Consider the following 54,536-nt stretch of genomic DNA (forward strand, 5'->3'; position numbering starts at 1 on the left):
GCTATTCATCAGATATGACTTTGTAACTTATTAACTGTATAGCTCTTGTGGCTATATCATCATTATACTAGGAGGAGACTGAACAATGAACGAAAACAAGAGGTACAATCCCGATATGCCGTCCGAAGGTTACGACCAGGCGGACTATGAGGCATTGAAGGCATCCAACATTATGCCTACCCTGGTAACCGTAAAGGGGATGCACTTTGACAGCGCGGAGGATGCGAGTATTTTCTTTGCAAGGGAGCTGGACTATGTAAAGTCCAAGTCCTATGACAAGATTTATCCGGAGTTTACCGCTCTGAACAATTTCCCGATCACCCATGAGGTTCCGGAAGGCGCGGAAACCATGACGTATTACAGCTATGAGAAGACCGGATTTGCCGCTATCATCAGCAACTATGCCACCGACCTCCCCAGGGCTGACGTGAAGGGAGAGCCGACCACGGCATCCGTGAAGTCCATTGGTGACAGCTACGGTTACTCCATCCAGGAAATGAGGGCCAGCCGACACGCAGGAAAGAGCCTGGACACCAGAAAGGCAGAGGCGGCGCGTTATGCTATCGACCGGACGGCCAACACCATCGCATTTGCTGGTGATAAAGAACATAAGCTCATGGGTATGCTGTCCGCTGACAACAATATCCCTCTGTACACGCTTTCTACCGTGGAAGTGGATGGGGCGCAGCATACGGAGTTCAAGTACAAGAGCGCACAGCAGATTTTGGATGACATCAATGGCATGTTTGGCTACATGGCGGATATTACCCAGGATGTAGAGAGGGCTGATACCCTGATGCTGTCCTCTGATGTCTACATCGACATTTCCACCAGGCAGATTCCGAATACCGGCTTTACGGTGAAGAAATTCCTGCTGGATAACGCGCCGTATTTGAAGAACATCATTTCCGCTCCGGAAATGTCCGGTAAGAGCAAGTCCACGAACCCTTACGGCAAGAATGTGATGATGCTCTACACCAACAGCGCGGAGAAGTTCTCCCTGGAGATTCCGATGTCGTTCTACCAGTACCCTCTCCAGAACCGCAACCTGGAGGTAATCATCCCTTGCGAGGAGAGGATTGCTGGCATCATCTTGTATTATCCGCTGTCCGCGCTTATCGCGGTCGGTGTCTAAGGAAGGAGGAAAGCACATGGCTATGAAGATGGAGAATATTTCTACCGGAAAGGTTATCGGCATCGGGGAGGTTACAATCCTCCCCGGAGAGGCAAAGGAGATTCCTGCGGCATACGAGGCCAGCCCCATCCTGGAGGTCTATAAAAAGATGGGGTTCGCCCGGATCACCGGCAAGGCGTCCGCGCCTGCGAAAACCCAGGAGGAGATAGAGGCAGAGAAAAAGGCGGAGGCTGAAAAGGCTGCTGCAGATGCGGAGGAGCTGCGGAAAGCGCGTCTGGCATCCCTGGAGGGAATCAGCGAGGAGGGCCTGGCATCCCTGGCGAATGAGCTGGGAATCAATCCGGCAGAGTGCAAGGACAAGGCCGATGTACTGAAAAAGGTCAAGGCGGCGCTGACAAAGAAAAAATAGGAGGGAGGCACTGACGATATGGACGCACTCGATATTTTCCGCATTGTAGCGGCAGAGTTCGCGGATGTGCCGGATGATGATGTGGTAGACCCAGAGACCGGAAAAAAGACCTATGGCGTCAAGACGTTCCTGGAACTGTATTCCGATCAGATTTCAGAAAAGAGGTTTGGCAAAACATACCAGAAAGCCCTTGCATATCTGACCGCCCACAAATTAAAGATGAACGGCTACGGGAACACGGAAAACGGAACCATCGGGGATTCCCTGCGAGTGAGTTCCTATTCGGAAGGAGAGACCTCCATCACCTATGCCACCGGACAGCAGACGAACCTCCAGGTCGATGCGGAGTATGCACTCACCGTATACGGCCTGGAGTTCCTTACGCTCCGGAGAAATGCCATCATCCCGATTATCAGTGCAGGGGAGGCGAAAAGCTATGGGCGTTAGGTTCAGAGACCGGCTCACTCCGGAGGGACAGCGTTTCTTCTGGGAGCTGGCGGAGCTTAAGGAACTGGAGGTTCGTGTCGGATTCCAGAGAGGAAAGTCCCAGGAAGAGGACGGGACGGACATGTGCGATGTGGCGGCTTTTAATGAGCTGGGGACGGACCACATACCGGCCAGGCCATTCATCAGACAGAGTGTGGATGACAACGAAAGCAAGATAAATTCATTCTTGAAAGAGGAGGTAAAGGATTTTGCACAGGGGAAATCTGCGGAGCAAATACTGAAAGAGATAGGAATCTTCCAGAAGGACCTCATGCAGGACAAAATCACTTCCGGGAGCTTTGCACCAAATGCGGAATCCACAATCAAGAAGAAAGGCAGCAGCAAGCCGCTGGTTGACACCGGGCGGATGCGGCAGTCTGTGAATTACGTCATCCAGAAGAAAGGAAGTGGTGATGATTGAAATTTCTGAAAAGGCCATACACGATAAGGCGGTATTCTGCGCCGGTTTATGTGCGGGGGTATTCTACTATACCCTATGAAGATATAACGCTCCCTATGGACGTACAGACATTAGAGGACGCGACTGTGACAACGCCGGACGGCACGGAATCAGTCCAGAGGCTAAAGGTTTTCTGCGATTATGAAATCAAGGTTGAGGATGAAGGGAAACAGCAGAAGTCGGACCGGCTCTGGTACCAGGGCAAGTGGTTTGACTGTAAATCCAGCCGGTTAAGTGAGAACACACCCCTAAGGCACTACACGGCCACTTTCGTCCAGTGCCTAAAGCAAGACCAGGGGCCGGGGCCTGGAGAGGAGGAAAAGGGAGAGGAGGAGACGGCGGATGAATCTGGTGGAAGTTAAGGAATCACTTTACGATGCCACAGCGCGGTTTTTCGCCGGGGCAGCTATCCTCTGGACAGAACAGATAAACACGAAGCCGCCAGTGCCGTATGTCACCCTTAAAACCGGCGGCATCCGGAGGGATGCTTTCCCGATTATTGACGAGGAGGGGCGCAGCGTATACCAGTGTGGTACCACCCTGGAAGTGAACCTATACACGAATGGAAAGCCGATGCCATCCGGGAAGAATCAGACTGGCAATTTCATTGATACCGCAACATCCGATTTATCAGAGTTCGCCATCTTTCTGGATTCAGAGAGGATGACGGACTTTTTCAGCAAGAGAGGCATGGGGATTCTTCTCATGCCCCCGGTGCGGAACCTTACCGGCTTGCAGAACAGCACACAGTACCGGTACCGGGCGATGGCGGAGTTTACGGTTTCCTATGTCGAGGAGGCAGACGGACAGTATGGCATCAGCGGTATGCCGATGGTTCCGAACAGCTCCGGAGGCGGCACAAGCGATATGGCAGCTGCAACGACAGATGCCATAGAAAATGTAGAATTGATAGAAGAATCAGAAGGAGGTAAAGACAATGCAGAACAATCCATTGGATGACATTGTAAAATGTGACATTGAGATTGCAAATCCGGGATCAGATGACGCCACGTTTGACAGCATTTTGCTGGTGGTGCCTGCTCCGGAGGCGGAAGGCATCGCAAAGCTCACGAAGACCACGGCCATTTCAAAGGCCGATGAACTGCTCAACTACGGATACACCGTGGAGGATGGCGCATACCTGGCGGCATCGGTGGCGTTTTCGCAGTCTCCATCACCGGGGGATGTATATGTGGCGGTGCGGAAATCAACCATTCCGGAAGTGGTGGAGGGAGAGGGCGAAACCACGGAGCCTGCACCGGTGTATGAGGACATCCGGGAGACGCTTGCCAGGGCAAACCGGGAGGCGTCTTTCTATGGCATCCATATTACGGATTTCAAAGACCCGGATGATGTCCGCAATGTGGTGAGCTGGACAGAGACGCAGGAGAAGATTTTTGGGTTCGAGTACACGGACATTGACAGCTGCCCGATCAAGAATTTTTCCTATTACCGGAGTTTCGGGAAGTTCTCCGGACTGGCGGACGGATACGAAAATGGGGAAAAGCCTGCGGAGAATGAGTACGCTGCGCTTGCTATTATGGCAAAGTGTTTCGGGTACCAGCCCGGCTCCGAGACCTGGAACCTTAAAGAGGAGGCAACCATCGTCCCCTCCCGGCTCACGTCCGACCAGAAAAAGACGCTGGAGGCAAACAATATGAATGTGAACCTCCGGTATGCAAGCTGCAACTGCAACATGGGTGGGAAGATGCTCTCTGGTGAGTGGATTGACGTCATCCGTTTCCGTGACTGGCTGAAAAACAGGATGCAGTTCCTTGTGTTCGGCGTTCTGAAAGCCAACACGAAGGTTCCGTTCGAGGACAGCGGCATCGGGGCAATCCAGGGGGCGATGGAAAAAGCCCTTTCGGAAGGGCAGACGCATGGAGGAATCGCACAGACATCATTCGATGCTGACGATAACGAGATTCCAGGGTACGTTACTACCGTCCCCCTGGCAAGCGATCTGACGGAGGACCAGAGGAAATCGCGCAAGCTGCCTAACTGTAGATGGCGGGCGCGGCTTGCAGGCGCCATCCATCTGGTGGAAATTGGCGGCACGTTGAGATTCTAAGAGAGGAGGATGAAAAGCTATGAGAGTAACAACCTACAATCCCAAAGAAGTGACCTGCGCCCTGGGGAATCACATTATGTCCGGATTCGCGGATGACAGTTTCATTACCGTGGAGCCTGCCGGTGATGGAACCAGCTATGTGAGCGGCGCGGACGGCGAGATTGCCAGGAGCATTGACCCGTCCAAAATCTACACTGTAAAAATCGCTCTGCTGCAGGCGTCCAGAAGCAATTCCTTCCTGGAGAAGAAATACCGGCAGGACCAGAAGAACGGCCAGGGAACATTCTCTGTGAATATCGCAGACATCCTGGGGGCGGAGAAGTTCGTGGGAGCTATCGCCTGGGTGACAAAACCGGCATCGTGGGTTCGCGGAAAGACGCAGCAGAACCGGGAATGGGAGATTGTGGTGGCAGAGGGAGAATTCAAATAAGAGTATAGGAGGATAAACACATGGCACTCAAACAGATGGAGCCGACAAAGGAGACGGTCGGCGGTTACAATTTTTATATCAAACCTTTTGCTGCTTTTAAGGCAGCGAACCTTACCGGGGAGCTGGCATCCGTGCTGGCTCCCCTTTTGGGAGCATTAGCACCCCTGGTATCAGATCAGAAAGAAGGGAGCCTCATGGACGTTGATGCGGCGCAGGCGGCGGAGGCGCTGTCCAACTGCACCAATATCTCCGGTGACAAGATGGAAAAGCTCATGCAGAAATTACTCCTGGGAGGGCATATCGTTGTGGAGCTGCCGGACGAGGAGGGTGAGTTTAAGCCGGAGCGTCTGGACATGGACATTGCAAATGAGATTTTCTGCGGGGAAGTCCAGGATATGTTCATCCTTTGTTTCCATGTAATCAAACTGAATTTCAACGGTTTTTTCAAGAAAATCGCCGGCCTATCTGGGAAAGCAGGATCGGCGATTCCGAAGAAGCCGCGCAAGGTTATCTGAAATATGGCAAGTTTGATTATGGACAATTTAGCGAGTTGGAATTACGCTGCTACATCCTGATAAAGGCAGGCATCGCGTCCATGCAGGAGTTGAAGGAATACTATACCCTGGACGAGGCACTGAAGCTGTACGCGCTCTACCTCATGGAGCGTGATGTGGAAAAAGGGCGGGCTGACGAGCTGGAAAGGAGGAGTAGACAGACTTGACCATAAGGGACATAGCTGTGGCATTTGGGTTTGAGGTAGATTCGCAGAGCGAGAAAAAGGCGGAAGGCTCCATCAAGGGCTTGAAGAATCTCGCTACAAAGCTACTAGGCAGCGTTGCAGTTGTGTTCTCTGTTACAAAAATTTCTGGATTTCTGAAAGACTGTTCAGAGGTGGCGTCCAATGTCCAAGAGATGCAGAACAAATTCGATGTAGTGTTTCAAGGCATGACAGAGGAGGTCGAGGAGTGGGCTGATTCGTTTGCAAAGTCCATAGGCAGAAATAAGAATGACATCAAAGGGTATCTGGCCGACAACCAGAACATGTTTGTCGGCATGGGGATGACGAGGGACCAGGCGGCCGGTCTGTCACAAGACCTTGTGGCCGCAGCCCTCGATCTGGCATCCTTCAATAACTTGCAGGAAGACCAGGCCATAAATGCCATGTCAAAGGCAATCATGGGAGAATCCGAATCTGCAAAGACCCTGGGGGCGGTTTTGAATGACAATACCAGGGCAATGGCGATGCAGCAGATGGGGCTGTCTGGCACATTCCAGGCGTTGGACGAAGCTACGAAGATGCAGGTAAACTACACGGCCATTATGATGCAGTCACAAGATGCAATCGGAGACTGCGCGAGGAGCCTTGACTCATACAAAGGGAGGCAGATTCAGCTGAATTCCGCCATTGCCGAGCTGAAAGAGTTCATCGGCGGACAGTTGCTGCCTGTATTCGCTATCTTTATTGGGTGGCTCACTACCGGCGTTAGGTGGCTCACGGAGTTCACCAGGAAACTACTTACGACAGCAGATGGGCAGAACCGTGTGCTGATGCTGTTTGACCGGCTCCATGCGCTTGTGAAAAGGCTCCAGCCTGCAATAGATCGGATGACACAGACGCTATCCAGGGGGGTGTCTCGTGGCATTGACCTGGTGAAGAACATCGTGGATAAGTTCGGCGGCATCGAGAACGTCTTGAAGGTCGCGGCGATTGCCGCAGGCGCATTCATGGCTGTACTTGCGGTTTCAAAGGTAATGAGCTTTATAAAAGCCGCTGGTGGGCTTGCAGGCATCATCAGCAAGGTAGCAAAGGCTTTCAGCCTGGCAAACCTAAAGGTGATGGCGATTATAGCAGTGATTGTGATACTGGCACTGATTATTGAGGATTTTATCAATTTCATGCAGGGGAACGATTCGGTTATCGGGACGCTGTTTGACAAGGCCGGTATCGGCGCGGACAACGCCAGGGAGAAAATCCTGGCGGCATGGACAAAGGTTAAAGAGTTCCTTCTGGGAATATGGGATTTCATCAAGCAGGCGGCAATGATGTGGGTGGACACCGTGAAGGGCTTTTTCGAGCGGCACAGTGAAAGCATCCGGAAGAATTTTGAGAGGGCCTGGGGCATTATCAAGACTTTCCTGCAAGGGGTGTGGACGTTCATCTCACAGCTGGCCGCTACTCTGTTCGGTTCTACAGAGGATAATATAGACGGAAGTACACAAAGCACGAAGGATAAATTGCTGGAGGTATGGGGAGCAATCCTAGAGGCGTTATCAGCTGTCTGGGATGCGCTGTACGAAGCCGGGAGCGCCATATTCAACGCCATCGCAACGGTGATTGAGACAGTGTTCGGGTGGATACAGACATTCTGGGATAACTGGGGTTCGGAGATTCTCTCATGGTTCAAGGTGCTGTGGGATTCCATTGGCGGGATTCTGGATGGTTTCCTGGAAATCATCAAAGGAGTGGCAAATTTCATTTCATCGGTATTCACCGGCGATTGGCAGGGGGCGTGGGACGCCATCAAGCAGATATTCACCGGGATATGGGACGCCATCGTCAGTTTCATCACGGCGGTATGGGAGACAATCAAAATGCTGTTCGATATGGCGCTTGGGGCAATTAAGGCGGTATGGGAAACCGTCTGGGGCGCTATCAGCGGTTTCTTCCAGGGCATTTGGAATGGGATTGTATCATTCTTCCAGGGTATCTGGGACTGGATCGTCAACATGGCACAGCAGAACCTCAGCGCGATACAGAGTGTTTGGGAGACTGTATGGGGAGCCATAAGCGGCTTCTTTCAAGGAATCTGGAATGGCATAAGCTCATTCCTAAGCGGAATTTGGGCCGCAATTACCGGCACAATCTCTAACGCGATAAATAATGCCTATTCGGTCATTCAATCGGTGCTGGGGGCTATACGGGACTTTTTCAGTAACATTTTCAACACCATATCATCCACGGTTACCGGGATATTCTCAAATATCCTGTCCGCCATCTCAAACACGATAGGGAACATCAAGGACACCATCGTGAACGGCATAAATGCGGCGGTAGATTTCATCAAGGGACTGCCATCCCAGGCTATACAGTGGGGCAAAGATTTCATAGGAGGATTGAAGGACGGGATTCTTTCCGGAGTTCAGGGCATCGTAGACGCGGTGAAGGGAATCGGAGAAAAGATAAAATCCTTCCTGCACTTCTCTGTTCCGGATGAAGGGCCTTTGACCGAATATGAGAGCTGGATGCCAGACTTTATGAGCGGCCTGGCGGAGGGCATCTCCAGCAATGAGGAGGTGGTACTCGATAAGGTGAGAAGCCTTGCGGAAGGGATTTCCACTCTGACGCGGGCGGCAACGGCGGACGCAGCGACAGCGACCGCATCAACTGTAAACAACAATTCATCCTCCAGTGTGACACAGAATGTGAACATAGCGAACAGCTACACCGGAGGAACGCCAGAAGTGCAGAAAAACGTCTCTAAGGCGATGAATAAATCTGCCAGTGACGCGACCGCATACATGGCAAGAGGATTAGCATACGCAAGGGGGTAGGCAGACATGGCAAGAAGCAATCTAAAGCCGGTATCGGTGGCAGGCATTGAGTTTGATGCTCTGATAGATGAACAGAAAACCTTGTCTGCCACTATCCCGGTCTATCCGGTGGAGGAGGGGTTCCCGGTATCAGATACAATCATCCTGGAGCCTATCAGCATCAGCATGACGCTGTATGTCACCAACACGCCGGTAACATGGCTGTACAGACATGGCACTTCCAACAGCAGGGTAAACAATATCTGCAACCGGATAGAGAACCTGTGGCTTTCAAAGCAGCTGGTGAAAATTGTAACTACAGATACGGTATATAAGAACATGGGGATCACCAGCATATCCATCAAGCACTCAAAGGAGATAGGGTATGCCAGGGAAATCTCCATCACGGCGCAGAAAGTAAGGGTGACGAGCCGAAAGACCGCCAGCATCCCCAGCTATATTCTTAAAGCTGGGGAAACGATGGCAAACGCCGGTACCGCATCAACATCCACGACATCAAGCAGCGCAGGGACGGCCAGCGGAAGTACCGGCGGCTCCTCTGGCTCCTCCAGCAGCTCTGGGGGCGGTTCCGGGGGTTCTGGCAGCTCTGGCGGTTCCGGAGGCTCCAGTGCAAAGAAAAACCAGTCAATCCTTTATGGAGTGGCAAGTGGGTTAGGATTCATCTAAGGAGGCAGGAAATGTTGTATATCAAGGTTCCGGACATGAATGATAGCGTATCAAATCTGTCCATAGACGGCACTGAATATATACTCCGGTTCACCTATAACGAGAAGTATGATTATTGGAGCTTCGGCCTTTATGACGAGGACGAAAACCCGATCATCGCCATGACGCGGATTGTGCCTAACTTCCCTATCTTCTTTTTCTACTCCGACCGCGCCATCCCGGACGGGATTTTCGGGTGCGTGTCCACGAAGGAGAAGGTAGGGAGGCAGGCGTTCAATGAAAGGACGGCGGAGTTCATCTACATACCAAACGTGGAATTGGAGGACGAATAATGGCAAATGAGAACTTTATGCGCCGCTATATCATGCGGTGCGGAAAGATGGGAGGGAGAGGTTTTGAAATAGGCAATATCCACAGTGCCAGGGAGGATGCCCTGCATGTTTCTTTCAGTGTGGAGAAGTCAAACGCCGAATCGCCAAATACGGCGAAAGTCCAGGTATGGAACCTCTCCGACAAGAATCTAAAAATCCTGGACACGAAAGACTGCGCCCTGGAGCTGAAAGCAGGGTATGAGGATTCAATGGCGCTTATCCTGGTGGGGAACATCACAAGCGTTACCACAATCCCGGACAATGCGGACCGGCTGACGGAAATAGAGGTCATGGACGGCAGGGTGGAATTGAGGGATACGAATATAACCGTTTCCCTCAATGGTTCCGTAAACTGCCAGGATGTCTATAAGTACATCGCAGGGCAGATGGGATGTTCCATCGTATTTGCAAAGGATTTATCCTATAAGACGCTGCCCAACGGATTCAGCTATGTAGGAAAAGCGAAGAACGCCCTGCAAAAGATAGCTGGATGCTGCGGCCACAGATGGACAATCCAGAACCAGGTTATACAGATTACATGGCCCGGCCGCGCAGTAAATACCAGGGGCTATCTTCTGGACAGCAGTTCCGGCCTTATCGGCCGGCCGAAGCGGATCACGATTTCCTCCGGCGGAGACAACAACGAATCACAGACCGGGTGGGAAGTGCAGTACCTACTCAATGGGGCAATCGGAGTGAATGACATCGTGAGGCTCCAGAGTGACGAGATAAGCGGATTCTTCCTGGTACACAAAGTAACCATAGACGGTGACAACATGGAAGGTGACTGGCTCTGCACAGCCCAGCTGTTAGTAATCAGGGCGCAGCCGAAACTTGACAAGAAAGCAGTCACTTCCGGCGGAGACTCCGGTTCTGGCTCCGGAGGCGATTCTTCCGGAGCGCTTAAAAAAGGTGATAAGGTTAAAGTGATACGGACTATTCAGCAGGGGAATAAGACCAAAGGATATCAATATTCCGGAGGGACATTCGTCTGCTATTATTCTGTTTACGATGTCATCCAGGTAAAAGGCGATAGGGTAGTTATCGGAATCGGAAGTACGGTCACGGCGGCGGTGAAAGCTGCTGACCTTGCCAAAGCATAGGAGGTGTTTATATATGTTACAAGAGTTTTCCCAGCAAGTGGAGGATACGGCCAGGGCGGCAGTAAACCAGATACACACCGCGCTCCCTGGAGAAATCGTGTCGTTCAATCCTGGGGCAGGGACAGCGGTAGTAAAGCCGTCCGGGAAGTTTGTCACATCGGACGGAGTGGAGCTGGCATATCCACCCATCACGGACGCGCCTGTGGCTTTCCCATTCTGCCAGTCGGCAGGGATAGGGATAGCTTTTCCGGTCAAGCCGAAGGATGACTGCCTAATCATCATCTCCGAAGTGGAACTGGATGCCTGGAGGAGCGGCGCAGAATCGGAAAGCTCCCTGCGGTTTGACCTCACAAGTGCGATGGTGATACCGGGCCTTCTGAACGGAGGCGGTGCCATCGTGGAAAAAGCCTGCAGCAAAGATGCGGTAGTCATCCAGGCCGGGGAAACGGAGCTGATGGTGTATGATGCAGGCGTTGAGATTGCATCCGGGGAAACAGAATTGAAAATCACCGGGAAGGGCATCAAGGCAAAAGGAGACATGGAGGTTGATGGGAAGATAACCTGCAAGCAGGTCATTGAGACAGGATAAGGAGATGCTGTATGGATATATTACTTGACCGGTCCGGGGATTTATTCGTTGGCGGAAATGGCGATATAACGCTCTCTGATTCTGTAGCACAGAAAATCAAGATTCGGCTGAAATGGTTCGAGGCTGAATGGAGGTGGAACCGTGACGAAGGGCTTCCCTACACGGAGAGCCTGCTGGTAAAGAACCCGGACACCGATTATTTTGAGGGAGTCGTCCGTGAGAAGATTTTTGAGGTTGACGAGGTAACGGATGTGGGGGAGGTGTCTGTCACATTCGATGCAGCCACCAGAAAAGCGAAAATACGGTTTGTAGCCAGTACGGACTATGAGACCATAAAGGAGGAGGTGGATATAAATTGCCAGATTACGGAATAACAGACAAAGGATTTGTGCTGAAAAGGCTGGATACCATCCTGGAAGAAATCCATACGGATTTGACGGACGGATGGAAGGTAGATACAAGGCTTGCAGGCACTTCTTTCCTCAATACGCTCATAACGACTTTTGGGAACCAGATAGCAAACCTATGGGAGACAGCGCAGGACAGCTATTATGCGAAGTACCCGGCAACGGCTACGGAGCTGAACCTGGATCATGCTGTACAGTATGGCGGCATCAAGAGGGCCGGAGACAAGAGAACCAGCTACATCCTCCACTGTACCGGTGATGATGGGACGTATGTTCGTGAAAATGCTGTTGTGGCAACTAACACAACTCCGGAAATCCGGCTTTTTTCAGCGGAGGAATTTCAGATTGCCAGGGAGCGGTTCAATAAGGTTTCTGTCATTGTGGCATCCGAAGATACCGGAGTGTATACCGTTTCCATCAACGGCAATCAGTACAGCTATTCCAATCCGCAAGGCGGAAAATCTTCAGCAATCCTGGCCGGACTTGCAGCCGCCATAAAGGATGAAGGTTACGAGGTTAAAGTGGAGGACGATGTTCTTATCATCAATGATAAGACAAAGACCAGGGAGAATGTGCTGACACTCACGGATAATCTCACTACTTCCAGCGTGACATCCCTGGCAAATTTCCTCACAAATGACTATGGGAAAATCACCCTGCCTTATAACATCGTTACCAGGATGGTAAACAACATCACCGGCTTTACGGCGGTGACAAACCTTCTGGAGCCTACCTATGGGCGAAAGAGGGAGACGGATATTGAATTGCGGCAGTCCTACATAGCGAAGTCGGCTCTCCGGTCAAACACCATGATAGAGAGCATCATCGCGGAGCTTCTGAACAATGTGGAGGATGTGGAATCCGCATCCGGGTACGAGAACGACATGGACGTGACAGACGAGAGGGGCCTGCCGCCGCATAGCATAGAAATCATCGTAGAGGGCGGTGATAACACGGCGATTGCAAAGGCGATCTTCCGGAGGAAAGCAGGCGGCATCCAGACCCACGGCAGCGTAGTGGTGAACGTACCCGGGGAATACGGAGACACAATCCCGGTCCGGTTCAACCGTCCGGAGTATCTGTACGCCTGGCTGAAAGTGCAGCTGGAGGGTGATGAAGCGAAAATCCCGGTCAATTATTCTTCACTTACGAAGCAGTCCCTCATGGAGGATGGCGCCCAGATGACAGCAGGCACAAGCCTCCTTACGCAGCTGCTGAATGAGGGCATTTATGACCGGGTGGCCGGCCTTACAAAAATCATCATCTATACTGCATACACCACGGACAGTACGGTTATTCCTGGTGATGGGGACTATCAGAGGGACGAGAACATTATGGCTACATCCAGGCAGAAAGTTCTCATTGACGAGAACAGAATCGAGGTGGTCCGCAAGTGACAACGGATATACTGAAAGACTGGCTGCGGGACCTGCCTATGCAGTTCCTGGGAAAAAAGAATATAGAAGTCCTCATAAAAGCATTTGCCAGGCAGATGCAGGAGCTTGACACGGTATTTGACGAGCTGAACAGCAAGACCGACCTCGATACTGCTATGGGGCAGAATCTGGATTATGTCGGAACCATCATCCCACTTACCAGGAAGGAGGCAGGAGAGCTGGCTGGCCTTAATGTAGAGGAGCCAGTCATTTCGGATGAAAGGTACCGGCAGTTTTTGAGGTATAAGCTCCTGGTAAATACCAATGAATGTACCTACTATGACCTTATGGATGGGCTTGCGCTCCTCTGGGATGTTTCCCCCATCTACTACATTGAAGACCCGGATATGCCGGCAACAATCATCCTCACCATGCCATTCCTAAAGCCTGGAGGGGAGGTAGTGACGCTGGGAGAGGTTCCGATGGTAAAAGCCGCTGGTGTACGGATAGAATTTGAGTACCGCATCAAGGTAGTGGTGGAGACGCTTGTGAGATGGATATACAGCGTCTACAATGTGCCTCTCACAAACCAGCTGGTATGCGGAACGCATCCGCGCCGGGGTTCCCTGGGGAGGATTTATCTGCTCCAGACAGAGATAGGTATAAAAGAGATTCAGCGTGTATTTGAGCTAAAAAAGACCGGCACAATCCGGGTGGGAGGAAAGCTGTACGATTCCACCATAGGCGAGGTAATTACAGAGGATGTGCAAATAGAAATCAATTCATCGTATGAGGTGCAGAACGTCATCCTGGCAGGCCAGATTGTCTGTGGGACGCATCCGCACCAGGCGGTAAATGGAGTATTCATAGGAGCGGATGCAGTAGTCGGCGGAAACGTGACGAGTGCATCCGCTTTCGTTCCATTGTCCGGCACAGTGCCAGGGCAATCAACAGAAAGCGTTATGATAGGCAGCTGCATTGAGGCCGGGAAAACCATCAGCAATGTGGCCGATGACGTGCCGCTCTCCGGTACCATGATAACTGGAGGGCAGAAGCCGGGGAAATCGCTAATCGTATCGGCAGGCGTCTCCAGCAAAGAGCCGTCTGTCCGGATCGCGGCGGCGGATGCCAAAAAGTGCGGTACCGGCGGAGAGGAAATGCTGGTTATTTCTTCCGGAATATCCAGCAGTCCGTCAGTGTCTATCGCAGCGGCAGACGCTAAAAAATGCGGAGCTAAAGAGGAGACAGTCCTTTCCATATCGGCAGGAGTCTCCGGAGAAAAACCATCTGTCTACATCACGGCGGCAACATCGCGGAGATGCGGTACCGGCGTTTGTGGAAAATAAATGAAGGAGGTGCAGGAAAATGTCTTTTTGGTCAACTGAATTTATGAATGACCGGAGGAACGACTGGCTGAAAGCCCTGGTGCTGTTTGAGTACCGTGTGGGTGACGCCTGGTATAAGGCTAAAATCAATACCAAGCGCATAGTCGGGAACACGGTGGAAGTCATCGTGAGCCTTCCCAGGGTTTCCACCGGATCACAGACTATCACGGCGGTCAGGATAATCGACGTGAAGGGGAAACAGTGCGGCTACCAGGAGACGAAGGTGGTGAGGGCCACGAACCAGGGGGTACTCGTAAAATTTGAGTTCCCAATCTATGAGAAGGAGGTTGAGCAGTAATGTACGGTAGAGAGCAGCCATATCTACACAAAAACGCGACCGGCACATACGTCAAGACGCCGTGGGTGGATGACGTGCCGGGCATCCAGGAGGGGACGCCGCAGGACGAGTTCCATTTCAACAACATCGAGGATGGGGTGGACAGCGGAAACCTCCTGGGGGAGTTCCTGGCGGAAGTCGTGTATAAGCACGAGCGCCAGATCAGCAACGTGGGCGGCGAAGTCATCACCAGGACGCTCAAGAACACCAACGAGGATTTCTACAACAATAATTCCGCCCAGACGGTGGCGCTGTCTGTGGCAAGGGATACCCTGGACTACCGGGTGGATGCAGAAATCCAGGGTGATGTAACCAATGTTGGCGATGTAGTCATCTATGACAAGCAGCTGAACGGTTTCAAGGTCAAATACACCGGGAGCGCCCCGGAAGTAACGCTGAAGCTGTATGTCCACGGAGGTAATGCGGCATGAGTGCAAATGTTATCATCCGGAGTGACGAGAGGAACCACCAGCGCGACCAGGCGCTAAGGGAGTATGGAATCGACCCTTCCAGAGCATCCGCACATCAGAAGGATATGGCGGACTGCATCGCTATGGAAACCAACAGAGCCTACCATGAGGCGCACAGAATAGGAGGTAAGAGGTAATGAATGTAATCAATGTGAATGAAGGACCGAAAATGGAGTATTCCGTCAGTAAGAACAAAATCACGTTCGCTGACGAGCTGATGCTGAACCTGGAGAAACGCGAGAGGGACTATCCGGTCTCCATCGACATCTGCATTGACAAGTTCGGCATGGTGACTACCGGCCTGGGAGTGAGGTATGCTGCCCAGATTGAGATTCCGGAGCGCCAGTACACGGAGGAAGTCATTGACAATCCGGATTATGACCCGGAGGACCCCCAGAGCCAGAAAACAACCATCAAGAAGGAGCCGGTACCTTTCAACATGGCAAATGTCACACTTAAACTTTACGCAATCTAAGAAGGAGGATTTTATATCATGGGAAATTACGACCAGTTTGCAGCAGCTGTAAAAGAGATTTCGGGAGGCAAGAATGTGGTTCTTCTGGATGACATGGATATGCCGTCCATTTATGTGCCTATCTACAAGATGAAAAATAGTGACCTGGTTACTGGATTGAGCCAGAATATCCATCCTGCTTTCAGTGTGGCAGAGAACGGCGCCCAGGTGGAACGTTCTGTATTCTATTATTCTAAGTATCAGAACGTGATTATCAACGGCAGAGCCTACTCCCTGGCACACAGAGACCCCAATGTGTACATCAATTTCGACCAGGCAAAGATAGCCTGCGATGCAAAGGGGCCTGGATTCCACTTGGGGACGATGGCAGAATGGGCCTGCATTGCCCTCTGGTGCCGGAAGAATGGAACGATGCCGCGTGGCAACAACAGCTACGGATGCGATCACGGCCACAGCTATGAGAAAGGCCAGGTAAGCTACCAGTACACAGACAGCGGAAAACAGTATGACGGACGTACATTTACCGGTTCCGGTCCGGCAACCTGGGGGCATGACTGGACACAGTTTGGCATCCAGGACATGAACGGCAACGTCTGGGAGTGGGTAGGCGGCATGCGTCTGAAAGAAGGAGAAATCCAGGTGATTCCGTACAACAATGCAGCACTCGGAGCGGACTGCGACCAGGGGCCTTCCTCTACTCTCTGGAAAGCTATCAAGAATGATGGTTCCCTGGTGGAGCCTGGGACGGCTGCAACTCTGAAATATGACTGGGTGTCCGGCAAGATTCAGCTGACAACCGGAATTACTGTCGCGGCGGATGCCGGGCGTTACTGCGAGTACAAGGATATGTCGCTGGCAAGCGGCCTGACGGCTCCGGAGCTGGCGAAAGTCCTTCTGATTTATCCGGATGAACCCGGAGGAGATTACGCTGGGGACGGTCATTGGATGAACAACGCCGGAGAACGTTTGCCGATCTGTGGGGGCAGCTGGAGCAACGCCGCGAACGCTGGCGTGTTCGACGTGAATTTGCACGACCCGCGCTCGCTCTCGAACCGCAGCGTTGGTTTTCGCTCCGCTTATGTAGAACTGTAAAACTGCCCACTGAATCACTGACCGCCCTGCGGTAGCAGGGCTATAACTTTACGGAGGCAATATGTCTGAAAAGAGAGCTGCCACTACCGGCGGCATAAGCAAGCAGGAGGCGGAAAATCTCCAGATAAGGCAGAAAGTATTAGACATGGCCGCGTATGCGATGCCGCTCATAGAACGGTGGAGCGTGGCGCACCAGAAACTCCTGGGAGATGACATCGCCCACTGCATGAATGAAATGGTAGAGCTTGCGGCAGCTCTCCAGTTCGAGCAGAATAAGAAAACTCCGTGCAAAAATCTGGATATGAAGAATAAAGCCTTGCAGGATTTTATCACCCTGGCATATGCGCTGAAATATCTGAAAGGTTCATCGTCCTATGATGAATGGACGCGCCGGTCAAAAGAAATCGGCGCGATGATTGGAGGGTATAAAAAGTACATATACGAGGAGACGCCTGCAGCAAAGGGCAAGAGGTAGGGAGGCATCCGGGAATACCGGGTGCTTTCCTTTTGGGAGCAGGCTATACACTACGTTTGCCGATCTGTGGGGGCAACTGGAACAACGCCGCGAACGCTGGCGTGTTCAACGTGAATTTGAACAACCCGCGCTCGAACTCGAACCACAACGTTGGTTTTCGCTCCGCTCTACTCTCATATGCCAGAACCGGTCAGATTACGGTCTGCCCGGCAGTGCGAGAGATTAAAGGAGCCTGTTTCCGCTCCGGGCCGCAAGGCAGGAGAAAAATGGTGCCATGTGTGCGTATGTGGTGCCGCCTCTGTGGAGACAAACAAAGCAGAAGGCAACTCTGGAAACTGCAAGTAACACAAAATGTGAACGCCGCGACACAGAGATTTTTAGAGAGGATGACGCGATGAAGATAAAACGAGTGTTTGACCTAATCTTCTCTATGGAAAACCTACACGCCGCCCTGGAGGATGCCTCCAGCGGAAGGCGGTACCAGAAGGATGTCCTGGCGTACAATCTGGACGCCTGGGAAAAGCTCACTTTGTTGAGAGAGGAAATCCTAAGTGGCGGCTATTGTATAGAACGGTATTACATTTTCTATATCCATGAGCCAAAGCTGCGGATGATTATGTCAATATCCTTCCGTCATCGCATCGTCCAATGGGCGATTTACCGGGTGGTGAATCCGCTCCTGGTTCCGGGATACATCAAGGACACATACGGATGTATTCCCGGCAGGGGCAGCCTGGGAGCTATGAATCGGCTGAAATACTGGCTGGAGCTTGTCTCCCGGAAGGAAGGGGAAACCTGGTATTTCCTAAAACTGGATATAAGCAAATATTTCTACCGTGTATCACACCGGATACTGAAAGAAATCCTGGCAAAGAAAATCAAGGATGAAAGAGTGCTGGAGATTCTGTACGGGATTATCGACTGCAAACATACGCCATTCGGCTTGCCACCTGGCAAGAATCCGGAGGACGTGCCGCTGGAGGAACGGCTTTATGATGTCGGGATGCCGATAGGGAACCTTTTGAGCCAGCTCTTTGCGAACATTTACCTGGATGCCCTGGACCAGTTCTGCAAGCGCGTCCTGGGAATCCGTTACTATATACGCTATATGGATGATGTGATTATATTGAGCAACAGCAAATTGCAGCTCCGGGAATGGAAAGACCGGATAGGCACCTTCCTGGAAGTGGAGCTGGAGCTTAATCTGAATCAAAAGACCTGCATCCGTCCGATAGCGCAGGGAATCGAATTTGTAGGATACAGAGTGTGGGCGGACGAAGTGAACGTGCGGAAAAGCACATCATTACGAATAAAACGGAACCTGGCCGGTGTCTGTGTGAAGTATGCCGAAGGGAAACTGACGCTCCAGGAAGTGACGCAGCGGTTCAACAGCTACATAGGGATGTTGGGCCATACAGACAGCCAGGCTCTTTTAGATAAGATATATCAAGAGATGGTTCTCACAACCGCGGAAGGAGGAAAGCTGGAGGATGGAGAGGAAGAACTTCTTTACATGCTCCCCATACAGCAGGAAATGCGTATGTCCTATGGGGAATGGGAAATGCGAAACGACTTGCAGCTGGTATGGTAAGTGTGAGCATTGCTTGAATTTCCACATACCGGCAGGGCAGGAGCCTTGTCTGGCATGTGCGAATTTAAGAATAGATTTAAGACCGCCTGGAGAGGGCGGTTTTTCAGTGGAAGGAGGTGAAAAGGCTATGGATAACCCGGTGACACATAGGGAGCTGGAGCAGTTCCGGCAGCTGATGGAGTCGGAGAATGAGCGGTTGAAGGAAGAAAACGACCGCCAGAATCACCGCATCGGAGTCCTGGAGAACAGCATCCAGAAGATGACCGACCTGGCAGCGTCCACAGAAAAGCTGGCGGTGAACATGCAGAACATGTTGAAGGTCCAGGAGGAGCAGAGCAAGCGCCTGGAGCAAATCGAGAACCGGGACGGCGAGAAGTGGCGGAAAGCGATGGCATACATCGGAACCGCGATACTGGGAGCTGTCCTGGCTATTGTATTTGCCAAGATTGGGCTGTAGAGGAGGCGAGGCATGAAGGAAAAGAAAAGCGTCCGGACAATGGACATCATCCTGGCGGTGATTGCCGTTTTCCTGCTTCTCTTTATCGTGGTGATGATATGGCTTTACTACCAGACCGGGGCAATCCCGGACACACTTTGCACATGCGTATTTGCTGTCTGCGGAGGGGAGTGCGGTGTCATGGGCTGGATAAAGACCACGAAGGAGCGGCAGAGGGAGCGGTCATTCGAGCTGGAGGACAGGGAACACGAGGAACAAAGACAGAAAGAAATGGAGGCAAATCTGAATGAATGAGATTTTATTTGAGCTTTTGAAGGTAGTTATCATGGTGGCAGTCATGCTTATCACGCGGTACGTCATTCCCTGGGTAAGGGAGCGCATCGGGGCGGATAAGCTGGCCCTGGCAGAGAAGTGGGTTCGGTACGCGGTACTGAAAGCCCAGCAGGTCATGTGGTCTGATGATGGGCCGGAACGCAAGGCATACGTTACGGAGTTTCTGAAAGAGCTGCTTATTGAGAAGAACATTGCCCTTTCGGATGAACAGCTGGACATTCTGATTGAAGCAGCAGTGAAGCAGATGAAAATTGAAGCAGGCTCCGGTGTCACTATCAATAACTCTGCCGGTGAAGCTCCGGGAGAAAAGACTGCAAAATGATGTAGGAGGAGGGAAACGCTATGGCACTGAAAGGAAGTACGGTCCGGGAGCAGGTATGGAACTATCTGGCATCCGCAGGACTAAGCAATCATGGAGTGGCTGGCCTCATGGGGAATCTGTCCGCAGAGTCCAGGCTCAATCCTAAGAACCTGGAGGATCTCTGTGAGGCGCGGCTCAAAGAGGCCGGAAAGCTGTACTGTACGGATGAAACGTACACAGTGGCGGTGGACAGCGGGGAAATCAGCCAAGAGGAGTTCCTGCATCCTCTCCCGAATAAACAGTACGGGTACGGGCTGGCACAATGGACATCACCCGGAAGGAAAGCCGGCCTTTATGACCTGGCAAAGTCCAGGGGCGTGTCAATCGGTGATCTGGAGATGCAGCTGGATTTCCTCATGCAGGAACTTTCCACCAGCTACAGAAATGTCCTGGAGATTCTGAAATCTGCAACTTCTGTGAGGGCGGCGTCTGATGCCGTCCTCATTGATTTTGAGCGTCCGAAGAACCAGGGAGAGGCTGTAAAGAAGAAAAGGGCTGGATATGGACAAAAGTATTATGACGAGTTTGTAAAGCCTGCATCGGTCAATACGGCAGGCACAAGCACCAAACCAGAAGGAGGTAAGGCAACTATGACAGAGACGCAGGCGAGGCAGCACATATTGAGCATCATGCAGGGCTGGGTAGGCTTGAAAAGGTCGGACGGCTCCCACAAGGTAATTATTGATACCTACAACGGACATAAGCCGCTGGCGCGGAACTATTCCGTGAAGTACACGGACGCATACTGCGCCACCACTATATCTGCAGCAGCAATCGAGGCAGGGTTCGATGACATCATCCCCCTGGAGTGCGGATGCGGCCAGATGATAGAGCTGGCAAAGAAGATGGGAATCTGGGAAGAAAACGACGCCTATGTACCGGAACCGGCGGACATCATCCTCTATGATTGGGATGATAACGGCATCGGGAACAACACCGGCTGGCCCGATCATGTCGGCATGGCGGAGAAGGTGGCAGGCAGCACCATTACCGTCCTGGAGGGCAATATGAGCGGCGGCGTTGTGGGCCGCAGGAACCTCCAGGTCAACGGCCGGTATATCAGAGGGTATATCCTTCCGAAGTACGCAGGCAAGGCAGACAAGCCGGACGAGCCGAACACTTCCGGAAATCTGAAAGTGGGTGATATTGTGACATTCACCGGAAAGAACCATTACGCCAGCTCCTATGCAAGCGCCAAAAAGGTCTCCTGCATGAGCGGCCAGGCGAAGGTGACGGCCATAAATGCAAAGGGAGCGCATCCGTACCATCTGGTGGCGGTTCCCGGGAAAGGCTCCAATGTATACGGCTGGGTGGATGCTGCTGACATCCAGGGCGCGGCATCCGGCTCCGGTCCTTCCGGGGGAACCGTGGCAATCAAGGTGGGCGATACCGTGAACTATTCCGGGAACGTCCATTACACCAGCAGCTACAAGGGGGCGAAATCCTCCAGCTGCAAAGGCGGTACCGCGAAGGTGACGGCCATCAACAAGACCGGGGCGCATCCGTACCACTTGAAGCATACCGGGAGCGGATGCACCGTGTATGGCTGGGTGGATGCCGACAAAGTTTCCAGATCATAGGAGGGCATACAGCGTATGAAAAATTACATCGGCGTTAAAATCGTAAAGGCGGAGCCGCAGGAGAAGGATGGCAGGCCCGGATATAAGGTAGTATATCCGGATGGCTATGTGTCATGGTCTCCGAAGGATGTCTTTGAAAAAGCGTACAGAATACTTGACTGCGAAGATTTCATCAACAAGAAAGCGTAACACCGCATCTGCATCTCAATAAGGCGAAGGGCCTCTCTGTCATTTCCAGGCAGGGAGGCTCTTTTTTATTGCCGTTTTAGACCGTCCGCGGATTGTCCTATGGACTGTCCGTGGAAACGTCCAAAGAATGTCCAGAAGTCTAAAGCGTTTTGTCCTATGGACTGTCCGTGGATTGTCCGTGGACGCATCAATTCTGATTATCTCCAGCACATCCAGGCAGAATTTTTGGGAGCTGTTTCTTCTTATTATAATGTGCCTGGAATTTTAGACCGTCCTATGGACTGTCCGCGGACGCATCCGTGGACAGTCCAGCGTAACCATAACCATAACCAAACCAATATTATATAGAAACATATATGTCCAAAAAGAAAAAGCACCAGGAAGGTGCTTAATCCTCACTATTCACGATATGGGAAATTATCTGGCATATCCTATCCACATCTTTAGTCTCCAGAATGTAGCTTTGGGTGGAAAATTGGAATACCACACCATCTTCACAAGGAGTCATCGAAGAAAGAGCCGCTATCTTTTTATCGAATCCCCCTTTTGCTGCCACAAACACAATACGCTGATTTGTAATGGACAATGTACCCGGATAGGATTCTTCTACATTCCGGCGGACCGGTGCGCCTTTGCTGGCTCCGACACGGTACGTCACTCCCTTTGCTATCCGGAGGCTGATGCCTGCGTTTCCTCCAGCATATCCGATCACCTTATTCTTGACAATGATGGAAGTTGCTGGCCTGGAATAATGGCACGTTTCCCCAGGAGCGGTAATGAGCGAGGTTGAAACAACGATAGGCAGCGTTCCATCCGGGAGTAGGATACTTCCGGAAGATTCCCCTTCCGGCGGCACTCCCTTTATCGCCTTGAGCAGGAGTGAAACGCTGTCAATAAACCATCCGATGCCAAAGAGACCGAATGTGCATAGGTAAAGGATTCCTATGCCTATTTTGTGCTGTCTGAACTTATGGACGCCGAAGAATCCCAGGAATAAGCACAAGAAAAAATCTAACCACATATAACCACCTCCAATTCCATTATAAGAGTGCAGAGAGGAAATGTAAATCAAAAGAAAACGCCTATTTGTGAGTTTTTGTCATTATTTTTATTGACAAACGCCGAAAAGTGAGTTATAATACTAATATACAAAAGGATGATACAAAGAAAACTCACAAGGAGGCGTTCACAATGGCAGAAAGATGGATAGTAAGGGCAGCGGATGAAGATTTCGTTGAAAAAGAGTGCTTTGACAATTTCGATGATGCTGTTAAATATGCAGATAAGATGATAGAAATTTTCGGAGCATGGAATGTTGACTGTTATAGGGAGGTATAAAGCTATGATGAAGCAGGAATTTGAGGAGAGAATCGGCGGAGAGGTAAGGCAGAGCGACTATGCTATTATCGAGCATGTCTACACATGGCATCCGGCAATCAGTAACACCGAAGGGAAAGAGCAGATAGCAACGCTGTATAAGATGGGCGGAATGTGTCTCATTAAGGACATGGAGCCGACAGCAAAGCTCATGGAGGAGCTGGATGCAGAGAAATTTGAGGCGGAGAACAAGCTGAAAGAGATTCGGAAGAAAATTGAGGATGTCGTTTGTGGCAGAACAGAGAGGGAGGAATAAGGATATGGCAATCAATTTCCAGGTAATGACAGAGAACCAGAAAAATGAATATGGGAGATACGTTCCGGATTGGGAGGCTCTGAAAGCTGGAGCCTCCTGCGAGGAGGAGAAGGAGTACATCGACAGGATCATCGCCCAGGACGAGAGATGGATAAGCAAGGGACGCGGAGAATTTGTAGGATTCACATTCAATATGGTTTACATCACAAAGCAAAGCTGCGGCCACTTTGAAATCTTCCAGTCTCCACACAATGAGCATTACACACTGGAGGAAGTCCTGGAGCAGGCGCAGGAACACACAAAGTCAAAATGCAGCAGATGTATGTGCGGGAGGTATTGATATGGCAAAGGTTCAAGAAGTCAAGAAAGCTATGGTTGCCCTGGGTTATCCAAAAACGGAATACATTGAGCTGGAAGAGCTGGATAACAGCAGGAGCAAAGTTATATATGACGGTCATTTTATAATCGGTATATATGACTTTGAACGCCACACATTTGTAGATTAAAGGGCCGCAAGGCCCGCCGTAATGCAGCCGTGGACGGTCACAAGCCCGTGAAAATGCAGAGTGACGGAGGAGCAGTCTTTTTACAAACATTGTCTATTTGGTGCTGTCTGACAGGTTTTCGCCCGGTTTTTAATGTGAAAATGGGGAGGCGGTTTGAGCAGGGAACGCCGGAAAATGCTCATGGTGTCCAGCAAGTTTTCTGGCTTTAGTGTGAAACCAGATAAGGGGCGGTTCTCCCCGACATTCGCGTGAACCGGCGGAACGTATGAAAGCCGCTCTATAAATTCATACCCGAATAGACAATCTTTGTAAAAGGGCTGCGCCCGATCAAAAAAGCAGGAGGTAGAACATGAAAAGGAATGAATATTTCAAAAGAGCATTGGAGCTATATGATAGCGGACAGGTAAGCGGAGAAGTTTATGATGCTATGATTATGAATGCAGATTGTTTCTGTGATGAAGATGACGAAGAGGACGAAGAGGACGGTTACGGCCTCCCCAGAACCTATGCGGAGATTGAATATGACGATTTTGACAATCCGGAGGCGATTGCAGGAGCCAGGTTTGATGATATGAACTTTACCAGGTACATGGAGAGATAAGGAGGATGGTATGGGGATTGTAAGAATAGGCAAGGTAGAGCTGACGCCGGAGGAGGCGGAGCGGTACTACCAGGAGGGAAAGTACATTGTCACATACGGATGTATCTACCAGCTTTTTTACAGTGTCGCCCAGAAAAGGGTGTATGGCACGGTGATTTATAGGCAGGCAGGCATGACGCGGAAAGGCCGGTTCTTTGCTATGGATGCGGAGACGGTGAATCACCTGGTAGGGTTCAATCTGGTAAATAAGGAGGTATTAGCATGAAGTATTACAGCACACAGAGGCCGGTTTCCCCTGGGACGTTTCCCAGGCAGGGAGCCGGGCAAATCGTGAATTTTGACAATAAGCAGTTTTGTGAGGAGATAGGGCGCGATGCCTGGGGATACATCGAGTATGAGGAGCCGCTGTCTGCAGCACAGCTGGAGGCGTATGAGCTGGTGCCGGGAGGGATGAAGAAATTCTGGTGCGTCACCACATCGGTAAATGACCGCGGCCAGGTGGCAGCAAACATCACCAATGTAATAGAGGCGGTATGCAAGCCGGAAAATTCATCAACCAGCACGAGCCGCAGGGATATTTACCAGGACTGGTTCCCTTCCCTGGAGCAGGCAGAGAAATATGTGGAGGAGGCAAGGAACGCATGAAACTTGTAATCGAGGTAAAGCGCCGGAGAATGAGCGTTACCCAGGGCACGGTGGATGTGTATGTGAACGGCCAGAAGGTCATAACCTTCGGAGACAAGATAGAGATGATTGGGGAAGGCGAGCGGTGCTATGGGGAGAATATTGGAGGGTGGGGCAGCAAAAAGCCGGATTCCTCTTTTATTGCCGGATACCTATGGCATCCCCATGATGAACTTTACAATTATAGGGAGAAAATGGAGCGGATTCTGGTGGACGGTGAGGAGCCTGGGGAATCCGCGGAAAATCGGCTTGCGGTCCTGCTGGCAAATGCGGTGGGGCTGTATGCGGAGAGGCACTCCGACAGCTACAACACCGGCGCGGAATTCTGGGAGATGCTCCTGGGAGAGCTGGGAACGGATTTTGAAGAGCTGGAGGCTCTGGGAGTGAATGTTGAGGACATGAAGGAGGCAGCGCGGTGAAGGATAGAAGGTTTTGGCCAGAACAGATTGTGGAGGCAAGGAGGCTGGCTGTCCAGGAGAAGAAACTGCTCACCAGGGAGTACGATGCGTTCTCTGATGCGGATGGTCTGCGCGTACTCTCAAAGGAAGAGCTTAAGGAATTGAAGGATAACCGGTATTCCTGCATCTATGCCGGCTGGATCACGGTCATCGAGGACTACACGGAGGAAACCGGGAAAGCCTGGGAGGTTCTCCAGGCGGTCAATGCGCGGTTCCGGGAGATGGATGCGGAAGAGCAGGCGATAGATATTCTGAATGATTTTCCGGATGTGGAGCTGGGGCTGGCAGACATTACGGACGCTTTCATTTCCTGTATGGAGGAATCCGGGCATGAATTGACGTACAGCCTGCCGACAGAGGGGAGAAACATAACATATTTCGTAGTGACAAGCCGCGCCTGCCTGGAGGATGAAAATATCCGGATGATGACGGCGGAGATGGCGATGATGTAAAGGAGGGAAACATGGATTCTTACAAGGTGCAACAACTGGAGAAGATGCTGGCACATGAAACCAGCAAGACGGAGGAGCATTATGGGGCGCGTCTGACTCACTGGTACGGAGACACCAAAGCGCTCACTATTGACGCAGGCGGTTTGAGAGCTTTGATTCGGTACTACTCAAAGCATGAGACTGAATTATAGGAGGATGGATATGGACGAAAGGGCAAAAGAACTGATTAGGAACCTGGTGGAGCTGATGCGCTCCAGCCAGCAGAGGGTGTATGATTATGAGTTTGCCGATTATCTAATGTGCAACACTGGCATCAAGCCGGAGGAGCTTGTGGAGTGCGGCATCTATGGGAGCAGACCACAGAAGGAGGAAATGGAATGAGAACCGCCGGGGAAATTATAGAGGAGATTCTGGAAAGGGATGGAGTGAGCCAGTCCGATCTGGCAGAGATGATGGATACCGACCGCAGGGCGATTTACCAGACGCTCCGGAAATGCCAGGACATCAAGTACAGCAAATTTGAGGAGATGCTGGATAAGCTGGGGTATAGAATTATGATAGAGAAAAAGTAGCAGCTGTGGGGCTGCTTTTTCTTTAATATTAAAATTCACATTTAGGCGTTGGATGTCGGCCTTTTTATTGACAAACGCCGAAAAGTGAGTTATAATACTAATATACAAAAGGATGATACAAAGAAAACTCACAAGGAGGCATCGGTTATGAGAGTAAAGGTTGGATGGATTGTAAAGGTGGCAGACATCGGAATACCGGCGAAGGTTCTGGCCGCTGGTAAAGGCAACGCGGAGCTGGAGTTTGATTTCCCGGAAGGCCGGGAGGTCTGCGAGTGTCCGTATTCGATTATCGCTGGCATCCTCTCCAGAGGGGAGGCTGCATGACAAAGCTGGAGTTTGGACGCTTGATAGAGCGTCCGCTTTCTGACGAGGATTTCCGGAAGGTTCAGCTGGTGTATATGAACACGGAGGCGATTGTGACGCCGCTCCAAATGTCGTTTATCTACCTGGTGTGGGGCGAAAAGGGGATTGATATTCTTTATTCCCTGGTGATGGAGCGTGGCAGACTGATAGAGGAGGTCGGGGAGTTGAAACGCGAGCTGTCGGATGTGAAGAAAGAAAACCGGCGGCTCCGGGAGTTTCGGGGTGTGATTTTGAAAGCATACGAGGAGGTGATGGAAGATGTATGAATATGATTATTCTGGCGATATGGAATTTTACCAGAAACAGCTTGCGGCGAAGGGCATCACCAAAGAGATGCTGAACATGGATAACTACGCAGGGCTGACAGCCAGGGAATTGCAGGGGATAGTTGACAGCGTTCGGCTGAAAAAGAAGGCCGCTACTGCCGGAGAACCGGCATCAGCATAAATTTTATTATGGAGGGCAAGACACATGGAGAAAACCTATTATTCAATCAATGAACAGACAGCGAGGACGGCAAAGCATATCAATTCTTTCAGCGAATACAAGGAAGGGAGCGCGACAGCGGAGCACCGGCACTATGTTGATAAGGTGTATGAAGTAGTGGAGCGGATCGCGGAAGAAAAGCCCCACCTTCTGGAAAAGGCACAGCGCATGGCGGAGCGTTACAGCCGGAAACTGTCTATCTACTACAACGACTACTACCGCAACGAGGCATCCTGCCCTAGCATTATGATTTCCGGCGGCGGAAACTTCCCGGTGAGGAAAAAGGAGCGGCAGAACAGCCGCAGGGAGACCCTTTTCCACGAATGGCAGTATCTGGAATCCTATGCGGAGAAGATTAAGCATCTTCTGACGATGGAACAGCCGATACTTTCCGGAGACGAGCGGGCGGTGGAGCTGCTGCAGGAAAAGCTGGACAGCCTGGTGGAGACCCAGGAGATGATGAAAGCGGTCAATGCGTATTACCGGAAGGAAAAGACCCTGGATGGGTGCCCGAACCTCACCCAGGAGGAGGTCGAAAAGCTGAAAGCAGAGATGGCCTCCTCCTGGCATTGGGGAGACGTTCCATATCTTCCTTATGAGCTTTCCAACAACAACGCCAACATCAAACGGACAAGGGACCGGCTGGAGGGCTTGAAAAAGGTAAAGGAGGCCGGAACCAAAGAGGCGGAGAATAAGTTCTGCAAGGTGGTGGAGAATACGGAGATTATGAGGCTCCAGCTGGTATTCGATGGCAAGCCGGAGGCGGATGTAAGGGCTATTCTGAGAAGTAACGGATTCAAATGGGCGCCATCGCAGGGCGCATGGCAGAGGCAGCTCACCAGCAACGCGCAGTATGCGCTTAAAAGGGTACTGGAAGAGCTGGAGAAATTAGAGGAGGCAGAGTAATCATGGAAATTAAGACAATGGCCGGATGGCATGAGTTTGCTGAAAAGAACAGCAACGGCAGCTGGGATAAATACTGCAAACCTGGAGACCTGGTAGGCGAGGATGTATACGATTACTTCCTGGATGTCTTGCCTCCCCGGAGCATGGAGAGGGGCTATCTCCAGGTAGGGGAGCCGCACAGCCACCAGGCGAACATAATAACCAGGAAGTGGCAGGCCACCTACGCGACATTCCGCAGGGTGGAGAAGGGAATCTGGATGTACTGTGGTAACTGTTTTGCAGGAATGACCTGGGATGCAGATGCTGCAAGCAGCTCCCTGGAGGGATTTCTGAAAGTCACCTACCGCATAGAAGGGAGCCAGAGGATATGCAGGCCGCGCCTTGTCTGCAAGGACGGATTTTCAGTGTCCGTCCAGGCAGGGGAAGATTTCCAGTGCGCTCCCAGGGAGCATAGGCCGGACGGTGATTATGAATCTGTCGAGCTGGGGAATCCTTCCGGACTGGAGGAGCTGCTGGTACCCTATGCAGAGGATAAGGACAATCTGCTGAAAACAGCATATCCGTATGTGCCGGTGGAGCTGTTGAAGGTAGTCATCGAGGTACACGGAGGACTTTATGGATAAGGTTCTAAACTATCCGGGGGCAAAGTGGAGCCTGGCAGAGAAAATCATTCCATACATACCCGATCATCATTCGTACCTGGAGCCGTTTTTCGGCTCCGGTGCGGTGTTTTTCAGCAAAGAGCCAAGTCGGATAGAAACAATAAATGACCTGGACAGCAACGTGGTAAATCTGTTCGACTGCATCCGAAGGGAACCGGAGCGTCTGGCGGCAACGGTCATGGCAACGCCATACAGCCGGGAAATGTACGACCGTACATTTAATGCACTCATGGATGACAGCCAAGACAGTTGCCAGAGGGCGGCGGATTTCCTTGTTTCATGCTGGCAGACACATGGATTCCGGGTAAACAAGTATAGAGTTGGATGGAAGAATGATGTGCAAGGGAGGGAGAGGATGTACGCGCTCTGGAGCTGGTACAACCTTCCGGAGAAAATCATCGCGGTAGCGGAGCGCCTGCGCCAGGTTCAGATAGAGAACCGGCCGGCCCTGGAAGTCATCGGGCGGTTTAACAGCGAGAATGTGTTTATGTACCTGGACCCACCGTATGTTCTGAATACCAGGAATGGAAAGCAGTATGCGTTTGAGATGACGGATGCCGACCATGCAAAGCTCCTGGAGACGATATGCAGTACCAGGGCAAAGGTAATGATAAGCGGATATGAGAACGTCTTGTATGAGGAGTTCCTGGCAGGGTGGAAAAAGGTTACGTTCCCTTCTAAGACCGCATACGGCGCAAAGAGGGTAGAGGCAATATGGATGAATTATTAAGATTCAGAGAAGGAGGCAGGTAATGAGTTGCAGGTACAAGAATGAGTGTCCGAGTTACAGTGGATGGTGCGATGGGCCAAAGCAGGATTTCTCCCGATGCGTGGAGTTTCTGATAACTGCCTATGAGAATGAAAAGGCCAGGGGAAAGGCGGGGGAGCCGCAGGAGATTCAAAAGGAATCCAGCCATTTCTTTTACGTCATCGAGGCCGGAAGGAACCATGTAAGAAAGTATGTCAGCAAGGATTTTCCGCGTGTGTTCCAGTACACAGTCAAGTTAAGCAAAGCCAGGAGATTTGAGACGGAGGAGAGAGCCTGGGAGTTTATCCGGGGGTTCAATGATTATGGGAAGTTTCTGATAGTGCAGCCGGTTGTGAGAAAAGTATGCAGGACGTTTTCTATCGTCCAGGAAGGAGAAGGAAATGAATAAGGTTATTTTGATTGGGCGCCTCACACGCGACCCAGAGGTTAGGTATTCGCAAGGCGAGACCAGTATGGCGATTGCCAGGTACACGCTGGCAGTAGACCGCAGAGGCAGGAGAGAAGGTGAACAGTCAGCAGATTTTATCTCCTGCAAGGCGTTTGGGAAAGCTGGGGAGTGGGCGGAAAAGTGGCTGCGGAAGGGGATTAAGATTGCCATTACCGGCCGCATCCAGACCGGCAGCTACACCAACAACGAAGGGCAGAAGGTCTACACAACGGACGTTATCATCGAGGAGCAGGAGTTTGCGGAAAGCAAGGCCGCAAGCGAGGGCAATATCCAGAGCCAGGGACAGAGCCAGGGGCGGCAACAGCCTTCCCAGGCAGGGGACGGCTTTATGAGTATTCCGGACGGTGTTGATGATGACGAATTGCCGTTCAACTAAAAAGCGAGGAGGGAAATCATGGAAAACGGTAACATTGTAAATATCAAGGCGGAGCGGATCATGGCGCACCCGAACAATCCACGGAAGAACCTGGGGGATTTGTCGGAGCTGGTGGAGTCTATCAAGATTCATGGAATCATGCAGAATCTCACGGTGATTCCTCTGGAGGATGTAGACCCGGACGCTGCCATAGGCCAGGAAGAGGAGAAGTATGTCACCCTTATAGGGCATCGCCGGTTTGCTGCAGGTTCCCAGGCCGGGGTGACGGAGTTCCCCTGCAAGATAGCAAAGGGGCTTTCGGAGCGTGAGCAAATGTCTATCATGCTGGAGGAGAATATGCAGAGGGCAGACCTCACTATCTGGGAGCAGGCAAATGGTTTCCAGATGATGTTAAACCTGGGGGAGACAGAGGAAAGCATCGCGGAAAAGACCGGATTCTCCAAAACAACGGTACGGCATCGGCTGAACATCGCAAAGCTGAACCAGGACATTTTAATGAAAAAGGAGAAGGACGAGGCTTTCCAGCTTTCCTTGTCTGACCTCTATGCCCTGGAGCAGATTGAGGACATCAAGATTAGAGATAAGATTCTGAAAGAGGCATCCAGCTCCAGGGATTTAGTCTGGAAGGCGAAGAACGCGGCGGAGGAAATCCACCGGGATAAGGTGGCGGCGCAGATTATAGAGCTGCTGGAGGCAGCCGGCATCGGAGCGGAACCGAAGGAGTACGAGAAGGACCGGTATTCCGGCAAGTGGGTGACTGTGGAGTATATCAGTACCGAAAAGGCGGCTCCTAAGAGAATCAGCAAAAAGAAGTTTGAGGGATGCTTTTACCATAAGTCCTACCGTACAGTGGACATTATCCGGAAAAGGGATAAATCCAGTGAGCCGATGACCGAGCAGGAGCGCGTCCAGAAGGAGAAGGAGAAAAACAAGAAAACCATCAAGGCGATTGCAAAGGAGATGACAGCCCAGAGGAAAAGTTTCATCCTCAATGCCATAGCCGGGAAGATTGAGCCGCTGAAAGATACGGAGGAGGTTATCAAGGAATTATGGGGCGTGGTTGTGGATGCCTGCGGCTACATGAATAAGACTACTCTCATGGCGTTTCTGTCTGATGCAAAGGACTGGTGGAGCATGACAGACGAGGATAAGGAGAAGTGCCGGGATAAATTCCAGAAATTGAGCATTGTGCATCAGCTGATGATTGGCGCGTTCTGTGCCACCAGTGGCAGTGATTTTGTGGAGTGGGATGGAGCGTACAAAGCAGAAACCGGAGAGGTCATCACGCGGTTTACGGAAATCCTGGCCAAATATGGGTTTTCTTATGCGGAGGAGGAGCAAAACAAGGTGATGGAAGGCTCCCATGAGTGCTATGCCAAGAAGGGGGAGCCTGCATCGTGAACAACACTGACAATTCGGAAATGACGGTTGAAAAGCTATACAACCTTCTACGCAACGTGGTAGATGCAGGGTACGGAAATCTTCCGGTAAGAATCCAGGAGGATGCCCTGCATGATGATAGCATCACGTTTTACTATTATGGCGATGATAAGCGGATGGAGATTAAAGGGATGCTGTATAACCATCCGCAGTATGAAAAATTAAATAGGTTCAAGGAGGATGTGGAAAAGGCATGGGAAGAACTGATGACATGAAAAAGATTTTTACGATGCCGCCGGGCAAAGCGGAGTATGAGTATGTTGTGAAGTGCCAGTTTTGCCACCAGGCATACAGAATCGATATGAACAGCGATTTGTATTATCGGCTGGATAGGTTCCTGGAAGGAGAAGGTCATGCGGAGGAAATGCTGCATGACCTCCCGGCGGAAGTCCGGGAAATGTTCATAAGCGGAATGTGTCCGGAGTGCTGGGAAAAGACATTCAGTGGAGAGGAGATGGAGGAATGAGAAAGAGATACTGCAAGGGGAGATATTATAAGGCTGGTGCTTACCATGATTTTCAAATTGGGAAATTCCACCAGTGGGGCAGCAACTATGAGGAGTTTGAGAATGGCGCAGGTAATTATTCTGTGGCTATCGTAGAGCTGCCGGACGGAACCGTTGTTATGCCGGTGGCTGATGATATATGTTTCCTGGAGGATGAAACAATAAATAAGCTCATAGAGGAGTGCGCGTGTAATGAAAACCTGGCATTCACGATGGCAGGAGCCAGGGATATTTTGAACCGGTATAGAGATCATGTCTGTATGACGATGCTGGGGGTGACTGGAGCGGAAGAAAGCAAAATGATGTATTCTCTGTTCAACGCCCTCAAAATGGGGGAGAACGCGCTGGATAAGCTGATAAAGCAGAGGGAGGAGGCAGAATGAAAAAGGTATGCCCGGAGTGCCAGAAGGTATTCGTGACGGAGCTGACGGATAAAGTCTACTGCTCCAGAAAATGCTCTGTGAAGATGCGGAAACGCGGAAGGAGGAGACGTAATGCTGATATTGCCTATAAAGAAAAAATGGCTTGACATGATTCTGACCGGGGAAAAGAAAGAGGAGTACCGGCAGATAAAGTCCTACTGTACGGTCCGGATTGTCCACTGGCTGGGGTTCCCGGACAGTGAGACGGATGTGGTGATGGAGCTGTTAAGGGAAAAGCGGACAGAAAAGGAGCTGCCGGTCATCCTGCAAAATGGGTACGGAGCTGATGCACCGGAGGTAGAAGTCATGTGTACGCTTTCCATCGGTACCGGCAAGGAGGAGTGGGGCGCGGCTCCTGGCAAGGAATATTTCCGGTTTCATATCGAGAAGGTATCAAAGTTTATGGGAGCTGATGTAGTATGAAGGGGCAAATGAGCCTATTTGAGGGAACGTTCATAAAGGATGCAGACTGTACAAAGGATACGCCGGTTGTCAAAGGAAAGCCGGATGTGCCTATTTACGGTCAAGGCATCGGAATAAGGCCGGCGGTTCCAGGGCGGCAGGATTCAGACCATTTCAAGCGGATATATCTGGAAGAATTGCTGCCGCTGGAGGAATATGACCTGGTGGCGGTCCTCTTATCCGGAGGGAAAGACAGTATCGCATGCTATTACAAATTGTTGGAGCTGGGAGTGCCGAAGGGAAAGATAGAGTTCTGGCACCACGATATAGACGGAGGGCATCCATGCAGGCGTATGGACTGGAGATGCACCCACAATTACGTCCGATCATTCGCAGAGGCGGAAGGAGTGCCGCTCCGGTTATCATGGAGGGTAAACGGATTTTTCGGGGAGCTGTATAGAGTAGGGGCGAGCGAGCCGGTGGAATGGCTGGAGCCGGAGACCGGGGAGGTCATACGCTGCAAGCTGTCACAGAACTATATCAAGTGCCAGGAAATCAAGGAAAAGGCAACGGACGATATGGAGGAGGAGCTGAAAAAGCTGGGGTACAGAATGAAGTTCCCGGCAAAGACCGGAGATTTGAGCCGCCGGTGGTGCAGCGCATATCTGAAAATCATGGTGGCCGATACTGTGATGTCCAATCTGTCAAGGTTGAAACAGCTGGAGGAGCTGGGAGGCAAGCGCCACATGTTCCCGGCCAAAGGAGGGACCCACCAGGGAAGATGGTGCAGCGGAAATCTGAAAGCTGCCGTGCAGGACAGCGTGACGTCAAACCTGGAAAAGACCAGGGCAAATGTGAAGGTTCTGGTGGTGTCTGGGGAAAGGCGTGGGGAATCTTCCGGAAGGGCGAAGTATAACGAGATGGAGATACACCGGACTAATGCGGAGGCGAAGGCTCACCGGTTAGTCCACCAGTGGAGGCCGGTCATTGATTATTCGGAGAAGGATGTCTGGGAATTGCTGAAGAGGCACAACGTAAATCCTCACCCTTGTTACCGGGCAGGATGGAACCGGTGCAGTTGCGCGATGTGCATCTTCTCTACTCCCAAACTGTTTGCAGGCATCCGGGAGCTGTACCCGGAGGACTATGCGCTGTTAAGGCAGGACGAGAGGATTCTGGGATTTACCCTGGACAATAAATGCGATCTGGATACGTTCGTGGGAGACGCGGAATCATGCGTGTATCACGGAGACCTGGAGGCAATACATAGCCTGGTGACTGGAGAATTTACGGTTGATGATGTGTATGTAAAGGGAAAATGGATGTACCCTGCCGGAGCTTTTCATGGGGCAGAGGGCGGGCCGTGCTGATTAAGGAAGGAGGGAAAGAGAGTGGTTCCGGAACATATATTGCAGAAGGCAATAGCCCACAATGCCGTATGCGATAAGCTAAGGGCAGAGGGGTATTCCATACAAGGGTGCGGTAATGATTTCAGTAAGTGCTATTTCTCAAAGGGAAAAGCTCCGCATCAGAAGATAGTGGGATATATAGACGCAAAGACACTGGAAATAGTATGGATAGATTGATTGGAGGTATATTATGGCAAAGATAGCGATTGAAGTTCGGGATGACTGCCGGAAGTGTCCGTGTTTCATAAAGGCAAACGCAAGTGTAGGACCGGATGAAAAGATATTCTACTTGTGCAGGGCATTTTCCCGGATATTGGACATCGGCGTGAATGGACGTGGCGAAGTGAAAGAAGTAAGCAGATGCGCGGAATGTGAAGAGGCGGAAGTATTTGATAAGCAGAAAGAGGAGGAGTGATATGTATTATCCGGATGATTTTTATAATGAGCCGTCTGAATTTGATATGCAGGTGGAGGAGTTCAAGGAGAGCCTGGCAAAGTCGATAAAGAGTGACTTCCTGGAGGAAATGGAGCGGCTGAAAGCCGAGAACCGGAAACTCCAGGGAATCAAGGAGAATTTCGAGCAGGTAAAGAGGGACTATGAACGCAAAAAGCAGGAATGTGAGAGGGTGATGCGCGAGGCAGAGAACAAAGCAAAGCGTATGAAGGTAGAGGAGATGCTGGAGCAGTTCAAGACAATCTTCTGGAGGGTGGATTGGGAATACCTATATGGGCCGAAGTGCGATAAGTGCGATAAAGACCGGAGAATCGAGATAACCCTTCCGTCCGGGAATACGGTCAAAGACGAGTGCGAATGTGAAAAAGGCAGAGTACAAGTCATGGTTCCAGAAAAAATGGTGCGATACGAGCTGGCAGATCGGGATAGCGGAGTCTATGCCTGGTACTGCGCTTGTGGCAAAGAAGGGGAGAGATACTATAAACTGGATTATGTGTATACCGTATGCGCAAAGGGAAATTTGGTGGAGCCTGGCACAAGTTATGATGTGCTGGAGAAACGAGAGAACCAGAGGGACCTTTTGTTCTCCACTAGGGAGGAGTGCCTTGCATATTGCGAATATCTGAATGAAAAGAACCTGGTACCCACCGATGCAATCTATAAGCGCGATGGAACAGTCTGGAAAAGTGAGGAGGAGTGACAATGGGGAAAATCAAAGGGTTCCTGCTGAACCGCAAGCAGTATGACCGCATCCGGAAAATGGATCACTGTCAGATGACATTATGGGCGGAGAGTGTATATAAATCCGGATTCAAGGACGGCCAGGAGGCAACGCCAGGGCTTACCAGCCAGGAGATAAGGGATGCCTTGCAGCCAGTGAAGGGCATCGGGGCAAAGAGACTGGATACCATAGTGGAGGCGTTATCCCTGGCACTGGAGGAAAAAGGAAAGGCAGGAGGAAAAACGTGCGATTAGGTGAAGAATGTCCGTATATTACACCGTGCGGATGGTGCAGCCGGAAGGACGCCCCCTGCGATGCTGGGAAAGGACGTAAAAGAACAACATCCGGGCCTCCCAGAATCCCGGCTCCTCCGAGACCTGGAGAAGAAAAAGGAATGCCAGAAAAAATGATTGCATCCATCCAGGGCTGATGTTAAAATGAAATTAAGCTATACCTTACAAAGGTGCGAATTTAATGATACTGTGCATCATAGGGGATGCCATGCTCGTCCAATGATGAGAGGAGCGGAGCTGACGAAAATCTTGACTTTTGATCACAAAGCGGTATAATTTAAAATGTAGCAGAATTGAATGAGAGGTAGACTTGTCTGCGTTTTGGAAGAGCATGGACATGTAAATAAGTGCTAAAATAAGAATACAGGAAATCAGGATACATAAAGAGGGACAGGAAAATGGTTGTATTGTTGGTAGGAGGCGGCAGCGCGCTGATGAACGCGCTGATTGACAAACTGAATAAAAACGGCCACCGGGTCTATCTGCTGACAGGACAGAGGGAGAACCGCTCCTCCTACCGGCATGTATTTGAAAAATATAATTTCCCCTATGACAGCGGGAGCGTCAAGGACATTCTGGAGAGCGTGAAGCCGGATGTGACAGTGTTCACAGGTGCTTATGACACGAATTTTGACTGGGAGACGCCCAGACAGGACGGAGTGCGCTATATGGCGGGGCTCATGAATATCCTTTCCGCATACAGCGTGCTGAAAAAAGGGCGCTTTCTGTACTTTTCCTCCCAGGAGGTGTTCGGCGGCTCCTATATAGACGACATCAAAGAAGATGAGCCCGCGGCTCCCAAAGGGTTCCGGGCCATGGCTCTGGCCCAGGGGGAGGAAATCTGCGCGAATTTCCGGAAGACCCAGGGCACGGACACGGTGATACTGCGTTTTGACCGTCTGTATTGGGTTCCGGGCAAGGGAGAGACGGAAGATAACCCGTGCTTTCGGATGTGCCTGGAGGGACTCAAGACCGGGAAGATTTCCGCCAATGAAAGAAGAGTCTTTTCCATGATTTATCTCAACGATGCGGTGGAGCACATTTACGGGCTGATTTGCGCGGAAGCGCCGAACCATTCCTGCTATCATATTTCATCCGCGGAGGAGATAGGGGAGGCGGAACTGGCGAAGCTGATTCAGGAGGAGCTGGGCTCCGGCGTCCAGGTGGCGGACAGCACGGTGGGTGCGGGAAACCGTCTCGTCTTAGACGGCAGCCGGTATGCGGGGGAATTTAATCAGAAAATATTCAATCATTATGACACGACGGCGAAAAGGATTGCCGGTTTCATGAAACGCCACAGCGCGTCGTTCATCACGGAGGAGGACGCGGGGGGAGGTCTGGCCGTAAAGGCCTGGAACAACAGCCGCAGAATCTTCAGGGTGGTATTTCCGTTCATCGAGAATCTCATTTGCTTTATCCCTTTCTTTCTGCTGAGCCGGATGACGGCAGACAGCGACTTTTTTGCCAGGCTGGATTTCTTTCTGCTGTATGTGCTGCTGTTCGCGGTGGTCTATGGGCAGCAGCAGGCGATTTTTTCCGGTTTCCTGGCGGTGATAGGCTATATTGCGGGACAGATGCGGACAGAGTCCGGTTTTGAGGTGCTGGTGGATTACAATACCTATGTGTGGATGGCCCAGCTGTTCATCGTGGGACTGGTGGTGGGCTATCTGAAGGACCAGCTGCGGTTCATCCAGAATGAGAACAGGTCAAGGATGCAGTATCTCCACGGGCAGTTGTCGGATATTGAGGAAATTAATGACAGTAATGTCAGAATGAAGCATAATTTCGAGGCCCAGGTGGTCAACCACAAGGACAGCCTGGGGAAGATTCATGAGATTACCTCCACGCTGGAGCAGTATGAACCGGAAGAAGTGCTGTTCTACGCGGCACAGGTGCTGGCGAGGGTGATGGAATGCGGGGACGTGGCTGTCTACACGGTGGCCAATGGCGACTACGCGAGGCTGTTCTCCTCTACGTCTCCGGATGCCCGCAAGCTGGGCAACTCCATCAAATATACGGCCATGGAAGAGCTGTACGGAGAACTGAAAGAGGGGCGGGTCTACATCAACCGGAAGATGGAGGATAAAATGCCCATGATGGCCAGCGCCGTCTATTCGGAGGACAAAATGCAGCTGATCCTGATGCTGTGGGGCATTCCCTGGGAGCGCATGACGCTGGGGGAGGCGAACCGCCTGACAATCGTGGGCTCTCTGATTCAGAACGCAGTGGTGCGGGCGAACCGCTATCTGGAAGCGCTGCGGAACCGCCGCTATGTGGAGGGGACGAACGTGCTGGACGAAAGTGCGTTCACGCTTTTGGAGAGGGCTTTTTTCAATGCCAGGGAGAAAGGGCTGACAGAGTATGTGCTGCTTGAAATCCTGACAGAGGGAGAGCACTACGAGAAAGCGGCCGCTATGCTGGGCGGATTTATACGGCAGACCGATTATCTCGGCATCCTGAAAGGGGGCAGGCTCTGCGCCTTGCTGTCCAACACGAATACGGAGAATGTGGGCGGCATCATGGAGCGTTTCCGGAACGCGGGCTATGAGTGCAGGGTAGAGGAGGCAGTGCTATGACGTTGGCGTTAGACGAGCGGATTTTTGTGATAATCCTCATCGTGAACCTGATCGTGTCGCTGGTCTATCTGCTGGCGGGAATTTTATTCCTTGTGCCTGCGCACGCCGCGGTGGAGGATAAGGACGGCGCCGAAGTCCTGTATGACAACAGGAGGACATATCTGCTTCGGTTCATCGTTATGATATTGTGCCCGGTCATAGGGCCGGCGTTCTTTTTTTCAGGGCACCTGTTTTATCTGGTGGTATTCTGGAAAGATGTGGATCTGGCGGATGTGATATTCAGCAAGGACCGGGTGCGGACGCATATGAAAGCGGACGAGGAGAGGGAGAGGGATATCATCCCGCTGGAGGAGGCGATTCTGGTAAATGAGAAGAAGAATCTGCGCATGGTGATGATGAACGTGATCAAGGAGGACTTCAGCAACTGTCTGGCTTCCATCACGCTGGCGCTGGACAGCGAGGACTCCGAGGCGTCCCATTACGCGGCGGCGGTTCTGTCCGATGAACTGAATAAATTCCGTATCTATGTGCAGAGGCTGTGGAAGCAGATTCAGGAGGAGGACGCCGGGCAGACGGAATGCGAGGAGATGCTGTTGGATTATATGGACGGCATCCTGAAACAGCACATATTTTCGGCTAATGAGCAGCGAAAATTCGTGAGCATCCTCACAGGCGCGGCAGAATCCCTCTATGGGAAGGATTCCGCCAGGTTCACGCTGGGGTGGTATGAGGAAGTATGCCTGCGGACGCTGGAGGTAAAGGACTTTGAGTCCTGCGCAAAGTGGTGCGGGCGGCTGGCGGAGCAGTTCCCGGAGGAGCTTCCGGCCTATACCTGCAGGCTGAAGCTGCATTTCGCGAGGCAGGACAGAAAGGCCTTCTTTGATACGCTGGAATCTTTGAAAAAGTCCGCTGTGGTGATTGACAATGAGACATTGGAACTGGTTCGGATTTTCAGCTGAGGTTACGGAAGGGCATGGGAAACGATATGTCAATGACAATGCTTACCATTTTTCAGATATTGGGTGTATCGGCGGCATACCTGGGGGTGACGCTGGGGCTGCCATGGCTGTTGCTGCGCAGGAAATTCGGGCATATGAGGACGCCTGCAAGGTTCATGGCATATAGCATAGCAGGCAATTTCTACTGTATGAACCTGGTGCTTTTGCTCCAGCTTCTGCATTTATCGAACAGGGCGACTCTGGTCATCGGGACATTGATTCCTTTTTTCGCTGCAGCGGCAGGGAAGTACAGGAATTCATTTTTGTCGGCGCTGGAGCGCAGGACGGATGGGCTCAGGATTGTCTTGGAGGGCAAGATGGGCGCGAAAACTTTCATGCTGCGCCTGGGGAACAGAATCGGAAAGCTGTCTTCCGGCTGGCTGGGGAAATGGCTGGCGCCTCGCTGGATGGACGCGCTGCTGACGCTGGGGGTGGCGGGACTGGTACTGTATATGTACGGAACGAACACGGTCAGTATCTATGGGTACTGTACATCCGACATGACAGTACACAATTACTGGATCAACTCCATGACGGATAACCGTATTTTTGTAAACGGCGTATATCCCTTTGGCTTCCACTGCCTGATATACTATCTGCATGAGGTGTTCGCGATTCCTGTCTATGTGCTGCTGCGGGTATTTGCCCTGGTACAGGTCCTCATGATTCATCTGGTGCTGCTGGCGTTTCTGAAGATGGTCTGTAAGTCGAAATATACGCCTTATGCCGGGGTGGTGGTTTACATAACATCGAATATATTCTACCAATATACCTATTTAAGGTATTTCGCGCCGCTGCCACAGGAGTACGGCTTGATTTTTATTCTTCCTTCTGTCTGGTTCGCAATCGCTTTTCTTCAGGAGAAAGAGTATCTGTCCAAACACTCTTTGATTCTGTTCACAGCCAGCATTTCCCTGACGCTGGCCGTCCACTTCTACGATACCATGATAGCGGGGCTGTTCTGTGCCGGAATCGCGGTTGGATTCTGCTTTCGCTGCCTGCGCTGGCGGTATCTGAAATGGCTCCTGCTGGCGGGGGCCACAGGTGTACTGATTGCTGTGCTGCCCATGGCGGCGGCTTATGCGACGGGGACGCCTCTTGAGGGCTCCCTGTACTGGGGAATGAACATGGCCTCTTCTGAAAGTGAGATAGATACTGAGAAAGAAAGGGCAGACGCGCAGAAAGGTGAGAAGGCGCAGGATACGGAAGGAAAGGCCGGATCGGAGGGAAAACCGCTTGGTATCGTGGACACGGTCCTGGGAGAACTGCGCTATTATGTGACGAACGACAGCATAACCGCGGCTGGATTTATGCTGGGCAGTGTGGGAGCGCTGTTTGTTCTGGGGCTTCTGTGGTATATCCTGCGCAGGCCGGATTATGGGGCGGTAATGGTGGCCGTGAGCGTGCCCATGGGGATTCTCTGTCTTCTTCAGGCTTCCATAAAGCTGGGTCTGCCGCAGGTGATGGACGTTTCGCGGTACTCCATTTATATCGGGTACGGAATGGCAATTGTGTGGAGCCTGTGCCTGGACGGAGTGGTGTATCTGCTGTTTCTGGAGCGGCGGGGAATCAATTTCGGCGGCCTGGCGGCGCTGGCAGCTGCCTGCTCTGCGGTAGTGATGACGGGCGTGAGGACGCCTGTCCGTCTCAGCGCCTGTGAGACCAATGGGGCGATAATCTGCCTGACGAATATCATGAGAGAAAACAGGGACGCCTCCTGGACGATATGTTCGGCAAATGACGAACGCCAGATGATGGGAGAAAGCGGATACCATTATGAGATGATTGAGTTCCTGCGGGTGCTGGAGGAGATGGACGAGGATACGAGCCTGACGATTCCCACGGATGTGGTGTACTTTTTCGTTGAGAAGAAGCCGGTCTATTACCAGGATATCATGAGCGCCATAAGACCTGGATGGGAGGTTTCCCCGGCGGACGCCAGGAAGCCTTTATCCACGGAGGGAGGAATCGAACCATATATAAAAGGTGAAAGGCTGGTGACCATGTCCCATATGTATTACTGGGCGCAGGCATTCCGGGAACTGTATCCCAATGAGATGGAAGTGTATTATGAGTCGGACGAGTTCATCTGCTACCGCATACGCCAGGACGTATACAATTTATATAATTTTGCGATAGATTACGGCTATAACCAATAAGAACTGCGGAAATTGGCAGGAACGGAACGAAAATGGAGAGTATGACATGATATCACGCCGGAATTTTTTTTCGATTACCATACTGATGGTTACAATGCTGTTTTTGTGCATGTGCCTCAATAACCTGAAGGACAGCTGGAATGATTACGCGGTGAACAGGTATACGGAGACGGCGGAGAATTATCCTTCAAATATCAATGTCTATGTGCCGGATGGCTCCCGGGAGAAAGACCCAAAGGAGCAGGCGGCAGAGACCGACAGGGGGGAGACTGTTTCTGACCGGGACAGGGTGGTCTGCATCGGCGACATGAATCAGTTATCCATGAGCGCGGCGGAGGCCTGGGTCACTTATACGAAGCGGGACATCGCCGGATATCCCGCGCTGCCCGCCTATGAGAGCGTCTGGAACGAAGAGGATCTTCCGGAGATGCTGGTGCTGGATTCCGCCTGTGTGGACTGGGAAGCCGGGGAAGAAATCGATTTTCTGAATACATGCCTGGAGAAAGGGGTTCATCTGGTATTCTGCAATCTTCCGGATGTGTCCGTCATAAAAGAGAACGGACAGGCGAGGGAGCTTTTCGGCATACAGAAAGTGCTGGAGGATGAGATTACTGTGACCAATCTGTATCTTCGGGAGGGCTTTTTGCTGGGAGGACAGACTTTTTACCGGGAAAAGGCGGGTTCGGACGCGGATACGATGCTGCCGGGCAGCGGGGCCTTTCCGGGGGATAGGACCTTTCCCTGGTATATTCCGGCTTCGGGGACAAAGGTCTATATGAAAGGAGCCCCGGAGGGGATGGACATGGACGAGGAGCAATGTCCGATTGTCTTATGGAGGAAAAGTTTCGGGACGGCTTACGTGTTCGCTGTGAACGGCGGACTGATGGAGGGACCGGAGGGAATAGGCATCCTGTCTGCCATGTCGGCGGAGATGCATTCCTATGAAATCTATCCGGTGCTGAATGCCCAGAATATGATTCTGACGGGCTATCCCAGCCTGGCGGACGAAAACGCGGCTGAGATGGAACGGCTTTACAGTCGCTCTGTAAAGCAGGTGTTCCAGGAAATCCTCTGGCCCAATATCCTGATGGCCCTGCAGAAGCAGAACTATAAGGCCACCTGTATGCTGACGCCGCAGTACGATTATTCGGACGATAATCCGCCTGACGGCAGGCAGCTGGAATATTATCTCAAAGTATTCAATGAGCGGGCGGTGGAGACGGGATGGTCGGCCCGGAACATGTCAGGTATCTCCCCGACAGAGAAGCTGGAGGAGGATTACAGGTTTTTCCAGGATGTGCTGGGAGGATACGATATAGCGTCCTTTTATGCGGGAGGACTGGAAGATGAGCAGATGGCGGAGGCGCTGGAGGCACAGCTGCTGGCGTCTGCCAAAACCGTTGTCAGGGATTACGATGAGACGGAGAGCGGTCCGGTAGGATTCCTGTCGGAGAATGTGACGGCCCAGAGTATATTAGGTGACGGCTTGGAGTATACGTATAAGAACGATTTCCGCTATAAATGTATGGAAACCGCGCTGGGATATTTCAGTGTGTCATTCGACATGTCCCGGGTGGCGTATCCGGATGACGATAAAAGCGCGTGGGAGCAGCTGTCCCGGAGCCTGGCGACTACAATCGACACCTATGGACGGCTGTTTCGGGGGTTTGCAAGAACCACCGCGGCGGAATGCGATATGCGCATCCGGCAGTTCCTGGCGCTGGATTACAGCGACAGCCGGACGGACGATCGGATTCGTCTGCGGACAGAGGGAATTGACGGACCGGCCTGGTTCATTCTGCGCACGCACAATGAAGCCATCCGGGAGATGGAGGGCGGCAGCTGGCAGGAGCTGGAAGAAGGAGCTTACCTGATTGAGGCGGCACAGAGCGAAGTCACGCTGACGCTGGAGCCGGCGGACGAGAGGCTTTACAGATAGATGGCTGCGGAACAGATTGCCGCAGGCGACGATTGGATAGGAGAGATCAGATGAGGGTCTGTATAATAGTGGAAGGCTGTTATCCGTATGTGACCGGCGGCGTGTCCAGCTGGGTGCACGGGCTCATTCAGTCTTTTCCGAAAGTGGAGTTCGTTCTCCAGACGATTATCAGCGCCAGGGAGCAGAGCGGGAAATTCGTGTATAAGCTGCCGGAGAATGTGACGGAGGTACATGAATTGTATCTCCAGGATGTGGACTGGGACAGGAACAGGAAAGGCTGGCATAAGTATGAGCTGAACAGACAGGAATGCGCCGCGCTGCGCAGCCTGGTGCTGAACCGGCAGGTGGACTGGGATACCCTGTTCGAGCTGTTCCAGAACAAAAGGGTTTCTCTGGATAAGCTGCTGATGGGGGAGGATTTCCTGAAGATTGTCAGGGAATATTATGACTTGCATTACAGCCAGCTGGTCTTCTCGGATTTCCTCTGGACCATGCGTTCCGTGTATCTGCCGCTGCTGTTCACTTTGAAAATGAAACTGCCGAAAGCGGATCTGTATCATTGTGTGGCCACTGGCTATGCGGGCGTGCTGGGCAGCATGGGCAAATCTCTCTATGGCGGCCGGTTGCTGATATCGGAGCATGGAATCTATACCAGGGAGCGGGAGGAAGAACTGCTCCGGGCGGAATGGATAAAGGGCGCTTACAAGAATGTATGGATCGATCAGTTCCGCAAGATGTCCACCCTGGCTTATGAGAGGGCGGATCTGGTCACCAGCCTGTACGAACATGCCAGGGAGCTGCAGATTGAGCTGGGCTGTCCTGTGGAGAAGACCATGGTCACGCCCAATGGCGTCTCAGTGGATCATCTGCAGAATCTTCCCGGCAAGACAAAGGAAGATGAGGGAAAGTTCAATATCGGAGCCATCCTGCGGGTGACGCCCATCAAGGACGTGAAGACCATGATACAGGCTTTCAGCTTCGCGAAAGAGCGGGAGCCCAGGCTGAAACTGTGGATTATGGGGCCCTGTGACGAGGAGAAGGAATACGCGAACGAGTGCTTCGAGCAGGTGGAAGCCCTGGAACTGGAGGACGTGGTCTTTACCGGCAGGATTGATATCAAGGACTACCTGGGCAGGATGGACGTGACAATTCTGACCAGTATCAGCGAGGGGCAGCCTCTGACGATTCTGGAGAGCTACGCGGCCCGTGTGCCGGTGATCGCCACGGATGTAGGCAACTGCTTTGGCCTGATTTACGGAGAGAGCGACGACTTCGGGGCGGGAGGGATTCTGACCCATATCATGAATGTGGAGGAGATTGCCCAGGCCATGGTGGACATGGCGCGGAACGAGCCCGTGCGGCTGCAGATGGGGGAGAGCGGCTACAAAAGAGTGATGTCCGGTTACCGGATTGAGCATATGCGGGCTAAATACCGCGGGATATACGAAGATTTTGCGGACAGCCTTGATGTTTGGCTGGAATGCATGGATGAGGGATAGGATATCCGGGCAGGATTATACGGACCGCTTTAAGGAGAAAGGACGAAACAGATGGCAGGCATTGGCATTAAGTTGAATCGTTTATTTGAAAAAAATACGCTCACGACACATCTGGCCGGATTTGCGTACAGTTCCATGTCCACGGTGACTCCCATGCTGGTGGTTATTCTGAATATCCTGCTGATGAGTCATTTTCTGGGCTTCAGTCAGCTGGGATTTGTGGAGAGGGAGCTTTTTTCCTGCTCCGTGCTCTATATCTTCATCTTTGCCCTGCTGACGGCAGCGCCCTTTAATTCCGTGCTTTCAAAGTACATGTCAGATGTGGTTTATGAGGAGCGCTATGAGGACATCCGTCCCTGCTTTTTCTTTGGGCTGTTCCTGAATATCTCCCTGAGCAGCCTGCTGGGGATTCCGTTCTGTCTGTGGGAGCATTTCGTGGGCAAGGTGGATGTGTTCTATACTTTTACGGGATATTGCGGATATATCGGCCTGGTGCTGGTATTCTATTCCATGATTTATCTGTCTATTTCAAAGGATTATCAGAAGATTTCGCTGTTCTTCTTTATCGGGATGGCTTGGGCGTTTCTGTTCTCCCTGTTTTTGCGGTTCATCATGAAATGGGGCATCCGGGAAAGCATGCTTTTTGCGCTGATGACGGGATTCTTCGTGACGGCGGTCCTGCAATTGGCGATTATAAAACGGTATTTCGTCAAAAACAGCAACCGCTATAAATCGGTGCTCCGATATTTCGGAAAGTACTGGAAGCTGGTGGTAGCGAATTTCTTCTACATCCTGGGGCTCTATATACATAATTTCGTATTCTGGAATACGGATATGAAGCTGGTGGTAGTGAAGACTTTCGTGTGCAACCAGCCCTACGATATGGCCACCTGTCTTGCCATGTTCACCAATATTTCCGCCACGATTATCTTCATCACAAGGGTGGAGATGCATTTCCATGACAAATACAAGGCCTATTCCGAGGCGGTCATAGGCGGCAAGGGGGCGGATATCGACAGCGCCAAGAAAGAGATGTTCCGCCAGCTTACCGCGGAGCTGATGAACCAGGTGCGGATTCAGTTCATCATCACGGCGGTGGTCTATCTGCTGGCGGTGGTATTCCTGCCCGGATTCGGTATCTCCAGCCTGACCATGCGGATATACCCTTGCCTGGCGGCGGGATATTTCATCCTGTTCTTGATGTATTCGGAGATAATTTTCCTGTATTATTTCAACGATTTGACAGGCGCCATGCTGACATCGCTGATTTTCTGTCTGGTGACTTTTCTGGGCAGTGTCGTGGCCACGCATCTGCCGGAGCTGTGGTACGGCTCTGGTGTGGTCATCGGGTCTTTCTGCGGCTGGACATTCGCATATTTCAGGCTCCGGTACATGGAGCGGAACCTGGATGCCCACATATTCTGTGCAGGGTCCCTGCTGAAGCCCGGCATGGGCACCCAACCGCCCGGAAAAGTGTACTCGAAGAACGAGCCGTCCGCGGGAGAGGGAACTGCAAAATAAAGTCAAGTAATTGGAACAGGAGGAATTCAAAATGGATGGAGTTACCATAAGGATCGGTCTCATTGTGGTAGGGGTCATGCTTTTCGTGTTCGGATTCTGGACACATTCCATCAAGAAACTGGCGGTGAACTATGCCGTGATCTGGGGGTTGCTGGGAATCCTGATGGTTTTGGTGGGAGCGATTCCCATATTGTCGGAATGGACGACCATGCTGGCGCCGGGGACGAGACTTGCGTTTTTCTGCGTGGGCGCCTTGATATTGTTCACGGAGGTACAGAACAGCCTCGTGATCTCCCAGCTGAATCTGAAGAACAGGGAGCTCGCCATGCAGGTGTCCATGCTCAACCAGGAGAGTGAGCGCATGATGACCGAGCTTGAGGAGATGGCCAGAGAGCAAGAGGAAGCCTATGCGAAAAAAGATTCTGTTCGTGATTAACACCATGGGCCGGGCCGGCGCAGAGACGGCGCTGCTGGAATTGCTTAAATATCTGGAAAGCCCGGAATATGAGATTTCCCTGTATGTCATCATGGGGCAGGGAGAGATGATCGGAAAGCTGCCCTCCTGCGTGAGGCTGCGGAATAGAAAATTCGACGAGCATTCCGTCCTGTCCAGGCAGGGGAAATGGGGGATGATGAGGACTGTCTGCGGAGCGTTCTTCAAAAACGGCGGGCAGATAAAAAAACTGCGGAATATCAGAAAAAGTTTCATGTCCATGGAAAAGAGCGGAAGACGGCAGCCAGACAAGCTGCTGTGGAGGATGCTTTCGGACGGAAGCGAGCGTTTTGAGGAGAAATTCGATTTGGCGGTGGCGTGGCTGGAGGGAGCCTCCGCGTACTATGTGGCGGATCACGTGAAGGCAGATAAAAAATGCGCCTTTATCCATATCGACTATGAGAGCGCGGGCTATACCAGAGAGATGGACTTGAACTGCTGGGATGCCTTTGACCGGATTTTCATGGTCTCTCAGGAGGTGAAAGAGCATTTCCTGGCGGTCTATCCGGAATATGCGGACAAGGCCGGAATCTTTCATAATCTGGTGGATCAGGAGGGAATCCGCAGGCGAAGTAAGGAGAGAGGGGGCTTCTCGGACGGATATGAGGGAATGCGCCTGCTGACCGTGGGGAGGCTCAATTTCCAGAAAGCTTACGACATAGCCATAGATGCCATGAAGATTCTCAAAGACAGGGGCTGCAAAGTAAGATGGTATGTGCTGGGGGAGGGGGATCAGCGAAAGGAGCTGGAGAAAAAGATAGCGGCTCTTCGCCTGAAAGAAGATTTTGTGCTCTTAGGGGCCGTGGATAACCCGTATCCCTATTATGCCCAGACAGATATTTACATACATGCCACCAGATTCGAGGGAAAGAGCATCGCCATCCAGGAGGCGCAGACCCTGGGCTGCGCTGTCATAGCGTCTGACTGTAATGGCAACAGAGAGCAGATAGAGCATGGCAAGGACGGTCTTCTCTGCCGGCTGACGCCGGAGGGCATTGCGGAAAGCGTTCAGATTCTGCTTGGGGATGAAGAGAAGAGAAAAGAACTGGGACTGGCGGCAGGGAGGAAGAATATGGAACAGAAGCATGAACTGAAGAAATTGACAGAACTTCTGGGTTGAGATTCTTATGGAATTGGAATAGGGGGATATGTGATGAATAAGAAAGAGTTATTGATTATCATACCTGCCTATAATGAAGGGCAGAATATTCGGAGAGTGTTGACGCAGATAGAGGAACTGGATCTGGCGTCTGTGGCGGATATCCTTGTCATAAACGATGCCTCCACGGACTCCACCAACTGGATCGTGAAAGAGATGCAGTACCCTATGATTTCCCAACTGTTCAATATGGGATATGGGTGTGCACTGCAGACCGGATATAAATACGCGGTTCGCCGTGGATACAGGTATGTCATCCAGATGGACGGAGACGGGCAGCATGATGTATGCAATATCCCGATTCTTTACAATAAGCTGAAAGAGGCGGATGAGGACGGGGAATGCCCGGACATCGTGCTGGGGGCGAGGTTTCGGAAAGACAGCTCCGACTTCCCGGTTTCCCTGCCCAAGAAAATTGTATATTCTCTGTTCAGAGGGATGATTCGCCTGGTCACGGGGGAAAAGATTTCGGATCCCACCACAGGGCTGCAGGGACTGAGCAGGAAAGCGTTCCTCTATTATTCCAAATACAATCATTTTGACGACAAGTATCCGGACGCCAACATGCTGGTATTGATGCTGCTGGCCAAATTCAAGGTGGTGGAGGTCCCGGCGGTGATGCATGCCAGGAAAGCGGGCAAGAGCATGCATTCAGGGCTGAAGCCTTTCTGGTACATGCTCCGGGTCATGTACAGCACGGTCATCATTATATTCCAGGTGAAATTCCTGAAGATGGACGCGGAGGTGGGATTGAGGAGTGCTGATAAAATTTAGGGATAAACTGAATTTCGTGAAAGCGGATTTCCGGGAAAGCAGCGGGAACCTGATGAATCCCGGCTGCGGCTGGTACCATGTCTATAACTTTAAAGCGCTGCCTCCGGCAGACGGCAGGCCTGTGGAAGAGGAGGCATGGCTGGACGAAAGCTGCAGGCAGGAGCAGCTTGCCCTGGCGCTGATTGATATCGGAGATTTCCGGACTGCCCCGCTTTCGGAGGCCGCGCTGAATCATATCAGGCAGATTCTGGAGTTTTTCCGCAGGAACCAAAAACAGCTGCTGCTGCGCTTCGCCTATGACACGGAGGGAAAGGGCATGGAGCGGGAGCCGCTGACGCTTGCTATGGTCAAGCGCCATATGGAGCAGGTCGGTAAAGTGCTCCGGCCATATCTCAGGGACATTCTGGTGCTGCAGGGCATCTTCGTGGGAAGCTGGGGAGAGATGCACGGCTCCAAATTTCTGGACGATGATTCCATGTGCCAGCTGATAGACCAGATGTACAGGATTACGGAAGGGAATTGTTTTCTGGCAGTGCGCACACCGGCACAGTGGCGCAGGATAACCGTCAGTCCGATGACGGGCCCGGGCGTGGAGGAGAAACTGGCGCTGTTCAATGACGGTATCTTCGGTTCGGACACGGATTTGGGGACATATGGCACCATGGCCAGAGAGCAGGCGGGAGAGACAGGCAGCTGGAGCCGTGAGGAAGAGCTGGAGTGGCAGAGCAGATTTCTGGACGCTGTCCCTAATGGCGGGGAGATTCTTTCCTGTCAGCCTCTTACTGGTTACCGGCAGGCTGCGGAAGACCTGGAGGAGATGCATGCCGGTTATCTGAACAGCATCTACCATCCGGAGCAGCTGGACTGCTGGAGGAAAGAAACCGTGGAAGAGCCGGGCTGCTGGCAGGGGGTAAGCGGATATGACTATATCGGATGTCATCTGGGGTATCGGTTTACCGTCCTGAATGTATCGGAGAAGAAGAGAGAACTGCAGATTACGATTCGGAACAACGGATTCGGAAATCTGTGTGAAGAGGCGGAATGCTTCCTGGTGACGGAGAGCAGGTCGGGCCAGGCCTCCTATAAGCTCCTGGACACGGATGCCAGAGACTGGAAAAGCGGACAGGAGACTGTGCTGACAGTGCCGTCTTCCCGGGAGCGCAGATTGGGCGACAGGTTGTATCTATTGCTGAAACGCAGAGCGGACGGACGCGTCATCCAATTCGCCAATCAGGGCGCTGATGACAAAGTCCCGTTAGGGGAATTTATTGATGGTTAGGGCCCCTACATAACAGCCGCCTGCATCGTCCGATTCTTCGTTAGCCAGAAAGATGGGGAAACCCGAGACAGGATCGCTGATATACAGGAAGATTTCATAGGTTCCTGCGGTAAGTTCCTGAATCTCCAGGGATGTCTCGATTCGGATATCCTCTCCGGGTATCCAGAAGCGGGTATCAGTCTGAATCGGAAAGGTATATTCCTGGCTGCTGTCTGAGCGTTTCAGGGTCAGCGCTACGTCGAAAGCCCGATAGCTGCCGGAAAAGCCTACATTCTCCAGAACCAAAAAGAGAGAGGCGGGCCGTGCGTAAGAAAAATCCGAGGAGCGGAGGACATAGCGGTAGCCCATATGCCTGGATATATAGTCGTATCCATTCATGCCGTCAAACAGATTCCCGCCCTGATAGACGGATTCTTTCCATTTGGACAGCACGGCTTCATCATAGGCGCTGTTCAGGTAAGAGACATGGGTCTGGGCCAGATTCTGCACGGCGGGAGAGAAATCATTGTACGGATTGGCGATGACCGCTTCTCCGCCATTTGGCACATAATGGCACAGAGCCTCCTGGAAGAGGAGCTCTGCCTGACGGGAGCGCTTTTCAAAGCCTGTCCGGGAAAAGAAAGCGTCGGCGTCGGCATAGGTGCCCATATCTGTTTCGGAGCCCATCATGCCGTCGTTATAGATGCCGAGTCTTGCCGCCAGAGAGCCGTCAAATGCCTCTTCCGGGGACAGTGGATCCGGATTCCGCACAACAGTGCGCCATTGTTCCGGTGTGCGCACGGCCAGGAAAATGTCAGGATCCGTGGCTGCCGCCAGGTGCCGGATGAGAGTGCGCATATCCTCCGCGTTCATATAATTGGAACTGTGCATTTCGCCCCAGGCGCCTACAAAAATGCCCTGGAGGATATAAACGCAGTCGGAATAGTCGTTGATGACATCCGCTGTCTGCGACATGTGATTCAGAATCAGGGAGAGATTTTGTGGTTCCTGCTCCAGGGCGTCTCCGTCCCAGTCATAGAGGAAACGGACAATCAGCTGTCTTCCTGTGGAGCGCCATGCGGCCAGGATATCATTCAGCTGCCGCAGTCCCGCTTCGCTGACAGGGCTGTCGGCATAATTGCGCAGATTGAACTGCAGCAGAGCCAGGCCGGGGCCATATTCCTGCTCTGAAATGGCGGATGTGTCGTAAGAACTGTCATCAGAGAGGGAATAGCCGTAAAGCTGATACCAACCAATATAGGGATTTCTCAATTCGCAGGCTGATTCCGTACAGGCGGAAGATGCGTAATCGGTAAAACGTAATTCTGTTAACGGCAAAGTAGGCTCTTTGGTTAAGGGAGCCGCTATCATCTGGAGCAGGAGGATAATCTTCATGACACGTTTCATAAATAGGTTTCCAATCTTTTTTAGTCTGGTGTGAAATGGCGCTGAATATCGGCAACTATTGTAACATATTCCGTACAGAAAGGCTATTGAAAATTGTAAGATTTTTCACTTATGGGAGGACAGCGGGGAAAGCCGTCATCAGGAGGCTGTGCTATATACCGTGGGGAGGAAATGGATTGCATGAAGAGGATATCAGTGGTTATTCCCATGTACAACGGAGAAGCTTTCATCGGCCAGTGCGTCCGGTCCGTGACATGCCAGACATACCGGAATCTGGAAATCATCGTAGTGGATGACGGCTCCACGGATAATGGGGCTGCGGTGTGCGAGGAGCTGATGGGGACGGACGAAAGGATTCGTCTGTGCCGGCAGGAAAACGGAGGTGTATCCGCGGCCAGGAATCACGGAATCGAAGTTTCCACAGGAGAATATGTCTTCTTCCTGGATAGTGATGACGCCATCCATCCGCGCCTGCTGGAGGAAATGCTCGGGCAGGCGGAGGCAAATCATGCCCAGCTGGTTTTCTGCGTGTACAGGAAGCTGGACAGCAGCCGGATGGAGACGGTTTTGGCAGGAACCGCCGAAAGGCCGGGAAAAGGAGCCTCCCATGAGGGGCAGACCGGCTGGCTGACGGCGGATGAAGCCGGGACGGAAGAGTGGTTTCATGTAAAATATACGGATATTTTGTCGGGTATCGGCGGAAAGCTGATTCTGCGGGAGGCCATCGGAAATCTGCGGTTTGACACGGAACTGAAGAATGGGGAGGATACTTTTTTCCTGTATCAGCTGGTCAGGGGGCAGGTGAGGAGCGCGTATTGCCCGGAGGAATGGTATTATTACAGGATGCATGGAGAGAGCGTGACCAATTCCGCCGGGACGGCAAAGGGAATGCGGTATTTTGAGAGCGCGAGGAGAATCAGGGACGGCGAGTATGATAGCGGACACGCGGATCATGCGATGCGGTGGGAGATTCTGGTGGCAGATCAAATCAGGCGCAACTATGGCGCGCAGAAGAGCGGGGGCGCAGATAAAGCCCGGAGGGAACTGAGGAGAATCGCCGCGGCGGAGAGACGGCATCCCATGTTCCGGCGCATCTGCTTCAGCGACAGGGTGCTGTTCGTCTGCTGCTTTGCCTGCTATCCGGTGTATGTAGTTTTGAATAAAATTGTCCTTTTTTTGACGAATAGAAGGAGCCGGTGATTATGAAGGAAAGAAATGCGGAAGTGGGAATCATAACTTTCCACTGCTCAAACAATTACGGTGCCATGCTGCAGGCATACGGCCTGAAACGGTTTCTGTGCGACAGCGGGATAGGGGCTGAAATCGTGCGCTATGAGCCGCCCTACATGACAGGCCGGCACTGGTGGATTCCCTATGCCCCGATTCAGGGTCTGAAGGGCCGCATATGGGGACTGTTCAATATGTGGAACGGCTTCTGGACGCATATGCGCGTAAGGGAGCAGTTTTCCAGACAGAGGGCGAACATGAACCGATTCCGGCGGGAATATCTCATGGAAAAAGGACAGCCGAAGATATTGTCCGCAGGCGGTCTGCGGAGACTGCCTTACCGATATTACATAGTGGGAAGCGACCAAATCTGGAATCCGGATATCACCTGCGGGCTGCGGAAAGCATATTTCGGCGCTTTTGAGAGCAAAAAGAAAGAGAAAGTCATCGCCTACGCGGCAAGCTTCGGCGGGACGTCCATAAATGCGCGGCATGACGAAAAGTTCGCGCGGCTGGTCAGCCATGTGGACGCCTTGTCCGTCAGGGAAGCCAAGGCAATCCCTTACGTGCAGAAATTCTATAAGGGAGATGTGAGGGCGGTTCTGGATCCCGTGTTCTTCCTGGGAAAGGAAGTGTGGCAGAAAGCGGAGAAAGCGCCTGGCAGAAAGGGCTATATCCTCGTATATGTCACCGAAAGCAATGAGAAGATGGCGGAATACGCCCGGAAGCTGTCCCGGGAGAAAAACCTGCCGGTCATCGAGGTGCGGGCAGGGCAGCAGGGGGCGGACAAGGGCTTTGAGCTGGATGTGACGGCCGGGCCTGCGGAATTTCTGGGATACATCCACCAGGCGGAGTATGTGGTGACCAACTCTTTCCATGCGGTTGCCTTCAGCATCATTTATCAGAAGAAATTCCTGGCTTTTGCCCACAGAAGCCTCAGCGCCAGGCTGCAGAATATATTGCAGGTTCACGGATTGGAAGATAAAATATGCCATGACAGCGACAATAGCGATATCGATGCGCCGGTAGACTGGGAAAAGGTGCGGCAGAAGACAAGGGACGCCGTTAAAGAGTCAGGGAAGTTCCTGCTGGGAAATCTGTCCTGATGCAGCGGTCAGGACAGCCCTCGTGACGCGCCCCCGTATGAGACTGAGGGACAGATTC

Annotated in this window: 75 protein-coding genes; 73 read left to right on the forward strand and 2 right to left on the reverse strand. The window is 51.9% G+C overall.

What is annotated here, in order from left to right; all coding sequences use genetic code 11:
- Window positions 1–85: 85 nt before the first annotated feature.
- From NFS35_RS16975 to NFS35_RS17120, 30 genes are all read left to right on the forward strand, one after another.
- Window positions 86–1,135, forward strand: a complete 1,050-nt coding sequence (locus tag NFS35_RS16975; protein WP_251208317.1) for a DUF2184 domain-containing protein — start codon at window positions 86–88, stop codon at window positions 1,133–1,135.
- A gap of 16 nt (window positions 1,136–1,151) precedes the next feature.
- Complete coding sequence (locus tag NFS35_RS16980) at window positions 1,152–1,544, forward strand: hypothetical protein (protein ID WP_251208318.1); 393 nt, start codon at window positions 1,152–1,154, stop codon at window positions 1,542–1,544.
- 18 nt (window positions 1,545–1,562) lie between these two features.
- Entirely contained in the window at window positions 1,563–1,991 is a 429-nt protein-coding gene (locus NFS35_RS16985; protein WP_103239775.1) for a DUF4054 domain-containing protein, read from the forward strand.
- A complete protein-coding gene (locus tag NFS35_RS16990; RefSeq protein ID WP_251208319.1) occupies window positions 1,981–2,451 on the forward strand; it encodes a hypothetical protein in 471 nt (156 codons plus the stop codon). Before NFS35_RS16985 ends, NFS35_RS16990 begins: the two co-directional genes overlap by 11 nt.
- Window positions 2,448–2,852: a hypothetical protein gene (locus NFS35_RS16995; protein WP_103239773.1), complete on the forward strand. Its 405-nt coding sequence runs from the start codon at window positions 2,448–2,450 to the stop codon at window positions 2,850–2,852. Before NFS35_RS16990 ends, NFS35_RS16995 begins: the two co-directional genes overlap by 4 nt.
- Window positions 2,833–3,450: a phage neck terminator protein gene (locus NFS35_RS17000; RefSeq protein ID WP_103239772.1), complete on the forward strand. Its 618-nt coding sequence runs from the start codon at window positions 2,833–2,835 to the stop codon at window positions 3,448–3,450. The genes NFS35_RS16995 and NFS35_RS17000 overlap by 20 nt, the downstream gene beginning before the upstream one ends.
- Window positions 3,428–4,561: a DUF3383 family protein gene (locus NFS35_RS17005; protein WP_103239771.1), complete on the forward strand. Its 1,134-nt coding sequence runs from the start codon at window positions 3,428–3,430 to the stop codon at window positions 4,559–4,561. The genes NFS35_RS17000 and NFS35_RS17005 overlap by 23 nt, the downstream gene beginning before the upstream one ends.
- Window positions 4,562–4,580: 19 nt before the next feature.
- Window positions 4,581–4,991: a phage structural protein gene (locus NFS35_RS17010; protein ID WP_103239770.1), complete on the forward strand. Its 411-nt coding sequence runs from the start codon at window positions 4,581–4,583 to the stop codon at window positions 4,989–4,991.
- 20 nt (window positions 4,992–5,011) lie between these two features.
- On the forward strand, window positions 5,012–5,506 hold the full coding sequence (locus NFS35_RS17015; protein WP_251208320.1) for a phage tail assembly chaperone: 495 nt from the start codon (window positions 5,012–5,014) through the stop codon (window positions 5,504–5,506).
- 35 nt (window positions 5,507–5,541) lie between these two features.
- On the forward strand, window positions 5,542–5,712 hold the full coding sequence (locus NFS35_RS17020) for a hypothetical protein (protein ID WP_251208321.1): 171 nt from the start codon (window positions 5,542–5,544) through the stop codon (window positions 5,710–5,712).
- A complete protein-coding gene (locus NFS35_RS17025; RefSeq protein WP_251208322.1) occupies window positions 5,709–8,543 on the forward strand; it encodes a phage tail protein in 2,835 nt (944 codons plus the stop codon). The genes NFS35_RS17020 and NFS35_RS17025 overlap by 4 nt, the downstream gene beginning before the upstream one ends.
- A 6-nt stretch (window positions 8,544–8,549) precedes the next feature.
- Window positions 8,550–9,209 carry a phage baseplate protein gene (locus NFS35_RS17030; protein WP_103239767.1) on the forward strand — a complete coding sequence of 220 codons (660 nt, stop codon included), beginning with the start codon at window positions 8,550–8,552 and terminating at the stop codon, window positions 9,207–9,209.
- An 11-nt stretch (window positions 9,210–9,220) separates the two neighbouring features.
- The gene (locus tag NFS35_RS17035; protein WP_103239766.1) at window positions 9,221–9,541 is read left to right on the forward strand and encodes a phage baseplate plug family protein; all 321 of its coding nucleotides are present in this window, start codon (window positions 9,221–9,223) and stop codon (window positions 9,539–9,541) included.
- Complete coding sequence (locus NFS35_RS17040) at window positions 9,541–10,683, forward strand: phage protein (RefSeq protein ID WP_251208323.1); 1,143 nt, start codon at window positions 9,541–9,543, stop codon at window positions 10,681–10,683. The genes NFS35_RS17035 and NFS35_RS17040 overlap by 1 nt, the downstream gene beginning before the upstream one ends.
- 13 nt (window positions 10,684–10,696) lie before the next feature.
- Window positions 10,697–11,272, forward strand: a complete 576-nt coding sequence (locus NFS35_RS17045) for a Gp138 family membrane-puncturing spike protein (RefSeq protein ID WP_103239765.1) — start codon at window positions 10,697–10,699, stop codon at window positions 11,270–11,272.
- An 11-nt stretch (window positions 11,273–11,283) separates the two neighbouring features.
- The gene (locus NFS35_RS17050; protein ID WP_103239764.1) at window positions 11,284–11,646 is read left to right on the forward strand and encodes a hypothetical protein; all 363 of its coding nucleotides are present in this window, start codon (window positions 11,284–11,286) and stop codon (window positions 11,644–11,646) included.
- Window positions 11,628–13,076 (forward strand): hypothetical protein, encoded by a 1,449-nt coding sequence (locus NFS35_RS17055; RefSeq protein ID WP_103239763.1) that lies wholly within the window; start codon window positions 11,628–11,630, stop codon window positions 13,074–13,076. Before NFS35_RS17050 ends, NFS35_RS17055 begins: the two co-directional genes overlap by 19 nt.
- Window positions 13,073–14,401 carry a hypothetical protein gene (locus NFS35_RS17060; RefSeq protein WP_103239762.1) on the forward strand — a complete coding sequence of 443 codons (1,329 nt, stop codon included), beginning with the start codon at window positions 13,073–13,075 and terminating at the stop codon, window positions 14,399–14,401. Before NFS35_RS17055 ends, NFS35_RS17060 begins: the two co-directional genes overlap by 4 nt.
- A gap of 19 nt (window positions 14,402–14,420) precedes the next feature.
- Window positions 14,421–14,738, forward strand: a complete 318-nt coding sequence (locus tag NFS35_RS17065) for a hypothetical protein (RefSeq protein WP_146040037.1) — start codon at window positions 14,421–14,423, stop codon at window positions 14,736–14,738.
- Entirely contained in the window at window positions 14,738–15,208 is a 471-nt protein-coding gene (locus NFS35_RS17070) for a hypothetical protein (RefSeq protein ID WP_103239760.1), read from the forward strand. Before NFS35_RS17065 ends, NFS35_RS17070 begins: the two co-directional genes overlap by 1 nt.
- Complete coding sequence (locus NFS35_RS17075; RefSeq protein ID WP_103239759.1) at window positions 15,205–15,384, forward strand: hypothetical protein; 180 nt, start codon at window positions 15,205–15,207, stop codon at window positions 15,382–15,384. The genes NFS35_RS17070 and NFS35_RS17075 overlap by 4 nt, the downstream gene beginning before the upstream one ends.
- Window positions 15,384–15,722 carry a hypothetical protein gene (locus NFS35_RS17080; protein WP_103239758.1) on the forward strand — a complete coding sequence of 113 codons (339 nt, stop codon included), beginning with the start codon at window positions 15,384–15,386 and terminating at the stop codon, window positions 15,720–15,722. The genes NFS35_RS17075 and NFS35_RS17080 overlap by 1 nt, the downstream gene beginning before the upstream one ends.
- 18 nt (window positions 15,723–15,740) lie before the next feature.
- On the forward strand, window positions 15,741–16,814 hold the full coding sequence (locus NFS35_RS17085) for an SUMF1/EgtB/PvdO family nonheme iron enzyme (protein WP_251208324.1): 1,074 nt from the start codon (window positions 15,741–15,743) through the stop codon (window positions 16,812–16,814).
- Between the two features lie 61 nt (window positions 16,815–16,875).
- Complete coding sequence (locus NFS35_RS17090; RefSeq protein WP_103239756.1) at window positions 16,876–17,289, forward strand: four helix bundle protein; 414 nt, start codon at window positions 16,876–16,878, stop codon at window positions 17,287–17,289.
- Between the two features lie 394 nt (window positions 17,290–17,683).
- Window positions 17,684–18,880 carry an RNA-directed DNA polymerase gene (locus NFS35_RS17095; RefSeq protein WP_103239870.1) on the forward strand — a complete coding sequence of 399 codons (1,197 nt, stop codon included), beginning with the start codon at window positions 17,684–17,686 and terminating at the stop codon, window positions 18,878–18,880.
- A 127-nt stretch (window positions 18,881–19,007) separates the two neighbouring features.
- Window positions 19,008–19,337: a hypothetical protein gene (locus NFS35_RS17100; RefSeq protein WP_103239755.1), complete on the forward strand. Its 330-nt coding sequence runs from the start codon at window positions 19,008–19,010 to the stop codon at window positions 19,335–19,337.
- 12 nt (window positions 19,338–19,349) lie between these two features.
- Window positions 19,350–19,631 carry a hypothetical protein gene (locus tag NFS35_RS17105; RefSeq protein WP_251208325.1) on the forward strand — a complete coding sequence of 94 codons (282 nt, stop codon included), beginning with the start codon at window positions 19,350–19,352 and terminating at the stop codon, window positions 19,629–19,631.
- A complete protein-coding gene (locus tag NFS35_RS17110; protein ID WP_251208326.1) occupies window positions 19,624–19,992 on the forward strand; it encodes a phage holin in 369 nt (122 codons plus the stop codon). The genes NFS35_RS17105 and NFS35_RS17110 overlap by 8 nt, the downstream gene beginning before the upstream one ends.
- A gap of 20 nt (window positions 19,993–20,012) precedes the next feature.
- On the forward strand, window positions 20,013–21,611 hold the full coding sequence (locus NFS35_RS17115) for a phage tail tip lysozyme (RefSeq protein ID WP_251208327.1): 1,599 nt from the start codon (window positions 20,013–20,015) through the stop codon (window positions 21,609–21,611).
- 15 nt (window positions 21,612–21,626) lie between these two features.
- Window positions 21,627–21,800: a hypothetical protein gene (locus tag NFS35_RS17120; protein WP_251208328.1), complete on the forward strand. Its 174-nt coding sequence runs from the start codon at window positions 21,627–21,629 to the stop codon at window positions 21,798–21,800.
- Window positions 21,801–22,188: 388 nt separating this feature from the next.
- On the opposite strand, the gene NFS35_RS17125 is transcribed toward NFS35_RS17120, so the two are convergent.
- Complete coding sequence (locus tag NFS35_RS17125) at window positions 22,189–22,821, reverse strand: TM2 domain-containing protein (RefSeq protein ID WP_251208329.1); 633 nt, start codon at window positions 22,819–22,821, stop codon at window positions 22,189–22,191.
- 170 nt (window positions 22,822–22,991) lie between these two features.
- On the opposite strand from NFS35_RS17125, the gene NFS35_RS17130 reads away from it, so the two are divergent.
- The 41 genes from NFS35_RS17130 (at window position 22,992) to NFS35_RS17330 (ending at window position 50,759) form a co-directional block, all read left to right on the forward strand.
- On the forward strand, window positions 22,992–23,138 hold the full coding sequence (locus NFS35_RS17130; protein WP_251208330.1) for a hypothetical protein: 147 nt from the start codon (window positions 22,992–22,994) through the stop codon (window positions 23,136–23,138).
- Window positions 23,139–23,142: 4 nt separating this feature from the next.
- Window positions 23,143–23,433 carry a hypothetical protein gene (locus NFS35_RS17135; protein WP_251208331.1) on the forward strand — a complete coding sequence of 97 codons (291 nt, stop codon included), beginning with the start codon at window positions 23,143–23,145 and terminating at the stop codon, window positions 23,431–23,433.
- A gap of 4 nt (window positions 23,434–23,437) precedes the next feature.
- A complete protein-coding gene (locus NFS35_RS17140) occupies window positions 23,438–23,773 on the forward strand; it encodes a hypothetical protein (RefSeq protein WP_251208332.1) in 336 nt (111 codons plus the stop codon).
- 1 nt (window position 23,774) lies between these two features.
- Window positions 23,775–23,939, forward strand: a complete 165-nt coding sequence (locus NFS35_RS17145; RefSeq protein WP_251208333.1) for a hypothetical protein — start codon at window positions 23,775–23,777, stop codon at window positions 23,937–23,939.
- Between the two features lie 349 nt (window positions 23,940–24,288).
- A complete protein-coding gene (locus NFS35_RS17150) occupies window positions 24,289–24,540 on the forward strand; it encodes a hypothetical protein (RefSeq protein ID WP_251208334.1) in 252 nt (83 codons plus the stop codon).
- A gap of 10 nt (window positions 24,541–24,550) precedes the next feature.
- Entirely contained in the window at window positions 24,551–24,805 is a 255-nt protein-coding gene (locus tag NFS35_RS17155; RefSeq protein ID WP_251208335.1) for a hypothetical protein, read from the forward strand.
- A complete protein-coding gene (locus NFS35_RS17160; protein WP_251208336.1) occupies window positions 24,802–25,185 on the forward strand; it encodes a defense against restriction DarA-related protein in 384 nt (127 codons plus the stop codon). Before NFS35_RS17155 ends, NFS35_RS17160 begins: the two co-directional genes overlap by 4 nt.
- Complete coding sequence (locus NFS35_RS17165) at window positions 25,182–25,643, forward strand: hypothetical protein (RefSeq protein WP_251208337.1); 462 nt, start codon at window positions 25,182–25,184, stop codon at window positions 25,641–25,643. Before NFS35_RS17160 ends, NFS35_RS17165 begins: the two co-directional genes overlap by 4 nt.
- Window positions 25,640–26,134 carry a hypothetical protein gene (locus tag NFS35_RS17170; RefSeq protein WP_251208338.1) on the forward strand — a complete coding sequence of 165 codons (495 nt, stop codon included), beginning with the start codon at window positions 25,640–25,642 and terminating at the stop codon, window positions 26,132–26,134. The genes NFS35_RS17165 and NFS35_RS17170 overlap by 4 nt, the downstream gene beginning before the upstream one ends.
- Window positions 26,135–26,145: 11 nt before the next feature.
- Entirely contained in the window at window positions 26,146–26,325 is a 180-nt protein-coding gene (locus NFS35_RS17175; protein WP_251208339.1) for a hypothetical protein, read from the forward strand.
- Window positions 26,326–26,335: 10 nt separating this feature from the next.
- A complete protein-coding gene (locus NFS35_RS17180) occupies window positions 26,336–26,515 on the forward strand; it encodes a hypothetical protein (RefSeq protein WP_251208340.1) in 180 nt (59 codons plus the stop codon).
- A complete protein-coding gene (locus NFS35_RS17185) occupies window positions 26,512–26,706 on the forward strand; it encodes a hypothetical protein (RefSeq protein ID WP_251208341.1) in 195 nt (64 codons plus the stop codon). Before NFS35_RS17180 ends, NFS35_RS17185 begins: the two co-directional genes overlap by 4 nt.
- 147 nt (window positions 26,707–26,853) lie before the next feature.
- Window positions 26,854–27,030: a hypothetical protein gene (locus tag NFS35_RS17190; protein WP_251208342.1), complete on the forward strand. Its 177-nt coding sequence runs from the start codon at window positions 26,854–26,856 to the stop codon at window positions 27,028–27,030.
- On the forward strand, window positions 27,027–27,335 hold the full coding sequence (locus tag NFS35_RS17195) for a hypothetical protein (RefSeq protein WP_251208343.1): 309 nt from the start codon (window positions 27,027–27,029) through the stop codon (window positions 27,333–27,335). Before NFS35_RS17190 ends, NFS35_RS17195 begins: the two co-directional genes overlap by 4 nt.
- Complete coding sequence (locus NFS35_RS17200) at window positions 27,328–27,516, forward strand: hypothetical protein (RefSeq protein ID WP_251208344.1); 189 nt, start codon at window positions 27,328–27,330, stop codon at window positions 27,514–27,516. The genes NFS35_RS17195 and NFS35_RS17200 overlap by 8 nt, the downstream gene beginning before the upstream one ends.
- A 24-nt stretch (window positions 27,517–27,540) precedes the next feature.
- A complete protein-coding gene (locus NFS35_RS17205) occupies window positions 27,541–28,461 on the forward strand; it encodes a hypothetical protein (protein ID WP_251208345.1) in 921 nt (306 codons plus the stop codon).
- A gap of 2 nt (window positions 28,462–28,463) precedes the next feature.
- Window positions 28,464–29,084 carry a hypothetical protein gene (locus tag NFS35_RS17210; protein ID WP_251208346.1) on the forward strand — a complete coding sequence of 207 codons (621 nt, stop codon included), beginning with the start codon at window positions 28,464–28,466 and terminating at the stop codon, window positions 29,082–29,084.
- Complete coding sequence (locus NFS35_RS17215; protein ID WP_251208347.1) at window positions 29,077–29,853, forward strand: DNA adenine methylase; 777 nt, start codon at window positions 29,077–29,079, stop codon at window positions 29,851–29,853. Before NFS35_RS17210 ends, NFS35_RS17215 begins: the two co-directional genes overlap by 8 nt.
- Window positions 29,854–29,875: 22 nt before the next feature.
- A complete protein-coding gene (locus NFS35_RS17220; RefSeq protein ID WP_251208348.1) occupies window positions 29,876–30,280 on the forward strand; it encodes a hypothetical protein in 405 nt (134 codons plus the stop codon).
- On the forward strand, window positions 30,273–30,716 hold the full coding sequence (locus tag NFS35_RS17225; protein WP_251208349.1) for a single-stranded DNA-binding protein: 444 nt from the start codon (window positions 30,273–30,275) through the stop codon (window positions 30,714–30,716). The genes NFS35_RS17220 and NFS35_RS17225 overlap by 8 nt, the downstream gene beginning before the upstream one ends.
- An 18-nt stretch (window positions 30,717–30,734) precedes the next feature.
- The gene (locus NFS35_RS17230; RefSeq protein ID WP_251208350.1) at window positions 30,735–32,117 is read left to right on the forward strand and encodes a ParB/RepB/Spo0J family partition protein; all 1,383 of its coding nucleotides are present in this window, start codon (window positions 30,735–30,737) and stop codon (window positions 32,115–32,117) included.
- A complete protein-coding gene (locus NFS35_RS17235; protein ID WP_251208351.1) occupies window positions 32,114–32,371 on the forward strand; it encodes a hypothetical protein in 258 nt (85 codons plus the stop codon). Before NFS35_RS17230 ends, NFS35_RS17235 begins: the two co-directional genes overlap by 4 nt.
- A complete protein-coding gene (locus NFS35_RS17240) occupies window positions 32,350–32,622 on the forward strand; it encodes a hypothetical protein (RefSeq protein WP_251208352.1) in 273 nt (90 codons plus the stop codon). Before NFS35_RS17235 ends, NFS35_RS17240 begins: the two co-directional genes overlap by 22 nt.
- Window positions 32,619–33,044, forward strand: a complete 426-nt coding sequence (locus tag NFS35_RS17245) for a hypothetical protein (protein WP_251208353.1) — start codon at window positions 32,619–32,621, stop codon at window positions 33,042–33,044. The genes NFS35_RS17240 and NFS35_RS17245 overlap by 4 nt, the downstream gene beginning before the upstream one ends.
- On the forward strand, window positions 33,041–33,190 hold the full coding sequence (locus NFS35_RS17250; RefSeq protein WP_251208354.1) for a hypothetical protein: 150 nt from the start codon (window positions 33,041–33,043) through the stop codon (window positions 33,188–33,190). The genes NFS35_RS17245 and NFS35_RS17250 overlap by 4 nt, the downstream gene beginning before the upstream one ends.
- Window positions 33,156–33,506, forward strand: coding sequence for a protein-tyrosine phosphatase family protein (locus NFS35_RS17255; RefSeq protein WP_251208355.1), 351 nt, complete (start codon window positions 33,156–33,158; stop codon window positions 33,504–33,506). The genes NFS35_RS17250 and NFS35_RS17255 overlap by 35 nt, the downstream gene beginning before the upstream one ends.
- A complete protein-coding gene (locus tag NFS35_RS17260; protein ID WP_251208356.1) occupies window positions 33,503–34,855 on the forward strand; it encodes a phosphoadenosine phosphosulfate reductase domain-containing protein in 1,353 nt (450 codons plus the stop codon). The genes NFS35_RS17255 and NFS35_RS17260 overlap by 4 nt, the downstream gene beginning before the upstream one ends.
- A 21-nt stretch (window positions 34,856–34,876) precedes the next feature.
- Window positions 34,877–35,071: a hypothetical protein gene (locus NFS35_RS17265; RefSeq protein ID WP_251208357.1), complete on the forward strand. Its 195-nt coding sequence runs from the start codon at window positions 34,877–34,879 to the stop codon at window positions 35,069–35,071.
- Between the two features lie 13 nt (window positions 35,072–35,084).
- Window positions 35,085–35,309, forward strand: coding sequence for a hypothetical protein (locus NFS35_RS17270; RefSeq protein WP_251208358.1), 225 nt, complete (start codon window positions 35,085–35,087; stop codon window positions 35,307–35,309).
- 1 nt (window position 35,310) lies between these two features.
- Entirely contained in the window at window positions 35,311–36,048 is a 738-nt protein-coding gene (locus tag NFS35_RS17275; protein WP_251208359.1) for a hypothetical protein, read from the forward strand.
- 2 nt (window positions 36,049–36,050) lie between these two features.
- Complete coding sequence (locus NFS35_RS17280) at window positions 36,051–36,323, forward strand: hypothetical protein (protein ID WP_251208360.1); 273 nt, start codon at window positions 36,051–36,053, stop codon at window positions 36,321–36,323.
- 437 nt (window positions 36,324–36,760) lie between these two features.
- On the forward strand, window positions 36,761–38,938 hold the full coding sequence (locus NFS35_RS17285; protein WP_251208361.1) for an NAD-dependent epimerase/dehydratase family protein: 2,178 nt from the start codon (window positions 36,761–36,763) through the stop codon (window positions 38,936–38,938).
- Complete coding sequence (locus NFS35_RS17290; protein WP_251208362.1) at window positions 38,935–39,897, forward strand: hypothetical protein; 963 nt, start codon at window positions 38,935–38,937, stop codon at window positions 39,895–39,897. Before NFS35_RS17285 ends, NFS35_RS17290 begins: the two co-directional genes overlap by 4 nt.
- 26 nt (window positions 39,898–39,923) lie before the next feature.
- Window positions 39,924–42,095, forward strand: coding sequence for a hypothetical protein (locus NFS35_RS17295; RefSeq protein WP_251208363.1), 2,172 nt, complete (start codon window positions 39,924–39,926; stop codon window positions 42,093–42,095).
- A gap of 46 nt (window positions 42,096–42,141) precedes the next feature.
- On the forward strand, window positions 42,142–44,034 hold the full coding sequence (locus tag NFS35_RS17300; RefSeq protein ID WP_251208364.1) for a DUF2194 domain-containing protein: 1,893 nt from the start codon (window positions 42,142–42,144) through the stop codon (window positions 44,032–44,034).
- 50 nt (window positions 44,035–44,084) lie between these two features.
- Complete coding sequence (gene pelF, locus NFS35_RS17305; protein WP_251208365.1) at window positions 44,085–45,533, forward strand: GT4 family glycosyltransferase PelF; 1,449 nt, start codon at window positions 44,085–44,087, stop codon at window positions 45,531–45,533.
- A 51-nt stretch (window positions 45,534–45,584) separates the two neighbouring features.
- Window positions 45,585–47,054 (forward strand): exopolysaccharide Pel transporter PelG, encoded by a 1,470-nt coding sequence (pelG, locus tag NFS35_RS17310; protein ID WP_251208366.1) that lies wholly within the window; start codon window positions 45,585–45,587, stop codon window positions 47,052–47,054.
- A gap of 31 nt (window positions 47,055–47,085) precedes the next feature.
- A complete protein-coding gene (locus NFS35_RS17315) occupies window positions 47,086–47,490 on the forward strand; it encodes a DUF2304 domain-containing protein (protein WP_251208367.1) in 405 nt (134 codons plus the stop codon).
- Entirely contained in the window at window positions 47,462–48,667 is a 1,206-nt protein-coding gene (locus tag NFS35_RS17320) for a glycosyltransferase (protein WP_251208368.1), read from the forward strand. The genes NFS35_RS17315 and NFS35_RS17320 overlap by 29 nt, the downstream gene beginning before the upstream one ends.
- A 33-nt stretch (window positions 48,668–48,700) precedes the next feature.
- Window positions 48,701–49,480, forward strand: coding sequence for a glycosyltransferase family 2 protein (locus NFS35_RS17325; RefSeq protein WP_251208369.1), 780 nt, complete (start codon window positions 48,701–48,703; stop codon window positions 49,478–49,480).
- Window positions 49,464–50,759, forward strand: coding sequence for a DUF4874 domain-containing protein (locus NFS35_RS17330; RefSeq protein WP_251208370.1), 1,296 nt, complete (start codon window positions 49,464–49,466; stop codon window positions 50,757–50,759). Before NFS35_RS17325 ends, NFS35_RS17330 begins: the two co-directional genes overlap by 17 nt.
- Here NFS35_RS17330 and NFS35_RS17335 read toward each other — a convergent pair.
- Window positions 50,736–52,145, reverse strand: a complete 1,410-nt coding sequence (locus NFS35_RS17335) for a DUF4832 domain-containing protein (protein ID WP_251208371.1) — start codon at window positions 52,143–52,145, stop codon at window positions 50,736–50,738. The two genes, NFS35_RS17330 and NFS35_RS17335, sit on opposite strands and share 24 nt — an antisense overlap.
- A 180-nt stretch (window positions 52,146–52,325) precedes the next feature.
- Here NFS35_RS17335 and NFS35_RS17340 point away from each other — a divergent pair, with 180 nt between their 5' ends.
- Both NFS35_RS17340 and NFS35_RS17345 read left to right on the forward strand, forming a co-directional pair.
- On the forward strand, window positions 52,326–53,345 hold the full coding sequence (locus tag NFS35_RS17340; protein ID WP_251208372.1) for a glycosyltransferase: 1,020 nt from the start codon (window positions 52,326–52,328) through the stop codon (window positions 53,343–53,345).
- A 2-nt stretch (window positions 53,346–53,347) separates the two neighbouring features.
- Entirely contained in the window at window positions 53,348–54,478 is a 1,131-nt protein-coding gene (locus NFS35_RS17345) for a polysaccharide pyruvyl transferase family protein (RefSeq protein ID WP_251208373.1), read from the forward strand.
- Window positions 54,479–54,536: the final 58 nt, after the last annotated feature.

Origin of the sequence: Acetatifactor aquisgranensis (assembly GCF_943193215.1) — a bacterium.
Lineage (GTDB): Bacteria > Bacillota > Clostridia > Lachnospirales > Lachnospiraceae > Acetatifactor > Acetatifactor aquisgranensis.

Coding starts and splice junctions, on each gene's coding strand:
- NFS35_RS16975 (WP_251208317.1), top strand. CDS start 86: ATGAACGAAAACAAGAGGTACAATCCCGATATGCCGTCCGAAGGTTAC.
- NFS35_RS16980 (WP_251208318.1), top strand. CDS start 1,152: ATGGCTATGAAGATGGAGAATATTTCTACCGGAAAGGTTATCGGCATC.
- NFS35_RS16985 (WP_103239775.1), top strand. CDS start 1,563: ATGGACGCACTCGATATTTTCCGCATTGTAGCGGCAGAGTTCGCGGAT.
- NFS35_RS16990 (WP_251208319.1), top strand. CDS start 1,981: ATGGGCGTTAGGTTCAGAGACCGGCTCACTCCGGAGGGACAGCGTTTC.
- NFS35_RS17000 (WP_103239772.1), top strand. CDS start 2,833: ATGAATCTGGTGGAAGTTAAGGAATCACTTTACGATGCCACAGCGCGG.
- NFS35_RS17005 (WP_103239771.1), top strand. CDS start 3,428: ATGCAGAACAATCCATTGGATGACATTGTAAAATGTGACATTGAGATT.
- NFS35_RS17010 (WP_103239770.1), top strand. CDS start 4,581: ATGAGAGTAACAACCTACAATCCCAAAGAAGTGACCTGCGCCCTGGGG.
- NFS35_RS17015 (WP_251208320.1), top strand. CDS start 5,012: ATGGCACTCAAACAGATGGAGCCGACAAAGGAGACGGTCGGCGGTTAC.
- NFS35_RS17030 (WP_103239767.1), top strand. CDS start 8,550: ATGGCAAGAAGCAATCTAAAGCCGGTATCGGTGGCAGGCATTGAGTTT.
- NFS35_RS17035 (WP_103239766.1), top strand. CDS start 9,221: ATGTTGTATATCAAGGTTCCGGACATGAATGATAGCGTATCAAATCTG.
- NFS35_RS17040 (WP_251208323.1), top strand. CDS start 9,541: ATGGCAAATGAGAACTTTATGCGCCGCTATATCATGCGGTGCGGAAAG.
- NFS35_RS17045 (WP_103239765.1), top strand. CDS start 10,697: ATGTTACAAGAGTTTTCCCAGCAAGTGGAGGATACGGCCAGGGCGGCA.
- NFS35_RS17050 (WP_103239764.1), top strand. CDS start 11,284: ATGGATATATTACTTGACCGGTCCGGGGATTTATTCGTTGGCGGAAAT.
- NFS35_RS17065 (WP_146040037.1), top strand. CDS start 14,421: ATGTCTTTTTGGTCAACTGAATTTATGAATGACCGGAGGAACGACTGG.
- NFS35_RS17070 (WP_103239760.1), top strand. CDS start 14,738: ATGTACGGTAGAGAGCAGCCATATCTACACAAAAACGCGACCGGCACA.
- NFS35_RS17075 (WP_103239759.1), top strand. CDS start 15,205: ATGAGTGCAAATGTTATCATCCGGAGTGACGAGAGGAACCACCAGCGC.
- NFS35_RS17080 (WP_103239758.1), top strand. CDS start 15,384: ATGAATGTAATCAATGTGAATGAAGGACCGAAAATGGAGTATTCCGTC.
- NFS35_RS17085 (WP_251208324.1), top strand. CDS start 15,741: ATGGGAAATTACGACCAGTTTGCAGCAGCTGTAAAAGAGATTTCGGGA.
- NFS35_RS17090 (WP_103239756.1), top strand. CDS start 16,876: ATGTCTGAAAAGAGAGCTGCCACTACCGGCGGCATAAGCAAGCAGGAG.
- NFS35_RS17095 (WP_103239870.1), top strand. CDS start 17,684: ATGAAGATAAAACGAGTGTTTGACCTAATCTTCTCTATGGAAAACCTA.
- NFS35_RS17100 (WP_103239755.1), top strand. CDS start 19,008: ATGGATAACCCGGTGACACATAGGGAGCTGGAGCAGTTCCGGCAGCTG.
- NFS35_RS17105 (WP_251208325.1), top strand. CDS start 19,350: ATGAAGGAAAAGAAAAGCGTCCGGACAATGGACATCATCCTGGCGGTG.
- NFS35_RS17110 (WP_251208326.1), top strand. CDS start 19,624: ATGAATGAGATTTTATTTGAGCTTTTGAAGGTAGTTATCATGGTGGCA.
- NFS35_RS17115 (WP_251208327.1), top strand. CDS start 20,013: ATGGCACTGAAAGGAAGTACGGTCCGGGAGCAGGTATGGAACTATCTG.
- NFS35_RS17120 (WP_251208328.1), top strand. CDS start 21,627: ATGAAAAATTACATCGGCGTTAAAATCGTAAAGGCGGAGCCGCAGGAG.
- NFS35_RS17125 (WP_251208329.1), bottom strand. CDS start 22,821: ATGTGGTTAGATTTTTTCTTGTGCTTATTCCTGGGATTCTTCGGCGTC.
- NFS35_RS17130 (WP_251208330.1), top strand. CDS start 22,992: ATGGCAGAAAGATGGATAGTAAGGGCAGCGGATGAAGATTTCGTTGAA.
- NFS35_RS17135 (WP_251208331.1), top strand. CDS start 23,143: ATGATGAAGCAGGAATTTGAGGAGAGAATCGGCGGAGAGGTAAGGCAG.
- NFS35_RS17140 (WP_251208332.1), top strand. CDS start 23,438: ATGGCAATCAATTTCCAGGTAATGACAGAGAACCAGAAAAATGAATAT.
- NFS35_RS17145 (WP_251208333.1), top strand. CDS start 23,775: ATGGCAAAGGTTCAAGAAGTCAAGAAAGCTATGGTTGCCCTGGGTTAT.
- NFS35_RS17150 (WP_251208334.1), top strand. CDS start 24,289: ATGAAAAGGAATGAATATTTCAAAAGAGCATTGGAGCTATATGATAGC.
- NFS35_RS17155 (WP_251208335.1), top strand. CDS start 24,551: ATGGGGATTGTAAGAATAGGCAAGGTAGAGCTGACGCCGGAGGAGGCG.
- NFS35_RS17160 (WP_251208336.1), top strand. CDS start 24,802: ATGAAGTATTACAGCACACAGAGGCCGGTTTCCCCTGGGACGTTTCCC.
- NFS35_RS17165 (WP_251208337.1), top strand. CDS start 25,182: ATGAAACTTGTAATCGAGGTAAAGCGCCGGAGAATGAGCGTTACCCAG.
- NFS35_RS17175 (WP_251208339.1), top strand. CDS start 26,146: ATGGATTCTTACAAGGTGCAACAACTGGAGAAGATGCTGGCACATGAA.
- NFS35_RS17180 (WP_251208340.1), top strand. CDS start 26,336: ATGGACGAAAGGGCAAAAGAACTGATTAGGAACCTGGTGGAGCTGATG.
- NFS35_RS17185 (WP_251208341.1), top strand. CDS start 26,512: ATGAGAACCGCCGGGGAAATTATAGAGGAGATTCTGGAAAGGGATGGA.
- NFS35_RS17190 (WP_251208342.1), top strand. CDS start 26,854: ATGAGAGTAAAGGTTGGATGGATTGTAAAGGTGGCAGACATCGGAATA.
- NFS35_RS17195 (WP_251208343.1), top strand. CDS start 27,027: ATGACAAAGCTGGAGTTTGGACGCTTGATAGAGCGTCCGCTTTCTGAC.
- NFS35_RS17200 (WP_251208344.1), top strand. CDS start 27,328: ATGTATGAATATGATTATTCTGGCGATATGGAATTTTACCAGAAACAG.
- NFS35_RS17205 (WP_251208345.1), top strand. CDS start 27,541: ATGGAGAAAACCTATTATTCAATCAATGAACAGACAGCGAGGACGGCA.
- NFS35_RS17210 (WP_251208346.1), top strand. CDS start 28,464: ATGGAAATTAAGACAATGGCCGGATGGCATGAGTTTGCTGAAAAGAAC.
- NFS35_RS17215 (WP_251208347.1), top strand. CDS start 29,077: ATGGATAAGGTTCTAAACTATCCGGGGGCAAAGTGGAGCCTGGCAGAG.
- NFS35_RS17220 (WP_251208348.1), top strand. CDS start 29,876: ATGAGTTGCAGGTACAAGAATGAGTGTCCGAGTTACAGTGGATGGTGC.
- NFS35_RS17225 (WP_251208349.1), top strand. CDS start 30,273: ATGAATAAGGTTATTTTGATTGGGCGCCTCACACGCGACCCAGAGGTT.
- NFS35_RS17230 (WP_251208350.1), top strand. CDS start 30,735: ATGGAAAACGGTAACATTGTAAATATCAAGGCGGAGCGGATCATGGCG.
- NFS35_RS17240 (WP_251208352.1), top strand. CDS start 32,350: ATGGGAAGAACTGATGACATGAAAAAGATTTTTACGATGCCGCCGGGC.
- NFS35_RS17245 (WP_251208353.1), top strand. CDS start 32,619: ATGAGAAAGAGATACTGCAAGGGGAGATATTATAAGGCTGGTGCTTAC.
- NFS35_RS17250 (WP_251208354.1), top strand. CDS start 33,041: ATGAAAAAGGTATGCCCGGAGTGCCAGAAGGTATTCGTGACGGAGCTG.
- NFS35_RS17255 (WP_251208355.1), top strand. CDS start 33,156: ATGCTGATATTGCCTATAAAGAAAAAATGGCTTGACATGATTCTGACC.
- NFS35_RS17260 (WP_251208356.1), top strand. CDS start 33,503: ATGAAGGGGCAAATGAGCCTATTTGAGGGAACGTTCATAAAGGATGCA.
- NFS35_RS17270 (WP_251208358.1), top strand. CDS start 35,085: ATGGCAAAGATAGCGATTGAAGTTCGGGATGACTGCCGGAAGTGTCCG.
- NFS35_RS17275 (WP_251208359.1), top strand. CDS start 35,311: ATGTATTATCCGGATGATTTTTATAATGAGCCGTCTGAATTTGATATG.
- NFS35_RS17280 (WP_251208360.1), top strand. CDS start 36,051: ATGGGGAAAATCAAAGGGTTCCTGCTGAACCGCAAGCAGTATGACCGC.
- NFS35_RS17285 (WP_251208361.1), top strand. CDS start 36,761: ATGGTTGTATTGTTGGTAGGAGGCGGCAGCGCGCTGATGAACGCGCTG.
- NFS35_RS17290 (WP_251208362.1), top strand. CDS start 38,935: ATGACGTTGGCGTTAGACGAGCGGATTTTTGTGATAATCCTCATCGTG.
- NFS35_RS17295 (WP_251208363.1), top strand. CDS start 39,924: ATGTCAATGACAATGCTTACCATTTTTCAGATATTGGGTGTATCGGCG.
- NFS35_RS17300 (WP_251208364.1), top strand. CDS start 42,142: ATGATATCACGCCGGAATTTTTTTTCGATTACCATACTGATGGTTACA.
- pelF (WP_251208365.1), top strand. CDS start 44,085: ATGAGGGTCTGTATAATAGTGGAAGGCTGTTATCCGTATGTGACCGGC.
- pelG (WP_251208366.1), top strand. CDS start 45,585: ATGGCAGGCATTGGCATTAAGTTGAATCGTTTATTTGAAAAAAATACG.
- NFS35_RS17315 (WP_251208367.1), top strand. CDS start 47,086: ATGGATGGAGTTACCATAAGGATCGGTCTCATTGTGGTAGGGGTCATG.
- NFS35_RS17320 (WP_251208368.1), top strand. CDS start 47,462: ATGCGAAAAAAGATTCTGTTCGTGATTAACACCATGGGCCGGGCCGGC.
- NFS35_RS17325 (WP_251208369.1), top strand. CDS start 48,701: ATGAATAAGAAAGAGTTATTGATTATCATACCTGCCTATAATGAAGGG.
- NFS35_RS17335 (WP_251208371.1), bottom strand. CDS start 52,145: ATGAAACGTGTCATGAAGATTATCCTCCTGCTCCAGATGATAGCGGCT.
- NFS35_RS17340 (WP_251208372.1), top strand. CDS start 52,326: ATGAAGAGGATATCAGTGGTTATTCCCATGTACAACGGAGAAGCTTTC.
- NFS35_RS17345 (WP_251208373.1), top strand. CDS start 53,348: ATGAAGGAAAGAAATGCGGAAGTGGGAATCATAACTTTCCACTGCTCA.